Source organism: Flavobacterium geliluteum (assembly GCF_017948595.1).
GTDB lineage: Bacteria > Bacteroidota > Bacteroidia > Flavobacteriales > Flavobacteriaceae > Flavobacterium > Flavobacterium flavipigmentatum.
This window is the reverse complement of record NZ_JAGFBV010000028.1, coordinates 1-57,671: the sequence shown is the minus strand read 5'-3', so window position 1 is coordinate 57,671 and position 57,671 is coordinate 1. Positions and strand designations below refer to the sequence as shown.

The following is a 57,671-nucleotide window of genomic DNA, read 5'->3' as shown; positions in this document are numbered from 1 at the left end:
TAAGCATTTATTCCTGATTTTTCTTCGATATGTTTTCCGTTTAATAAATTAGGAACAGAAAACCCCACATAATAAGTATCTGTAAAGTAATAGGCTCCTACCCCAATATTTGGTCGGGTCACGTTTATATTTTCGGCGAAAGCCAAATCTGTAGCTACATTTCCGCTTTGCAAAACGAAACCATTAAAGTTGGTTTGCAAAGAGGTAAAACCAGCCTTTATACCAAATGAAAATTTGTGCCTGCCCGCCAATTTTAATACATAAGCGAAATCTGCGTAAAAATTATTCTCTTTTTTGGCTCCATCCCCAATATCGTCTGAAATTAATGAAGCTCCCAATTCTATTTTATCACTCAAAGCGGTATGCCCGAAAAAAGTAAATGTTTTGGGAGCACCAACAGCTCCAACCCATTGTGTTCTGTACAAACCGCCAACGTTAAGCATGGCTGCTGTACCGGTCGCATAGGCAGGATTGACCACGCTCATATTGTACATATAATGGGTGTATTCAGGATCTTGCTGCGCCGACATTGAGGATATATAAAAGAGGAAACTTATAAAAAGTAGTGTTTTTTTCATTTGAAAATTATATTAAATAAGGCAAAAACGAATTATCGGTTTAAATAAACACGTCCTTGCTGCGGAGGCCTGTTGTCTTTATTAAAACTGACAACATAAAAGTAGACGCCGTTTGGCACTATCCCGTCACCAAAACCTGAGGCTTCATCATTTTTTCCGTCCCAGTCGGGTTTATTTTTATTTCCTTTAAACAGTATATTTCCATACCTGTTGAAGATTTCGATGGAATAATCTGGATATAAATAATTAATGTCTGGAATCGTAAAAGTATCGTTTACGTTATCACCGTTTGGTGAAAATCCGTCAGGAATAAAAAAGGCGTACTGCGAAGTATCACAATCAAACAATGAAACAGTAACCTCGAGCGTATTCTCTGAAATACAACTTGTGATGGTCGAGAAATCAATTCCGTAATACGTTGCTTTGTCCGTAAGTAAACTGGTCGAAGCTAATAAATTTCCGTTATTTCGAGCATCATACCAAACAACTGTTGAAGGCACATTGGTATTATTAGATAAATCTGAAATTTTTGGATTTGCCAAACCGCAAAAATTTTGTCCATCTGGATTTAATACTGGAGCTGGCGTGTCGTTTACAACAACCGTAATCATAGTCGCCAGCGAGGTACAATTGGCCAAAGATGTTTCTCTTAGATAATAATTCTCAGATTTTAAAACATAAGTATCGGCCAGAGCTGTAGTTGATGTATCAGAATTATACCATTTGTATTGAACACCACTCGGACTTAAATTGGCAATCGTAGCACCATCTACTTTACAAAAAACCTGATTCGTTGCTGTTGGCGCTACCGGAATAGGATTTATTAAAAACGTATCGGAAACATTGGTTAAATTAACATCGCAACTGGTGATATTATTGATCAAATTTGTACCTAAAATTACGGTAGCTCCAGTGTTTACAAGTAAATTGGAAGGAATTATAAAATCAGTTTTTCCGTTCACGACTGCTAATGTAACTGTTTCCAATGCTGAGGAATTACTCCCCGAAAGTACATACGAAAATGTAACATTTGTCAGCGTTCCTAATCCTGAAACGGTTGCAATAACAGGATCATTAAAACAAACGTCATTTACCAAGATACTAATGGTGGCAGCATTTGGTAAAGGATTAATCATCAGATTTCCTTTTATGTTGGCTATATTAGTACAGAGAGTTGTATTGTTGGTAATATTGGTTATGGTTATGATTGATCCTCCACTATTACTGTTTAGACTTCCGGGAATTACAAAACTAGAATTTCCACCAACTACATTTATAATAGCTGTTTGTCCCAGTGCAAAATTATCGCCCGTTACATTATAAACAATAGTATAACTGCCATCTGCCAATCGAGAAGCATTTGAAAGAAGCACTAACGAACTTTTATTTTGGCACGTAGTAGTTGGTATGATGACAGTGCCATCGAGATAAGGTAAAGTATAGACATTTAGATCATCTGCCAGATTATTAATGGTGTTAAAACATGCTCCCTTACTTGCCGTAGCAACAATATTGATAATATTTACGGTAAAAGTTCCGACTTGTCTAAAATACGTGGATGCAATTGGAAAACTAATTACGCCATTTACAAAATTTGCAGTTACCGTTTGTGTTCCACCGTTAGGTCCGGAGACATTAAAAGTAACTTTATATTCTCCATTAGGAATCGCCTCAACTCCCTGTGTGATTCTTCCCGAATAGGTTGCGGTAGAAATTTCATTCTCGCAAATATCTGATGAAACCACAAGTCTTGCACCAGTAAAATCAAGCCTTTTTTCTATGGTAATGGTTAAACTCGAAGTTTTATCAGGGCAAATATTATTAGATGGCACAGAAACCGCAGTATAGGCATACGAATAATCCCCGGGTCCATTTACATTATACAAGCTCTCAAGGTCGACATTGTGATCTGTTCCCGACGTTATTCCGGGGCCGCTCCATTGACCTGTACTATCTTGTCCGCTGATTAAATTATTCAGGTCATAATTGGTATAGGCAGACAAACCATTGCTTCCGCACAATAATAAATCATTTGTCGTTCCTGATTTTGGTGCTCTAAAAATACTCACAATTACTTTTATCGAAGTTGGGTTTGTGGGGCAAGCAGCTACTACAGGAACTGTGTAAGTAAACTCAAAATCACCACTTATTCCAGAAATCGGAATGACTGATGGAACCACCTGACCCGCACTATTGGTCCAAATTCCATTAGAATGAGGCACCATAACCGTACTATTAAATGCTGTAAAAAGACTAAAGACTTCGCTGTCATTACATACTGTTGCATACGGAGCCGGAACTCCCGGATATGCTCCTATAGTAATAGTAACGGTAGATGTATTATCTGTGCAGCCTGAAGTGCTTGGTGCAGTATAGGTATATTGAAAAGTGCCGCCTCTGCGAATGACATGTCCGTTTAGAACTCCTGTTGAAGGATCCAAACCCCTTGATACTGAATCATCTGTCCAAGTTCCTCCCGGAGTTGGTGTTCCTCCTAATAAAGAAAACAAAGAGATTGATTTATTAACAGGATCAGAAATATCACAAATTGTAATGCTTGTATCATTTCCCGCACATTGGGCTGTAATATTTTGAGGAAATACAAACAAAAAAGCAAAAAAAATGATATATGTAAGAAATTAATGTATTTTTTGATCATCTATTGTTAATTTTTTATAAAAATAACAAATTAATACTATCATTTACTGCAAAACTAAATTTTCTTGTTAAATTTTAATAAAAAGAAAATGACCGTAAAAAATAATATACTGATAATCATAAAAATAGCCGATTAAACAAAAATCATACCTATAATTGGTCTTCTAACCTGAAACGAAATTTTAAAACAACACTATTTCGTTCTACTTCAAGGTTAATCCAAATATCCTCTTCTGATTTTAATAAATTATTAATTTGCTGCAACGTAAACTTGTAAGGCTTTGCCGCATTGATACTAATAATTATATCTCCTTTTTTTAAACCACATTTTTCTGCTGCTGAATTAGGTCTGATATTCACTATTTCAAAAACAGGTTTTAGTACAAATTTGTATTTAAAATTATCAAAATCTTTATCATATCCCTGTTGAACTTCTTTCATCGACGAAACGACCTGTACCGTCTCTAAATGAACGGTTTCCTGAACCCATTGCAAGCCATTATGTTGCACTGTAATTCCGCTTTTATTGTAAGTAAAGGGTTCATTAAATTTATTGTTTTTCTTCAGGTATAACTTTTCATCTTCATAATCAAAAATTACCGTAAAGCGCTTTAAAATTTCTCCTCCTACAGAACCAATTCTATCCGTAACCATTTTTACATTTCGTATCGAAGTTGAATCCGGAAAAGAAACAATTGGATTTTTGAACTTGAAATCACCAATTGAAAATTCTGAAATCTTGGCGCGATGTCCCTCGATATCACCGCTAAATCCTTTTCCTAGAAAGTCAGGAAAATTCTTTTTTGGAAGTTTTATTTTATTATTGTCAAAAACCCAAAAAGCATCACTATTACCAATATCAATCAGTAATTTTGCGTGAACATCACGACCATCAACAATGGCAGAACTGTAAATATAAGGTTTAGATTTTTCGATGTTTATTGGTACCGATTTGAATTTTTTTTCCAGCTTCTTTTTCGTTCCTTCCTTATTAAGATAAACAACTACTTTCTTTTTTTGATAATTGATTTCGACCAAATTATTCTTAAAAAACTTATGCCCGATAATGCCATTGACCGGAATTCCGATATGAGAGGATAAATTAAAATTTTGATCTAAAATAATATAAACCAAATGATTTTTCGACTTTAAGCCATGCGTTTCCAGCACATTATTAGCTGATTTTAAACCTTCAATATCATCTTCACTGCCCAAACCACGAAGCTTAATTTTTTCGACATTATAAAAAGTGACTTCCTGCTTTTCTTCCATGCTAAATAAAACAGTCTCTTCGACACCCGAATCCAGCAAAAAATTGAGTTCGACACCATTGACTTTTATCGGAATAAAAACGAGATTATTAATAAGTTTAATAGGTATTACTACCTTATTATGGCTACCTTCTATTAAAAAATTATCTTGTGCATTTAAAGGAAAAACTAAGAAAAGACCAAAAAATAAGACGAATATATTTTTCATTAACAATTTTTGAGATAAAATTAATAAAAATATTAATAATTGTTACATTTTTCTAAGTAAACGTATTGTTCTCGTTAAATTCGAAAAAAAAATGCAAATTTGCATTTCAATAATCAAACTCATGCCAACAATTTCAAGCAAAGGCAGAAACATGCCCGAATCACCGATACGCAAATTGGCTCCTTACGCAGACATTGCAAAACAAAAAGGACATAAAGTGTATCATTTAAACATTGGTCAACCCGATATCAAAACTCCGGAAGTGGCCATGGAGGCGATAAAAAACATTGATTTAAGTCTTATAGAATACAGTCCGTCTGCCGGATATGAAAGTTATAGAAACAAATTAGCTACGTTTTACCAACGTCAAAACGTAAATGTTAACTCAGAAGACATCATCATTACTACTGGTGGCTCAGAAGCCTTATTGTTTGCCTTGGCCACTATTACAGATCCGGGAGACGAAATTATCATTCCCGAGCCTTTTTACGCCAATTATCATGCTTTTGCCTCTTCGACCAGCGCAACGGTAATTCCTGTGATTTCGACCATCGAGTCTGGTTTTGCTTTGCCAAGTATTGATATTGTCGAAAAATTAATCACACCCAAAACCAAAGCTATTTTAATTTGCAATCCAGGGAATCCAACGGGTTATTTATACTCAGAAGCAGAAATAAAGCAATTGGCCAGTTTGATCAAAAAGTACGATTTGTACCTGATCGCAGATGAAGTATATCGTGAATTTTTGTACGATGGAGACGATGTACATTTTTCTGTAATGAATCTCGACGATGTTCAACAAAATGTAATTATGGTCGATTCGGTTTCAAAACGTTACAGTATGTGTGGCGCCAGAATTGGTTGTTTGGTGACCAAAAACAAAGACGTTTTGGCAACCGTAATGAAATTTGCTCAAGCTCGTTTGAGTCCGCCAACTATTGAGCAAATAGCCTGCGAAGCTGCAATAGACACTCCGCAGAGTTATTTTGATGAAGTAATAGCTGAATACAAAAGCCGTCGCGACACGCTCATAACCGAATTAAATAAAATTGAAGGTGTCGTTGTAACCAAACCAAAAGGTGCTTTTTACTGCATAGCAGAACTACCCATAAAAAACGCCGATGATTTTGCACAATGGCTTTTAGAAAGTTACAATTTGAATGGCGAAACCGTCATGGTCGCTCCTGCTGCGGGGTTTTATTCTACCCCCGGAATGGGCCTCAACCAAGTGAGAATTGCGTATGTTTTGAATAAAAAAGATCTAATAAGCGCCGTAAATGTTTTAAAAGAAGCACTTTTAGTTTATAACAAAAAATAAAAAGTTAACAAAACAATCGAACTTACAAAAGGCAATAACCTATCCCGTTATTGCCTTTTATGTTATATAAAAATACCCCTTCCACTTGAATTTAAATTATATTCAAAAAGTAGCTATTAAATAGTAAAAACGATAGAAAAGGTTTGCTTTTTATTAATTATCTTTACCGCCTTAAAAAGATATACCCATATTAATAGTAGTTTTTAATGATAAATAACGAAGATTTTTTAGACGAAATAGGTGACAATCATTTTAGCAGCAACGCACAAAATCCTGTAAGACAAGATGCTTTTGATTTAAGCGATGATGAAAAAATAGAAAAAATAAAAAAAGATGTTGAAAACATTTTGCAAACCTTAGGAATGGATTTGACAGATGACAGCATAAAAGGCACTCCAAACCGAGTAGCAAAAATGTTTGTAAAGGAGATTTTTGGCGGATTAAACCCAACAAAAAAACCAAAAGCTTCTACTTTTGACAATAATTACAAGTATGGCGAAATGTTGGTAGAGAAAAACATTACGCTTTATTCTACCTGCGAGCACCACTTATTGCCGATCATCGGAAGGGCTCATGTGGCTTATATCTCGAGTGGAAGAGTGATTGGTTTGTCAAAAATGAACAGAATTGTTGAGTATTACGCCAAAAGACCTCAGGTTCAGGAGCGTTTGACCATGCAAATTGTACAAGAACTACAAAAAGCTTTAGGTACTGAAGATGTTGCTTGTGTTATTGATGCCAAACACCTTTGCGTAAATTCCAGAGGGATTAAAGATATTGAAAGCAGCACCGTAACGTCTGAATTTGGCGGTAAATTTAAAGATCCTCAAACCAGAAGAGAATTTCTAGATTACATTAAGCTGGAAACACAGTTTTAAATATCAGGTTAATCGTTTATTTGTTAAACCGTTTAATAAGCCAACAAATAAACGATTTAACAAATAAATAAAAAAGCATGTATACTTTTTCTTTTGAAAAGCTAGAGGTTTGGCAAAACTCGAGAATGTTTATATTGGATATTTATAAATTGACTAGTAAATTTCCAGCAAATGAATTGTTCGGAATTACTTCTCAAATAAAAAGAAGTTCATCCTCAATAGCTACAAACATAGCAGAGGGAACATCTCGGAACACTAATAAAGACAAAGCACACTTTTTAACAATTTCATACTCGTCAGCAATGGAAACATTAAATCATTTAATTATTTCGAAAGATCTCAATTATTTATCTGATTTGGAATACACAGAATGTAGAGAAAAAATTGAAAAAATTTGTAATCAAATAAATAGCTTAAAAAAATACTATCTTTCAAAAGAATAAAACTTAATTGATCCAAACGGTTAAACGATTAGACAAAATCACGATTAAACAACAGAAACATATGCCTTTATATACATCTCAATCTCTGAAAATATACAATTCGTTATCGGGCGAAAAAGAAAATTTCAATCCAATCCATGAAGGAAATGTTGGAATGTATGTTTGCGGACCTACGGTTTACAGCAATGTACACTTGGGAAATGTGCGAACATTTATGTCTTTTGATGTGATTTTTAGATATTTTTTACACCTTGGCTATAAAGTGCGTTATGTGCGAAACATAACAGACGTGGGTCATATCGTGGATGATGTTGATGAAGGCGAAGACAAAATCGCCAAAAAGGCACGTTTGGAGCAATTAGAACCGATGGAAGTGGTACAGCGTTATACGGTAGATTTTCATGAAATTTTGAAAGCTTTTAACTTTTTACCTCCAAGTATTGAGCCTACTGCAACGGGACATATTATTGAACAAATTGAAATCATCAAAAAAATCATTGCTACCGGAATTGGTTATGAAGCCAACGGTTCAGTTTATTTTGATGTTGTAAAATATAACGAAACCAAAAATTACGGAGTTTTAAGCGGTCGAAATATCGATGATATGCTAGCCAATACACGTGATCTTGATGGTCAGTCTGACAAAAGAAACCCTCAGGATTTTGCTCTTTGGAAAAAAGCAGAACCACAGCATATTATGAGGTGGCCTTCTCCGTGGAGCGATGGTTTCCCAGGTTGGCACCTTGAATGTACTGCAATGAGCACCAAATATTTAGGCAATCATTTTGACATTCACGGAGGTGGAATGGATTTAAAATTCCCTCACCATGAATGCGAAATCGCTCAAAACGAAGCCTGTACAGGTCAGTCTCCGGTAAATTATTGGATGCATGCCAATATGCTTACTTTAAACGGTAAGAAAATGGCAAAATCGACAGGGAATAATATTTTACCCGGCGAAATTTTAAGTGGTGACAATACTATTTTAAGTAAAGCTTTTTCGGCTTCTGTAACTCGTTTTTTTATGTTGCAGGCGCATTACCGCAGTATTTTAGATTTTTCTGATGATGCTATTGTAGCTGCCGAAAAAGGATACAAAAGATTGATGGAAGCTGTAGATGAACTAAAAGAAGCAATAAAAAAGTTTGAGCAACCAAAAGAGTTCAAAAACCACACACTAAAAACAGACATACTAATCTCAAATATATTTGGCACGGGTGAAAACAATTTGGATATCCATACTTGGAGAAATTCTTGCTATGAAGCTATGAATGATGATTTCAATACGCCAATCCTCATTGCACATTTATTTGAAGGTGTTCGTTTTGTTAATTTAATAAAAGACCAAAAAGCATCTTTAAATGATGAAGATTTAAAATTATTTGCCTCAACAATGCATGCTTTTGTTTTTGATGTTTTGGGTTTGAGTGATGAAAACGTTGCTGACGGCAATAACGACAAACTAGAAGGCGTAGTTAATATGCTTATCGGAATGAGAAATCAAGCCAGAGCGGATAAAAACTTCGCACTTTCTGACCAGATACGCGATCAATTGATTGCCTTAGGTATCCAGTTGAAAGACGGAAAAGAAGGAACTTCGTTTAGTGTCAATTAATTTTAGATATTTGATTAACGATTTTTGATTTCAGAATGAATAAATTTATATGTTTAAAATTACCATTATAAAAAATCTAAAATCATAAATCAACAATCACTAATCTTAAATCATGAAATTCCTCATATACCCATTTGTATTGTTGGTTCGGTTTTATCAAAGTGCCATTTCGCCTTTCACTCCAGCGTCATGCCGATTTGAACCTACCTGTTCCAGCTACATGATTCAGGCTTTACAGCTACACGGATTATTTTATGGTGGTTATTTGGGGATCAAACGTATTTTGAGCTGCCACCCATGGGGAAGAACAGGCTACGACCCAGTTCCCGAAAAGAAATGTTTACACAAACATTAACTTTTTATAAAGACTAACTCTGCTTTTAATATTTATTTTTACAATCAATAAAAAAATAATACTACATGACACACACCTTAAACATGGTCTGGAACCCTTCTGAAGGAATCGATTTGGGATTTTTTATGATTCGTTATTACAGTTTAATGTTCGTAATTGCTTTTGGATTAGGCTGGTACCTGATGAAAAAGATTTTTGAACGCGAAAACGAATCTCTTGAAAAACTAGATTCTTTATTTGTTTGGACAGTCCTTGCTACCTTAATTGGAGCTCGTTTAGGACATGTTTTCTTTTATGACTGGGAATATTATCGAAATCACCTTATTGAAATCATTTTACCAATTAGAGAACATGCCGGTTCATCACTGTTTGGCTTTATAAAAGGCTGGGAATTTACCGGTTTTCAGGGTTTAGCAAGTCATGGAGCAGCGATTTCTATTATTGTAGCCATGTATTATTACAGTAAAAAAATCTTAAAACGCCCTTTAATCTGGATTTTAGACAGAGTTGTAATTCCAGTTGCGAGTGGCGCAGTTTTCGTTCGTTTAGGAAACTTTATGAATTCTGAAATCATCGGAAACGAAACTACTTCTTCATTCGGAATTCGTTTTCTTCACGATCATTTTAGCAAAGCCGATGCAGTAAAAGCGACAGGAATTTCAGATCCAAAAGAGGCCTACACTGCCATTGCAACCGATCCTAAATTTGCAAATCTTTTGGCCGAAGTTCCAGCACGACATGCCACACAATTGTACGAAGGTTTCTGTTATATATTTGTATTTGCAATCTTGTACTTTCTGTACTGGAAAACAAATGCCAGACTTAAATCAGGCTATTTATTCGGGTTGTTTTTGGTGCTTTTATTTGTAGTTCGTTTTGTTGTAGAAAGCGTAAAAGAAAGTCAAGGCGGTTTTGAAAGCGAGTTGGGCTTATTCTCAACAGGACAATGGCTAAGTATTCCATTTATCCTCATAGGAGCTTTCTTTATCATTAGAGCACATAAAAATCCTCTCGCGAATTCGTAAAAAATTTTATCAAATATATAACGCCCAATATCTTTAACGTATTGGGCGTTTTTTTTTAACTAAGAAGCAGAACCAAACGTTTCACAATAGCATTTAGTCCCGCTGTACGCTATATCTTTTCCTGGCTGGCCGCAGCCAGCAAAAGGATATCACTCCCATCGGGGCTAGATTAGAAATCTATCATTCATAAGACCTTTTAGTTTAATAAGTATTCTATTTTTTATGGTAAATTTTTAAAATCACTTTTTGTAAAATCTGTTTTAAGTTTTTTTCGTCATACATCGACGATTTTTCACACCCCCCCTTATATAACTTATATGATTTAAAAAACTCACAAACCATAAGATACACCCAATTCAATATTCTTAGTGTTATAACCCGCATTTTTATCATTAAAACCAGCATTAGAAACATGTCTTACGCTCGGACGAAAATCAAATTGAAATCTATCTGCTTTTATTGAAAAACCAACGGCTAAAACATCCGCAAAAGCAAAACCTTCAGACATCCTCTCTGTTTCAGTATCAGTAATCATAGGACCAATACTTCCTAAAACATAAAAAGAAAAAGTTTTGCTAATAGGTTTTCGAATAAGAAATCCGAGGTTTAAAACATATTCATGAACGGTTTTTAGTTTGGTAAATCGCTCTCTTTTTTCGAGATAATCAGGTTCAAATGGCTGAACAAAATAAAAATTAAGCAACTGATGTTTACCAAAATTAACTTCCGGCTGAACTAAAATTTCATATTGAAAGTTTTTCTTTTCCTTCAAAGTATAATACAATTGCATCTTATAAAAATGATTCGTAAACGTGTAGTTTCTGTTATTAAACTCACTACCAAAACCAAAATTAAAACCTATTTTAAAAGCGTTATTCTTTTCTTGCGCTGAAAGCTTTAGAAGAGTAAAAAGAAACAGCAGCGCTAAAAGTAATTTTCTATTCATAAGTGGTATTTACAAAACTAAAGATAACAAAAAAAAGAGCCAACTTTCGTTGGCTCTTTTCTATCTTGATAAACTTGCTTATTATGCTTGTTTGTGTTTCTCTTCGATGTTATGCTTGTCGTCTTTAGAAATCGTGTCAACCAAAACGGGTGTTGCGATAAATAATGAAGAATAAGTACCTACCACAATACCGATCAACATAGCGAAGATAAATCCTCTTATTGATTCTCCTCCAAAAAGGAACATTGTCAATAAAACGATAATCATCATTAATGAAGTATTCAACGTTCTTGATAATGTAGTATTAATAGAAGCATTTACAATATCTTCAAAACTACCTTTACGATTACCAATGATAAACTCTCTAATTCTATCAAATACAATTACGGTATCATTCATAGAGTAACCAATAACGGTAAGGATTGCTGCGATAAAGTGCTGGTCCATTTCCATGTGGAAAGGCATAAATTTATAGCATAAAGAATAGATTCCTAATACAAAGATTACGTCATGCGCAACCGCCGCAATCGCACCTAATGAATATTGCCATTTACGGAAAGAAATCATTAAGTATAAGAAAATAACCGCCATTGCACCAAGTACTGCCCAATATGAGTTGGTTTTGATGTCTTCAGAGATAGAAGCTCCTACTTTAGAAGCTTGTAATACTCCAACTTGTTTACCATCATAAGAATTGATGAATTTCTCATAAGAAGTATTTGGATAATATTTTGCCAAAGCAGCATATAATTTCTCGTTTACTTCTTTATCTACCGCTACTCCATCTTCTTTGATTTTATATTTTGTAGTAATTTTTAATTGATCGTCATCTCCTAAAATTTTAGCTTCAACAGGAGTTCCGAAAGCAGCAGATAATTCGTCTGAAACTACAGTTGCATCAACTGGTTTTTCAAATTTTACCTGAAAAGTTCTTCCTCCAACAAAGTCAACACCCTGATCTAATCCGTTAACGAAAAAGATAGAAATCAAACTCACAATTACTACAATTGAAGAGAAGATATAAGTGAATTTTTTAACTTTAATAAAATCAAAGTGGAAATTAGTAAACCAATTTTTAGTAATTGAAGTTGAGAAAGTCAAATCTCCCTTTCCAGCGATATTTCTATCGATAAAAATTCTAGCAATAAAGATTGATGTAAACAATGAAGTTGCGATACCAATAAGCAATGTTAAAGCAAAACCTTTGATAGGACCTGTTCCAAAGATAAACAAGATCGCTCCTGTTAATACGTGGGTAACGTTGGCATCAATAATAGAACGCATTGCACCGTGCCATCCGTATGAAGCGGCAACAGCCTCAGATAAAGATTTACCATCTCGCAATTCTTCTTTTGCTCTTTCATAAATAATAATGTTCGCATCTACCGCAGTACCTAACGTAAGTACGATACCCGCAATACCTGGCAATGTCAATACAAAACCAAAACTTGCCATAATTCCGAACAAGAAAAGTAAGTTTAATAATAATGCAAGATTTGCGTACCAACCTGCTTTACCATAATAAAATACCATCCAGATACATACCAATAAGAATCCAACGATTGAAGAAGTCATACCTGCATCAATTGCAGCCTGACCCAAAGATGGCCCTACTACAGTAGATTGAATAATATCTGCAGAAGCTGGAAGTTTACCTGCGTTTAATACGTTGGCTAAATCTTTAGTTTCAGCTACATCAAAAGAACCTGTAATTTCAGATCTTCCACCTGCAATTGGACCACTTGTAACTCCTGGAGCAGAATATACGATATTATCTAAAACGATCGCAATATATCCTTTTTGAGAAAAAGCTCTTCCTGTTAATTCTTCCCAAGTTCTCGCACCTTGGCTGTTCATTTGCATAGAAACAGCAGGTTTTCCTAATTGGTCAAAAGTATCTTTTGCATCTGTTACAACACCACCGCTCATTGCCGGAGCATTGTCTCTATTTCCTTTTAAAGCATATAATTCTACTACCTCAACATCTTTTTCTTTTGCATCTTTAATGGTAGTTGGTTTACTCCATACAAATTTTGCATTGTGTTGATCAACAGCCAATAAAACTCTAATTTCCGGTCTCTTAAAATAAGCATTGATAGTTGCCGTATCTTTTGGTGCAAAATACCCTAAAATTGGACCACCACCATTCATTATAATTTTATCAAACAAAGGATTATTTCCTTTTTTAACATCTGCAGAATCCTTAGTATCTGTCAATAAAGCATTCAATGAATCTTTAACAACGGGCTGAGTTTCTGTTTTTTTGATTTCAGTTTTCTTTAAAGCTTCGTTAGCAGCTCCTAAGAAATTACCAATTTCTTCGATTTTGTAGGTTTCCCAAAACTCTAATTGCGCTTTACCACCTAATAATTTTTTAATTCTATCAACATCTTTAGCACCAGGAAGCTCAACTAAAATTCTTCCGGTTTCTCCTAATTTTTGAATGTTAGGCTGTGTAACACCAAATTTGTCGATACGCTCTCTTAATACTTTGTAAGCACTTTCGATAGACTCCTCAACTTTTCTTTTGATTACTTTTTGCGCTTCAGAATCGCTCATTTTAATATCGATTCCGCCTTCACCTTGTAAACTTCTGTTAGCAAAAATATCAGAATCTGCTAATCTTGTAGTTCCTTTAGAATTGGCTTCAAAAGCTTCAAAAAATTTATTTAAATAAGTTTTATTTCCCTCTAAATTTGCTGTTGCATCTGCCAAAGATTTATTAAAAACAGGATTTTTAGAATTGTTTGACAATCCTTTCAATACATCTTTAATAGAAATTTGAAGAATTACATTGATTCCTCCTTCTAAGTCAAGACCTTTATTGATTTGCTTGTTTTTTACTTCATTATAAGTAAAGTTTGTAAAACCTAAATTTAGCACTGATACTTTATCAATAGAATCTAAATATTTTAGCTCTTTATCAGGATTATCTCCTGCAAAGGCTTTGGCTTCACTTTTGACATTATTTGCCACAAAAGTGAACGAAAGTTGGTAAATACTTACCAATGCAAATAGAATTGCGAAAAATTTAATAAGTCCTTTATTCTGCATTATTACTAAAAATTAATTAAGTTTTATTGTTTGTTTTGTTTTAAAGCCTCATAAAATAAGCCCTGACATGAGTTTTTAAAACTAAAAATCCAGATCACGGATCACCACATATTTTTTAAACCGAGCAAATATATAATTCTCGAAAAGATTAACCAATTTATTTATTAATTAATCTCAAAAAAAAGACTGCAAAAGTGCAGCCTTTTCCTTTTTTTACGAAATTCGTTATACTTAAATGGATTTTAAAGCATCATTCATGCTTCTAACCGCATCTGCACTTTTAGCAAACAACGCTTTTTCATGGTCATTTAGCTTAATATCAAGAATTTCCTCCACTCCATTTTTACCAATTATACAAGGAACTCCTATACAGATATCATTTTGCCCATACTCTCCCTCTACAAAAACAGAACAAGCGATCATTTTCTTTTGGTCATTTAAAATACTATCAACCAAATATGCTACAGAAGCACCTGGCGCATACCAAGCTGATGTTCCTAAAAGACCTGTAAGTGTGGCTCCTCCTACCATCGTATCGGCAGCTACTTTTTGAAGTACATCTTCTGAAAGGAATTCTGTTACCGGAATACCATTGTAAGATGCTAAACGTGTAAGCGGAATCATAGTTGTATCTCCATGACCACCTATCACCATTGCAGAAATATCATTTGCCGGTTTATCTAAAGCCAAAGATAAATACGTTCTAAAACGTGAGCTGTCTAACGCTCCACCCATACCGATGATTCTGTTTTTTGGTAATCCTGTAGATTTAAGGGCCAAATAGGTCATCGTATCCATAGGATTAGAAACCACAACAATAATGGTATTTGGCGAATGCTTTAATACATTCTCGGCAACTGTTTTTACAATTCCTGCATTAATACCTATTAGTTCTTCGCGGGTCATTCCTGGTTTTCTTGGAATTCCTGATGTAATAACTACCACATCACTTCCGGCAGTTTTAGAATAATCATTGGTTACTCCAGATACTTTGGTATTAAAACCGGTATTGGTCGCACATTGCATAATATCCAATGCTTTCCCTTCGGCAAAACCTTCTTTAATATCCAACAACACTACTTCGCTTGCAATTCCTCTATAAGAAATAACATCTGCACACGTAGCTCCAACATTTCCTGCTCCTACAATGGTAACTTTCATATTTTATACTTTATCGGTTATTTTTTTTATGTTTATTTGGTTAATCGTCTATTTGATTAATCGATTCAACGGTTAAACAAACAAACGGTTACAACTTTTAAGCGTCAATATTTGCGTAAACTGCATTTTTCTCGATAAACTCTCTACGTGGTGGTACTTCGTCACCCATTAGCATAGAAAAAACTCTGTCGGCTTCTGCCAAACTATCGATAGTTACCTGACGTAAAGTTCTAAAATTCGGATCCATGGTTGTTTCCCACAATTGCTCGGCATTCATCTCTCCAAGACCTTTATAACGTTGAATAGCGGCACTTCCACCCATTCTTTCGTTGGCCTGATCACGCTGAACATCATTCCATGCATATTCTTTTTTGTTTCCTTTTTTAACTAAATATAAAGGTGGTGCTGCAATATAAACGTGACCTTCTTCGATCAATTCTTTCATAAAACGGAAGAAGAATGTTAATATCAAGGTAGAAATGTGACTACCATCGACATCGGCATCACACATGATGATTACTTTATGATAACGCAGTTTCGAAAGATTCAATGCTTTACTGTCTTCTTCAGTTCCAACAGTAACACCAAGTGCCGTAAAAATATTTCGAATTTCTTCGTTTTCGAATACTTTATGGTGCATTGCTTTTTCAACATTCAGAATCTTACCACGCAAAGGTAAAATAGCCTGAAATGCACGATCACGACCTTGTTTCGCTGTTCCTCCAGCCGAATCTCCCTCGACAAGGTAAACTTCGCATCTTGCAGGATCCTGTTCAGAACAATCTGATAGTTTTCCAGGCAATCCTCCGCCACCCATAACGGTTTTACGCTGTACCATTTCACGCGCTTTTTTAGCCGCATGACGGGCCTGAGCAGCCAAAATTACTTTTTGAATAATGATACGGGCATCATTTGGATTTTCTTCCAAATAATTCTCTAACATTTCTCCAACCGCCTGAGAAACCGGAGAAACTACTTCTCTGTTTCCTAATTTTGTTTTGGTTTGTCCTTCAAATTGTGGTTCAGCAACTTTTACCGAAATAATCGCTGTTAATCCTTCACGGAAGTCATCCCCAGCAATTTCAAATTTTAATTTATCCAACATTCCGGAGGCATCAGCATATTTTTTAAGGGTTCTTGTTAAACCACTTCTAAAACCTTGCAAATGCGTTCCACCTTCGTGTGTATTGATATTATTTACATAAGAAAAAATATTCTCTGTGTAACTTGTATTGTAAATCAAAGCTACCTCAACAGGAATTTCGCCTTTTTCATGATCCATGCTGATCACATGAGAAATAATTGGCTCACGGTTACCATCTAAGTAACGAATGTATTCTTTAAGACCTTCATCAGAGTGAAAAACTTCCACTTTGAATTCGCCTTTTTCATCCACTTCTCTTTTATCTGTAAATGTGATGGTGATTCCTTTATTTAAATAAGAAAGCTCACGCATACGAGCCGACAAAGTATCATACGAAAACTCTGTTGTTTGCGTAAAAATAGTATCATCCGGATAAAAAGTCTGACGTGTACCTCTTTTATCCGTTTCGCCAATTTGTTTTACCGGATACATTGCTTTACCTCTCTCGTACTCTTGTTCGTAGATTTTACCGTCTCTAAAAACAGTAGATTTCATGTGAACAGAAAGGGCATTTACAACCGAAACCCCTACACCGTGCAAACCTCCGGAAACTTTATAAGAGTCTTTATCAAATTTACCTCCTGCACCAATTTTGGTCATTACAACTTCTAATGCAGAAACGCCTTCTTTTTTATGTAAGTCAACTGGAATACCACGACCGTTATCTTCAACCGTTACAGAACCGTCTTCGTTAATTGCAACACCTATGGTATCACAATGCCCGCCCATCGCCTCATCAATCGAGTTATCAACAACCTCATAAACCAAATGATGTAGCCCTCGAACTCCCACATCTCCAATATACATTGATGGACGCATTCTTACGTGCTCCATTCCTTCTAATGCCTGAATACTATCTGCTGAATAATTGTTCTTCTTGATTTCTTCGCTCATATAATTTATTCTAAAAAAATGTAATTATTGTCTAACACGCAAATATATAAAAACGCAAATTATATATGTGCCAAAATACAATTTAAAGCAGGTAAGTTATTAACATATTATCAAAAAAAGTCAATAAAAAAAGCAAATTACAAGGACTATATCGAAATCCATTTTGAATTTCAATTTTTTATTATCAAAAGTCAAAATCATAACTTTAAATTACCCCAAAAAGCAAATCCGAAACTAACATTTGAAATGTAGTTTCGGATTCTAAGAAATTACCTCATTTGGAAGTTGGAATTTCTGTTCTTTATAAAAAAACTAAAATTTATTTTTTAGTAAAATCTCCCGCATACACAGAAGTCATTTTTTCAAGACTGATGTATTTTTTCAAAACAGCATTGACATCCTGAACTTTTAAGGCTTTTACTTTGCTTTCTAAAGCATCATAATCTTCTAGCGGCACACCATACTGAAGATGAGAATTAACGAGGCTCATCAACGTATTATCGTTTCCTAATCTGGTTTTTCTTTCGTTTTGCCAGCTTACCAAATTGGTTTTTAATTCTTCTTCTGTAAATCCATCTTTCAACGCTTTTGCAATTTCTTCTTTAGTAGCGGCTTCTACAGCCCCTTTTTTAGTAGGATTTAAAAAAGCATAATATTCCCAAAAAGCAACATCATTGCTAATAGGCACATCAATAAATGAACCTGCTCCGTAACTGATACCTTCTTTTTCTCTAAGTCTCATCGGAATTCTTGCAGTCAAAAAACCTCCGTTTCCTATTATTTCATTAGCCATTACAAATGCAGGATAATCGGGGCTTTTTCTGTCCATTTTAAAGCTTATTTTACCCGTTGCTACAGCATTTTCTTTATCTGGCGTAACATAATCTTTATCTATTTTTTGGGTTTCAAAAAATACTGGCTTGGCCAATTCATATTTTGATTTTGAGTTCCATTTACCAAAAGTATTTTCAAGAATCGCTACTGTGCTCTTACCATCAAGATCTCCAATTACACTACCCACTCCATTATTTCCTCCTAAAATATTTTTATAAAAATCTACAATCTCAGATTGCTTTATTTTTTTGAAAGCTTCGATCTGTTCTGCAATTGTCGCTGTGTAAAAAATACTTTCTTTAGGATATTTTGAAGTTTGTCTCGAAATTTCTGTAAATGCAACTGCTTGCGGGTCATTCAAACTAGACTCCAAAGACGTACTGTATTCGTTGATCGTTTTTGTCAATTCGTTTTCAGGAAAAGTAGCATTGACCAATAAATCGCTTACAATCTCCATCACTTCCTTAAAACTTTCTTTGTAAGTATTTATATTTAATGCAAAATTCTGACCTGAAAAATTAAAATTCACACTCGATTTTAATTGATCTAATCTATCTTGTATTTGTTCTTTGGTTCTCGTTTTAGTCCCTGTTTTCATCAGCTGAGCAAGAATACCTCCAATATCACTTTTGCCCGCAAGATCTTTTTCATTACTTACCGGAAAAATAAAACTCGCCTGAACTTTTCCTCCTTTAATTTCCTTTTTAATCAAACCATATTTTGCACCATTGCTCAATGTTCCTTCTGTTAAGTTTTTTTTCAAATTCGAAATAGAAGATTCAAAAGCAGCAACTTCTTTTTCTAAAGCTTTTCCTTTATAATCTTTGGTCAAAGCCACTAACTGTTCATCGGTGTATTCGACCGTTTTTACTCTTTGTTCGTCTTTAGAAGGTATAAATATTCCAACCGTTCTATTGTTGCTTCTAAAATATTTCTCTGCAACTCTTTGTATGTCTTCTTTGGTTAGTTTTTCAACTGCATCTCGGTACAAATAACCTAATCTGTAATCTCCCGCTCCAATAATTTCGGTTAAATTAATGGCATAATTGATTGTATTGTTTTTTATACTTTCAATTTGTTTGATAATCTTTGCCTTGGCTCTGCTTACATCCTCATCTGTATATTTTGTTGTACCCACTTTATCCAGTTCTGCACGTACCAAATCCTTTGTTGCCTTAACATCCTTATCATTAGGCACCGCTACACCAAAATACATAAAACTAGCATCTCTAACAGTTGGCTGCCAATTATAAATACTGGAAATCTTTTGAGTTTCTACCAAAGATTTATACAAATAACCTGAAGGATCAGAGGTTAAAATTTCGCCCAAAGCGTCAAGTGCAGCATAATCTTTATCTGCATAAGGAACAGTGTGGTACAAAGCACCAATATTTTTGCTGTCACCTGCTCTGTTAAGCTCTACAAATTTCTCACCATCTTGAGCAGGCTCAATCGTGTAGGTTTTTGATAAAACTCTCTTAGGTTTTTCTAAAGATCCAAAATATTGTCCGATGTATTGCAAGGCTTTTTGCTCGTCAAATTTACCTGCAATAATCAAAGTTGCATTGTCCGGCTGATAATATTTTTCGTAAAAAACCCTTAGTGTGCTTGCTTTTACTCGTTCGATATCTTCTTTACTTCCAATGGTACTATTACCGTAATTGTGCCATAAATATGCTGTAGAAAGAATACGCTCAGTCAAAACACCATCTGGGCTGTTCTCCCCTATCTCAAACTCATTTCTTACAACAGAAAATTCCTTATCAAGATCGGTTTGCAGAATAGTTGCATTGAGCATTCTGTCAGCCTCCATCTCAATGCTCCACTTTAAATTTTCATCACTGGAAGGAAAAATTTCATAATAATTGGTTCTGTCTAACCAAGTAGTTCCGTTTGCATTTCCTCCTTTATCAGAAAGCATCTTTTTTATATCGCCCAGATTTTTGGTGCTCTTGAAAAGCATGTGCTCTAGTAAATGCGCCATTCCTTTTTCGCCATAGCCTTCATGTCTTGACCCCACATTGTAAACGATATTTACAACCATATTACTCTGAGATGCGTCAGGGATAAGAAGCACTTTTAAACCATTGCTTAATATATATTCTTTGGTACCCTCTACATTGGTAATGTACTTTGGAGCTTCAGCTTTTTGCGAATAAACTGTACTTATTGCCCCTAAAGAGCAGTACAAAATTCCGCTAAGTAGTATTTTCTTCATAAATTATTTAATTTGATTGATTGTTTATTTGGTTTTTTGAACTAACCAAATATAGTATATTTCTTAATTCATCCGAAAACTTGCGATTGATATCTAGAATTTTAACTTTTAATTTAGATTTACATCAACAAAAAATCCGAAACAAACATTTAAAATGTTGTCTCGGATTTTATCATTAACTAAGGTTGTCGTGAAGTTAAAAATTTTCCTCTAAACCGCTACACTCGATTTTGCTATTTCTGTATCTGCTTTTACATGGGCAGCATTGGCTCGTCCGCTCGGATCAAGGTTTTCCTGCCATTTCGGAATCCATTTTCGTACGGTTTGAGCCGCACTAAGTTGTGGATAATATTTATGAAAAATAGATCTGTATAAATACGCCTCTTTCGTTGTTGGGGAATTATACGGAAACTCTGCTGCTGCTCCAGCCAATTGCTCATCTGAAACTTGTGTCGCACAATATTCGATCAATTCATCAATCCAATTATAGCCCACTCCATCAGAAAACTGTTCTTTTTGTCTCCATAAAATTTCAGCAGGTAAATAAGGATCTTCCGGCGTATCAAATGCTTTTCTTAAGATATATTTTTCTACACCATCGTATGTTTTTGGTTGTTTTTCTTCGGGTTTAATGCGAACTGTTGCGTCTAAAAACTGTTTGTCCAAAAACGGAACTCTCGTTTCTAAACCAAAAGCCATTGTCGATTTATCTGCTCGAAGCAAATCGGCAGTAAACAATTTCTGAATTCTTTCGATGGTTTCTTTCTGAAAATCTTCTGCAGAGGGCGCATTTCTAAAATACAAATGTCCTCCAAAAATTTCATCAGCTCCTTCGCCGGAAAGAATTACTTTTATTCCTTTTTCGACAATTACTTTCGCTAATAAATACATCGGAACACTTGCTCTAACAGAAATCACGTCATACGTTTCGATATGCAAAATAATTTTTTCTAAAATAGCAACACCTTCCGCAACCGTAAAATGTACTTCATGATGCTCTGTTCCTAAAAATTCTGCTGCTTTTCTGGCTGCTTTTGCGTCGGGCGCATCAGCATCTAATGCAATAGAAAAAGACTGCAATTTTTGGCCATTTTCTGCCAATAATCTTGCTGCTATTGCAGAAGTCAAAGACGAATCTAAACCACCAGAAAGCAACACGCCAACTGGCACATTGCCTATCAATCTTTTACGGGTAGCCTCGATTAAACTTGATCTTATCAGAGCTAAATCAAGTTCTTGAGTAGCATTTTCATAATCTTCATATTCGGGATCATAATATTTTACAAAACCTGATTTTCCTGTATAATAATGTCCCGGAGGAAAAGTAGAAAACGATTTGCATTGATCTGCAATCGGTTTCATTTCTGATGAAAAATAAATTCTTCCTCTCTCATCAAGACCATAATACAATGGTTTTACTCCCATAGGATCTCTTCCTGCCATATACTCATCTCCATCCATGATGACAAAAGCCCAATCTCCATCTAGTTTATTACAAAAATCATATCCAAATTCTTCGTACAAATGCACGATGACTTCTGAATCTGATTTTGTTCTAAAAGTATGTTCCTTTAAAACGCCGTCTTTCAATTCCTGATAATTATAAATCTCCCCATCATGCACCATCCAAGCTTTACTGGTTCCCTGAATAGGCTGTTTACCCGATTGCAAATCGATAATAGACAAACTCTCATGACAAAGAATACTGCCATTTTCCATAATATGAAAATCACTTTCATCAGGACCTCGATGCGCCATTCTTTCAGAAAGCTCTTTTACAAGTTGCGGGTCTTTTCCTTTACCAATAACGGCCAATAATCCAGACATACTATTCTTTTTTTGTTATTTATTTATTCTAACTATTATCAAAAATTGCTTAAATCTTATAATATACAGCTAAATAAACTACTAAATCTTGTGTTTTCTTACTTGGGGCGTATGAATCTTAACAATTTAACTTTTTTCTTTAAACAAAGCCAAATATAAAAAAGAAAGTTAAAATATTACAAAAAAATATAACTAAAGTCTTGCAATAATCAAAAATTAACATTTTATAAAGCAAGAAAAACGCCCTCAAATAGAGAACGTCCTTCATACATATAACTAATTCTAAACTAAACCACTCTGCACTGAAAGTGCAGAGGTTTGTTTTACGAGGGACTGAAAGTCCCTCTTTCTATTTCATTCAAGAATGAAATTTGAATTATCATCTCCCTCTTTTCTTCTGTGATGTTCTAGATAATCATTTACCATTTCATCGGTAATATTTCCTATGCTCCAAACTCCATAGCCACTTGCCCAAAAATGCTGACCCCAATAGCGGGCTTGAAGTTCTGGAAATTCCATTTGCAACTTTCGTGATGTTCTTCCTTTTAAACTTTTCAAAATTGTGCTGACATTCTGCTTTGGCGCATATTCGATATGCATATGCACATGATCTGAACTCACAACTCCTTTTAAAATCTCAATACCTTCTGCTTCACATATTTGTATTAAAAGTTCACGACAACGCTTTTGAACATCGCCTTTCAAAACTTTAAATCTATACTTGGTAACCCAAACAACATGACAGGTTAATCTGCTTACTGTATGCGAACCTTTTCTTATATCTGTACTCATAATCTAAAGATAAAGATTTTTTCGCATTACTAAAGTACTGCAATAAATTGCAGGGTTTTAAACCCGAATCTGAGACCAATAAACAAACAACATCAAAATGTTGAACGCTCTGAAAAAAGCATTAAAAAGATAGAAAAAAAGATAGAAAAAGCAAAAACCGAAAATCAAAAATTAGTAGAAAAAATAACTAACAGCAAAGGTTCTGCAGAAGATATTAAAAAATTAAAAATTAAATCAACAAAGCAGGAACTTAATATTCATGAATTGGAACTTAAGCTTTTGGAAGAACAAAAAGAACTAGATGACTTTAAAAAATCATACTAATTAACGAAAAATCCTAATCTCAACCGATTAGGATTTTTTTATTCCATCTCTATTCTGATACTATTTTGGCGTCCTGAGAAAGGATCTTTTTTTCATTGTTATAAATCGTCAAACTAGCCGGTGATGCTCCTTTTTCGCGTAATGGAGCGATGTAACATTCGTAAAGATATTGCCCTTTTTTAAAATCAAAATGATGGTTGCCGCCTGTTCCGTCCTGAAACCATTTTCCGTTGGTAATCACCAAATCAGGTTCTTCACTCATTGCTTTTTTTAACGGCCATGAAGCATAACGGTAATTATCGTTGCCCAAATCATCAATTCTAACACGAAATTTACTGGTTTCTAAAATACAAACAGGCGTTTCGAAGTTCGCAATTGATGGATGTAACTTCCCTTTTGTGGCGGTAATTATTTTGGTACTTAAATTAGCTTCAAACTTCGATTGATAATTTACAGCAAATAACTCACCTTCTTCGGTCATCCAAATCGTTCCCTGATTGAGCATGATTCCGCGCCATCCCATTTGTGACCAATCTTTTGCGGGATCTGATTTTGAAATCTCATTGATCAAATCTGCATCAAAGATTTCGGTATATCTTTTTACAAATTCTGCTTTGCTTTTAATTGCTGGAATGGGATATTCCCTTTTTAAAGGATAAACAACCATTGCCGCAATTGCCTCTTTTTTACTGTTTTTTACATTTTCGATAAAGCTTTTTATAAACTTTTGCTGTTCGGGTTTCAAATCTTGAGCCAAGATCAAATTCGAACAAAAAAACAACACTCCAAAAAATAATATTTTAAATTTCATATAGCTTCAATTAGTTTAATAATATTTTAAAAACTTAAAAATCAACATTTAATTTAAACTCGCTTTGAACATTTTTAATTCGTCCCAAGTAAATTCCTCACCATGTTTTTCTTTCAAACCGTTTAATGATTCTTCCTGGTAAAACTCAAAAGCATCTCTAAGCGCCAGAATTTTATCATAAGGCAACACATCTGAAATTTCGATTTTTTTAGCCTGAATAAGTTTAACCAAATGCATTTCGATGGTTTGTACGGTTAGTTTTCTAATTCGGGCAATATCCTCAACCGAATTTTTCTCCACCCACAAATCATATGTTTCTTCGACAGTTGTTTTCTTGACCGTTTTTGACTGATTTTTATCCAATTTTTTCGAAACATATCTCGTAACAGGTTCATTCAAATTAAAAATATCACTATTCTTAATATTAAACTCTTCCCGAATCTTCGCAATTTTATCCAACTTGAAATTTTTGATGGCTGAAGATGACAGCTTTTCTTTAGAAATTGCTTCGCCAGAAACCACTGTTTCCATAAGTAATTTTGCTTTCATCAAGCGCAACACGGCTTTGGTTTGCAAATCATCCAAAAAAGCCAGTTCTTCATAAAATTCTTTGACTTTTTTAAAGTTTTGAATTTCTGCCATTTTTTCAATTAAATCGGTCACAAGCCTGTCCATTGGCTTAAAGAAATAATCATAGGCCGCTTCTACCCTTTCTTTCACAAAAAATAAATCGACCGTTTCTTTATTGAAAATTTTATTAAGCTGGTGAATGAATTTTTGCGAGGGATCAATAAGCAATTCTATCGTTTCCAGTCGTTTGTGTGCCCAGACAGCATGTTTGGCTTTTTCTGAACTTGGTGTATTCTCATTGTAACTAAAACGATGGTTGCGCCACTCTTGCGCCAAATCTGTCCAATTAAAACTGTTAATCAAATAGTTATGAATAAAATTTTTGGTTTCGAAGTGCAGGGATTTCTTCAAAACGTCTTCTGAAGCTTTATTCAAAGCATAATCCATTACGTCTTGATCGTTAGAAATACCATTCATCTGCATCTTAGAAAGCAAAATAAGCCCATTTAACGAACGCAAACGCGACAACGCTACATACGCTTGTCCAGGTAAAAAAACTTGCGATACATCGAGCGCAGCTTTGTCAAAAGTTAAACCTTGACTTTTGTGAACTGTAATCGCCCACGCTAACTTGAGCGGATAATGCGCAAACGTCCCCAAAACTTCTTCTTCTATCTCCTTGGTATGCTCGTTTACTTTGTATCGGATATTTTTCCATTCGTACTTCTCGACCTCGATGGTTTTATTTTCTTCTGGAAAGTGTACAAAAATTTCTTCACTCGCCAGTGACTTAATCACCCCCATTTTTCCGTTGAAGAACTTCTTTTCAAAACCGGCATCATTTTTTACAAACATGACCTGAGCTCCTACTTTCAATAAAAGATTTTCTTCAACGGGGTAAATTTTTTCAGGAAAATCACCGACCACAAAAGGCTGAAAAGCATATTCTTTACCCGCCAAGTCCTTAATAGCCTGTTCGTTAATAGAATCGGCTTTTGCATTATGCGTAGTCAGCGTGATGTATCCTTTGTTGTTTTTTAAATCAAAATCGGGCTGAACATATTGGTTAAGCACCTGCATATCTTCGGGCGTGATCTGATTGTTACGAAGATTATTTAAAACCGAAATAAAAACATCATCTGTTTGTCGGTAAATTTTAGACAATTCGATATAAATCGGCGGATTTTGCTGAATAACATGCGAATGAAAAAAGAATTTTCCTTTGTAATAATTGCGTAAAGTTCGCCACTCTTCATCCCGAATTACAGGTGGCAACTGCAATAAATCACCAATAAAAAGCACTTGAGTGCCACCAAAGGCGCGCGTATTTTTACGAACCGTTTGCATCATAAAATCGATAGCATCCAGTAAATCAGCACGTAACATACTCACTTCATCAATAATCAACAATTCCATGTTGCGGATCACATTTCGCTTGACATTGTTCATTTTAAAATGTCTGCGCAGGCTTTCCTTATTTTCAAATTTTACCGTTTCTGTAAATTGTGAACTCTCTTCATACGTTGGAATAAAAGCAGAAAACGGCAGTTGAAACATAGAATGAATCGTAACGCCGCCCGCATTCAAAGCTGCAATACCGGTTGGTGCCACAACCACTGTGTTTTTGTGTGTGGTGTTGATAATTTCGCGCAAAAGCGTCGTTTTTCCAGTACCTGCTTTTCCAGTCAGGAAAATCGATTTTTGCGTTTGATTAATAAATTGTAAGGTGTAAGCTGCTGCTTCTGAAACGGTTTGCATGAGGCGTGGATTAATAAACGAAAGTATTCAAATTTGACAAAACAAAAAAACCTAAATCTGCAATAGACTTAGGTTTTTTTAAATTAGTTATTTTTTGTATTATTTTTTTGCCTCTTCGCCTTCTTTTACAGCTGTTTTATCAGCTTTTGGCTCAGACTTGTATTTTTCGTTCAATGCTTTTATGATATCTTTTGTGATATCAAATTTCTCTTCAGCATACAAAACTGTTGCAGCATCACCTGTCCCGTAGATATATGAATATCCGTTTTTCTTACCGTAGTCTTTGATGAATTTTTTTACACCGCTTACAAGAGAATCCATTTCAACACCACTGTCTTGTTGCAATTGTTGTGCTAAAGCTTGTTGTGCGTAACCCAATTGTTGTTCTCTTTTTTGCAACTCAGCTCCTCTTTGTTGCGCCCAAGCCTGACCATTAGCCTGCGCTTGAGATTGAAAATTCGCTGCGTCTTGTTTAAAACGTGTAATTTCAGCTTGTAGTTGTCTTCCCTTTTCTTCAGATTGTGCTTTGTATTTTGCTTCAAGGTCTTTTGCTTCAGTGTACTCTTTCATTAAAACCGAAGTATCTACGTAAGCTGTTTTTACTTCCTTAACTTGAGCTGCTTTCTCACATGAAACAGCTAAAACAGAAAGCGCGATAATTACTAATGCTTTTTTCATTTTTTGGATTTCTATATTTTTTAAGTATTAAAGACAAAAATATAAAAAAATAAATAGCATCAACATAAAGTTTAAAAAATGCTAAAATTTTATCATATTGTTTTTATTTATCGAAAGAAAAAATCTTATAATTTCCCGCTATTAAAAGTGACTTTAATAGCTTTCGTTAAAAAGATTTTCTCAAAAAAGTCGATATTTCTCCTCGTTTAAGATGAAAAACGCGCTTAAATGCACTTAAAATACGTTTTACTTGTTTTTTAAGACATAAATGTGTGATGAATACTCTTTGGTCTTACTTGCTTTTAAATTAGATCGTAAACCGACTAAAAACGCACTGATGTAATTCATTTTTCCTGTTTTATATTTTTCGGATAAAAGACTCACGTAAAAAGAATCAAATTTCATTGGAAGCACTTTTGTGAGTTTCATATCTACTTTTTCAAAAAGAGACTGAATCGCTTTTTTAGAAAAATGCCAAAAATGAATTGGCACATCATAAGCTGCCCAAAATGATTTGTAATGTTGTGCATCGAACGATTTAAAATTTGGAACCGCAACAATTAAAGTTCCAGTTGGTTTTAACAAACGCTTCAATTCCTGAATTTGCAATTCTAAATTGGGAACGTGTTCCAGAACATGCCACATCGTAATCACGTCGAAAGAATTATTTTCAAGAACGCTAATTTCGTCCACAAAAGAAATTCCTTTTTGGGTCGCAATTTTTTTTGCTCTTTCGCTTGGTTCTACTCCAACAGTTTCCCAACCATTATTTTTTGCAGTTAACAAAAAATCTCCAGTTCCCGCACCAATATCCAAAATTTTACCTTTCTGTATTTGTTCTGCATTAATTAAATCTAATTTATTTTTAAGTGCAATATTTTTTACAAAATGATATGCTTTTTCAAACAACGAACGTTTGTTATCCGTGTGCGAAATATAATCTTCGCTTTCGTAATATTTTCCCAGATTTTGTAACTCAGGTTGTGGCGAAGTAATCAACATGTCTAAAGTTTCATCATGATACAACTCAAAAATTTCTTTAGAAACAGAATGGTCTTTTACAGTAAGAAAATGTTTTTTATTTAAAACGTCCATTTTTTAATTATAGGTTTTTTAATAGAATTTGGTAAAATTATTGTTTTGAATCATTAGTCGTTTCACGTGGAACAATTAAACAATTATTTTAGATTTTATTTATTTAAAGTATAGCTATGATAAAAAAATTGTTTCAGGATTTCCTTTTCAATAAGATCGAATTTAAAACCTGAAACAAAATATATATTCTTTATCTTCCCATGTAAATCAATAATACGGAAATATCGCTAGGTGAAACTCCGCTTATTCTTGAAGCTTGAGAAATAGTTACGGGACGAATCTTAGCTAATTTTTGCTTTGCTTCAATTGACATAGATTTTATTTTATCATAATCAAAATTTTCTGGAATTTTGACTTCCTCTAGGCGTGTTAATTTATCGGCATTATTTCGCTCTTTTTCTATATAACCAGAATATTTAACCTGAATTTCGGCTTGCTCCAAAATTTCCTGATCAACATCATTTTCTTCGATATATTGTTTTACTTTTTCAAATTTCATCATATCCTCTAAATCAATTTGCGGACGAGAAAAAACTTTAAACATTTTATCTCCTTGCGAAATAGCAGCTGTTTCTTTCGCCTCTAAAATTGGATTTGTTTCTACAACCGAAACACTGGTTTCTTTAAAAAACGCAACCATCTTTTCAGACTCATTTAGTTTATGTTCCATGCGACGCAAACGCGCTTCCGAAGCTAAACCGATTTCAAATGACATTGGCGTTAATCTAAAATCAGCATTATCCTGACGCAACAATGTTCTATATTCTGCTCTTGAGGTAAACATACGATAAGGCTCTTCTGTACCTTTTGTAATTAAGTCATCGATCAAAACTCCAATATAAGCTTCATCACGTTTTAGAATTAATGGTGCTTTTTCATGCACTTTTAAATGCGCATTTATTCCTGCCATCAAACCTTGCGATGCAGCCTCTTCGTATCCTGTTGTTCCATTAATTTGTCCGGCAAAATACAAACCTTCTACTAACTTTGTTTCCAAAGTATGTTTCAATTGCGTTGGAGGAAAATAATCATATTCTATTGCATAACCAGGACGAAAAAATTTCACTTTCTCAAATCCGGCAACAGAACTCAATGCTTTAAATTGAATATCCTCAGGAAGAGAAGTTGAAAATCCATTTACATAAACCTCACAAGTATTCCAACCTTCAGGCTCTACAAATAATTGATGACGTTCTTTATCAGCAAATCGATTTATTTTATCTTCTATCGAAGGACAATATCTTGGCCCGAGACTTTTTATTCTTCCGTTAAACATTGGTGAACGATCAAAACCTTCTCTCAAAATATCGTGAACATTCAGAGAAGTATAAGTCATGTAACACGACCTTTGATGTGTTAATGGTTTTGTTAGATCAGAATATGAAAATTTATCCGGTCTTATATCTCCTTTTTCTTCGTTCATTTTTGAATAATCCAAAGAACGGCCATCTACTCTCGGAGGCGTTCCTGTTTTCATTCTTCCAGATTCAAATCCGGCAGCAACCAAATCTTCGGTAATTCCTGTTGCAGCACTTTCGCCTGCTCTTCCTCCACCGAATTGTTTTTCTCCGATATGAATCAAGCCATTCAAGAAAGTTCCGTTTGTCAAGACAACAGACTTCGAACGTATCTCCACTCCCAACGAAGTTCTGATTCCTTTTATCTTTCCATTTTCAATAATCAAACCTTTTACCATCTCCTGATAAAAATCCAGATTTGGAGTTCCTTCCAACATCATTCTCCATTCTTCAGCAAAACGCATGCGATCACTTTGAACTCTTGGAGACCACATTGCAGGACCTTTTGATTTGTTCAACATCTTGAACTGAATAGCAGTTCGGTCTGAGACAATTCCAGAGTAACCTCCTAACGCATCGATTTCACGAACAATCTGTCCTTTTGCAATTCCACCCATTGCTGGGTTGCAAGACATCTGTGCAATGTTCTGCAAACTCATTGTTACCAATAAAGTTTTAGAGCCCAAATTTGCGGCCGCTGCCGCGGCTTCGGATCCTGCATGACCTGCACCAACTACAATAACATCGTACTCTTCTAAAAACATTTTGTTTTATTATTCTCTGAAAATCATTCAAAATACTTCTCAGAATTATTTTATTATTCTTTTGTTCCACGTGGAACCATTAAAAAAATCAGCTACAAAATTACCATGATAAGAAAGTTCCACGTGGAACATTGTATAGTCTTTTGTGAAATTGAATTACACATGTTCCACGTGAAACATACTTAGTTTTAAAATTTATAAAAATCATATTGTTTCACGTGGATCCTTTTATTATGATTATTTACAAACACGACATAGAAAAAAGATTATTGTTTCACGTGAAACATTTCAATTTTTTCATCTTCTTTTGATCGCATTAACTTAGCGTCAGCGTCTGTTTTGTCTTTATACCCACAGTAATGTAATATGCCGTGAGCAAGAACTCGTTTCAATTCTTCTGCAAATGAAACATTAAAATCCTTTGCGTTGTCTTCTACTCTTTCAATAGAAACAAAAATATCCCCGTTTAATTCATTACCAACAGTGTAATCAAAACTGATAATATCTGTTAGCGTATCGTGATTAAGATACTCCATATTAATCTTATGAAGATAATCGTCGTCACAAAATATGTAGTTTATCTCTCCTTCAATCTTGTTCTCTGAAACGATCACAACACTTAACCAATCCGAAAAGGCTTGTTCGTTATCTAAAGTAAATTCAGTTTCGTAATTAAAATTGATCATTTTGTATTAAAATATTCTTGAACCTTTTGGTTAAAATTTGAGCGCAAAGGTAGTGATTGTCTGTTTAAAATCTCTACACTGTTTAAATATTCCAACAGCGTGCTTGGTAAGGCGTTTGATTTATTAGTAAATTCAGTTTTATTAGTTTCAGATTGGCGTTTTGTATCCTGACCTTGTTGCTGTACAGCATTGTTTAATTTTAATAATTCTTGCTGAATATTTAGAATTCTTTGCAGGTTTTCATTTTTAAAACCTTTATTCAAAAGTTGTTTTTCAGACTGTTTCATCTGATCTAAAACTGACTTCCCTTGAGAATCTAAGCCTTGTTTTGCTAGTTCTTTTTGCAAAGCTTCACGAAGTTTTACTTGCTCTTTATAAATTTCCATAATGGCTTGAGCATTTCCTTCACCATCATCACCCTCTTTTCCTTCTTTACCATCTTTACCTTTGTCTCCAGATTGATTACCATTTCCATTCTTGCCTTGTCCATTTTTTCCTTTTCCATCTTTGCTTTCTTTTCCTTCACCGCTTTGCCCATCTTTTCCCTCACCCGGTTTACTACCCTTCATACCTTCTTTCATTTTATCGCCTAAACCTTTTTGCTTTTTAATAATATCTGGCAATTGCATTCCCTGACCATCACGCGATTTAGGTTTGCCAGAACCTGGACTCGACATAGCATTCTGCATATTGTTAAGAAGATCACTTAAAAAATCAGCCATTTTATTTGCAGAAGAAACTGCGTATTGTTGATGCGAAACCCCTTTTGGAACCTGAACTTCGGTCAATGTTTCAATTGCTTTGTCAATATTGTACTGTACATTACCGATGTCTTTTGTTACTTCTTCTCCCACTTTTGGATTCCTCAATGACATAGCAAAAAGACTATCATCTACAAATTTGAATTGCTGTTTTAAATTTTGCTGAATTTTGATATTCTTTGTGTAAGCAGAAGAACCCAATTTCATAGATTTAAATTGCTTCATCACCTCTTCTTGAGATAAAGAATATGCTAACAAATTGTCTAAAACCTGACGCAGCATTGCAACGTCTTCCTGAAGTTGTTCTTTATCGCCTGCCTCCATACTTGATTGCATTTTTTGCGCCATGCTTTTCATTTTCTTCGCCGCACTTTTTTGTTTTGGTTTGGCCTGAGATGCATTCTTTTTATCTAATTCTTCTGCGGCTTTTTTTAAATCTACACTTACTTCTTTCTCTTTTGAACCATCAGATGGAATGTCTAAAGGAGATTTTAATGTTTTGTTCTCCTCTTTCAAATCCTTTAAATCTTCCTGAATTTTATCAAATGCTTTATTAATTTCATCTTGTTTTTCGAGAGTATTATCTTTGTCTTTGTTTGAAAGTTGCTCCTGCTTCTCTGAAAGCTTTTCTAATTTATCAGCCACTTGTTCTGCTTTCTTCTCAACATAAAAACGCTTTGTAAGTTCTACTAATTGCTGTAAATTTTTAGATTGGTTTTTACTTGTCTGTTTGAACTTTTCCATCTTATCAAACAAATCTTCATTGTTGAGTTTGTCATTCAACTCTTTTAATTCATCTAACAATTTTTGGTTTTTTTCTAGATCTTTCTCTGCATTATCTAAACGTTTTTGCAAAGTTTCAGACATTTCATCTTTCTTATCACCTTTAAATTTTTCTAAATCTTTATTCATTTTCTCAGCAAATTGTTTCATCAATTCGTCTTGTTGTTTCTGACGTTTGATAAAATCATTAATTAATTGCTGGTCTTTAAACTCCAAATTATTTTTCTCTTTGCCTGTATTCTGAATCTTATCCATGTCGGATAATTGCTTCGTTTGATTTTTTAAAGATTTTTCTAAACTATTGATATTTTGATTCTGTTGTTGTAATTCTAAATCATGAACTTCTTCTGTAGTTGCAACTCTATCCGAAAAAACAGAAGACTTTGTACTCTTAAAATGATGTGGTGCATCATTATCAAAAACCTCAAAATAATAATCATAAGAAACCCCTTCTTCAACAGCCAAATTGCTTGGAAAAGAAAAAACAAACTGATCAAAAACACCTTGCTTCACAGGTATAGTACCACGCTTGGCAGTGTTTGGTTTGTTGCGTTCGTAATACACGATTTGTAATTTTGACAAACCGTAATCATCACTCAATTTTCCTAAAACATAATTTTTGTCCAGCTTTAAACTATCGGGCGCAGGACTTACATTGATTGTTGGATGTTGATCTTTGACTACGGCAAGCTGATAATCGAGTTTTTCATAGTTTTTAATGACATTATTGGATGTAAGAATTTGATATTCTGTATTTTGACTGATATTTTTTGTCAATCTAAACTCATTATCCGCTTTATTGAACTTAAAAATCGAATTCTGCTCTTTCCAAACAATTTCCTGAGTCGATTGTGTCACCATTTTCCAAGTTACAGAAGTTCCTTCAGGTACAATAGCATTACCTGTTCCTTGAATACTTTCAGATTTCTTTTTTAAGTACGAAGGAAAATTAAGCACCATTTCGAAGTTAGCAATAGACGGAACAGTGATCACTTTCAATTCATATTCTTCAGATGAAACAGAATTTCCTTCAAGAAAAAATTGCACATTTGATATTGGCTTTTCAACTTTAAACTCAAACTTACCAGCTTGGGAAGATTCCATAAAATAACTTTCATCACCAATATGAATAGTCACATTCTCAGGAAAAACTTTCCCAACGATTTCTACTTTCACAACAAAATCTTTATTCTGTTCTGTCTGTAAATTAGGATTTACGATCACGAATTTAAATGGAGCCGGAGGTAAAAACGTAGCATTAAAATGAACTACCCTATTTAAACTTTGAGAAATAATATTACTGTTTCCGGAAATATAAAACACCGCAAAAAGCAAAACCGGAATTAAGGCTAGAGGCAAATACTTTTTGTTTGAACTAAAATTAACAGCGTTACCAAAAGGAATTGGCTGCAACGAATTTGCTTTTTGTTCTATAGAAGCCAACATTAATTCAGAACTTTCTACTGAATTCTCAAAAGCCGAAAGCTGCAAAAAATTGGTTAGTTTATCACTTACTTCTGTAAAATGCTTTCCGATAATTTCCGAAGCTTGATTATAATCGATACCCTTTTGAAGTTTGAACAATTTAAAGATTGGAAACAATATAAATCGGAACAACAAAAAAGCTTCAACAACGATGAATATCCAAAATAAAAGAGTTCGCCCAGCCGGTTTGAGCCAGAGAAAATACTCGATTATGAGTGTAAATAGAAAATACAATAATCCAAAACCAATAAAAAGAAGCGTTCCTTTTATCAATTCATTCATGTAATATTTCTTTATAAATCCTTCTAACTTCTGATATATGGCAGATGATGTTTTCAAAATAAAATCTATTATGATTATAACCTATAAAAGTAATAATTATAACGATAAGTCTGAAAGTCAAAAGACGAAAGTCAAAAGTTATAATCTTCACCTAAAAGCTTTCAGACTTTCGACTTATGACTTTTGACTAATATTGTATCTTTGCATCAAAATTTAAACAAATGTCAAAGCAAGTTCGTGTGCGTTTTGCACCAAGTCCAACAGGACCATTACATATTGGCGGAGTTCGTACTGCCCTATTTAATTATTTATTTGCCAAAAAAAACAATGGTGTTTTTTATCTAAGAATAGAAGATACAGACCAAACTCGTTTTGTTCCTGGAGCTGAAGCTTATATTATGGAAGCATTAGAATGGTTAGGAATTGCACCCGATGAGACAGTTGGGAAAAACGAAAAGTTTGGTCCGTACAGACAAAGTGATCGTAAACATTTGTACCAAACGTATGCAGATCAACTGATCAATTCTGGTTGGGCATATTATGCTTTTGATACACCAGAAACTCTAGATGCTTTGAGAAAAGAACAAGAAGCTGAAGGAAAAACATTTATTTACAATCATACAATCCGTGAAAAGTTAGATACTTCTCTAGTAATTTCTACTGAAGAAGTTGCTAAAAGAATTGAAAATGGAGAACATTATGTAATCCGTTTTAAAACTCCTGTTGATGAAACTTTACATTTAATAGACATTATTCGTGGTGATGTAAAATTTGAAACCAGTTTACTTGATGATAAGGTTTTATTTAAAAGTGATGGAATGCCAACCTACCATTTAGCCAATATTGTAGATGATCATTTGATGGAAACTTCACACGTTATTCGTGGAGAAGAATGGTTGCCATCGATGCCACTTCACGTTTTATTGTACAGAGCTTTTGGTTGGGATGCGCCAGAATTCGCACATTTACCTTTAATTTTAAAACCAATTGGAAACGGAAAATTATCTAAAAGAGACGGTGATAAGTTAGGGTTTCCCGTATTTCCATTAGAATGGAAAACAGAAGAAGGAATTTCATCCGGTTACAGAGAGAATGGATTTTTCCCAGAAGCTGTTATAAACTTCCTTGCACTTTTAGGTTGGAATGACGGAACTGATAAAGAATTATTTTCTTTAGAAGAATTAGTGGAGGCTTTTGACTTAAACAGAGTGCATAAATCGGGAGCAAAATTTGATCCTGAAAAAAACAAATGGTTCAATCATCAATATTTAATCAAAGAAAATAATGAAAATTTAGCGAAAGACTTCACTCCTACTTTAACTGAAAAAGGTGTTGATATTTCTAAATTCGATATAACCAGAATCGTTTCATTAATTAAGGAAAGAGCTCATTTCGTTTATGAATTTTGGGATTTAACAGATTTCTTTTTCCAAGCTCCAATATCTTATGATGAAAAAGCAAGTAAAAACTGGAAAGAAGAAACGCCAACGTTAATGCAGGAATTGATTTCAGTTTTAGAAAATATTGAAGATTTTACTTCTATTAATATTGAAACGATCGTGAAAGATTGGATGACTAAAAACGAGATTGGAATGGGGAAAGTGATGCAGCCTTTTCGTCTAAGTTTGGTTGGAGCATTGAAAGGTCCTCACCTATTTGACATTGTAGAAATCATAGGAAAAGAAGAGACTATTTCTAGAATTCAGAAAGCAATAAGTACATTATAAAAGATAAAATTTATAATCAGAAACGCTAAGTAATATTAACAAAATGTTCTTAGCGTTTTTTTATATCAATAAATAGCAGAAATTTCGTAAATTACCGAACCTTAAAACTTAAATCAATATCATTATGAACATTCCATTTATTATTATTATTGTATTTCTTTTATTTATTTTCCTCTCCTCTTTTTTTACTGTCAAACAACAATCTTCAGTTGTTATAGAAAGATTTGGTAAGTTTTTGAGTGTTAGAAATTCAGGATTACAACTTAAAATTCCGATTGTTGACAGAATTGCCGGACGCGTGAATCTTAAAATTCAACAGTTAGATGTTATCATCGAAACCAAAACCAAAGACAACGTTTTTATCAAAATGAAAGTTTCGGTGCAATTCAAAGTAATCCAGGAAAAAGTATATGATGCTTTTTACAAATTAGAATATCCTCACGATCAGGTTACCGCTTATGTGTTTGATGTCGTTCGAGCAGAAGTTCCAAAACTAAAACTAGATGATGTTTTTGAGAGAAAAGACGATATCGCTATCGCTGTAAAAAGAGAATTGAATGAGGCGATGACAACTTACGGATATGATATTATTAATACTTTAGTAACCGATATTGATCCAGATATTCAGGTAAAGAATGCTATGAACAGAATCAACGCAGCCGACAGAGAGAAAACTGCTGCTGAATTTGAGGCAGAAAGCTCAAGAATTAGAATCGTTGCAAAAGCAAAAGCTGAAGCTGAAAGTAAACGTTTACAAGGTCAGGGTATTGCAGATCAACGTAGAGAAATTGCAAGAGGTTTGGTAGAAAGTGTCGAAGTTTTGAATAAAGTTGGAATCAATTCACAAGAGGCTTCTGCCCTGATTGTCGTTACTCAGCATTACGATACGTTGCAGGCTATTGGTGCAGATGCAAATTCTAACCTAATTTTATTACCAAACTCTCCACAAGCAGGAAGTGATATGCTCAATAATATGGTGGCTTCTTTCTCTGCTTCAAACCAGGTGGGTGAAATGATGAAGAAAACCAACAGACAAAAAAGCGAAAAACCTAAAAAAATAGAGCCACTACAATCTGGTTATGAAGACGATATTCAACCAGAAACAAAACCATCATAAAAAAAAGAGGCTTAATTGCCTCTTTTTTTATTTATAAACCAACCAAGTACATAAGGTAAAACCGTTTGTAAAATGGTCGTATACGAATTTGAAAAGTAATCGGTGTATGAAGAAATAAAACCATTTACAATTTTTTCAGGTGTTATACTCTCTTTGGTTTTTTCGAAACTTAAAATTAGTTTATTGTAATTGATCTCTTTCTCTAATTTGAGAATTTCAAGTTCCCGATCAATTTCAGCATAAGATGCGTATTTTTTTGTTTCCATAAATTAATCGTTAAAAAAGATTTCTGAAAATTTCTCTAAAATTGGTCCTTCAACAATTTTGTCTTTAATCAATAAAAGTAAAATTGTGGCCAATAAATAAATACCACCTACTGCCAAAAATCCGAAAGTGTAACTTCCAAACCAATTACTAAGAGCAAAACCGGCAGCGACTGAGCCAAAAAGTAAAACCATACTAAAGCACAATAAAACTAAAGTAAACTTCAAAATCAAAGTAGTCGATTTCATAGCTACCTTAAAACCCCAAAGTTTATAATAAGCCATGTGACTCTTAAAATAAACATTGGCTTGATCCTGAATATTTTCGGTATGTTCTTTTAATTCTTCAAAAGCCATAATATTTTTTTTAGTTGAAAAAATAAGCACAAAATACACTATCAAATAGTTGTACTTTAATTAAAAGTAACTAAAAAATCTGAAATACAACTAATACAACAAAAGTGAACTTTGTGCTTACAATAAATTTAGGTGCCTTACTTTTGAAGTTTAGCGTTTTGAGCCTTTAAATCTGCAAGTTTAGATTCTAGAAAAGTAATCACCTCCTCAGTTTTATAACTCATATTCGAAAGTAACTCGCCGTAAGTTCCGTCAAGATTTTCCTTAGCACTTGTAAATTTTTCACGAAGAACATCAGAACCGGCACTAAGACTATCTTTCAAATTATCTGTTGCATCGTCTAAACCTTCCTTAATTTTTGCACGAGTTTTAGAACCTTTATCCGGAGCGAACAAAATTCCGATCCCAGCTCCTATTGCTGCTCCTGCTAAAATTGCGGCAATTGTATTTACATTTTTTGACATGATATTTTTTTTAAAAGATTGTTAAAGATACTTATTTTTTAAGTATAAATTATTGATTTAAAGTTATTTGCATAAATTTAATATGCATAAGCTATCGCTTCATACTTTCCGTCATTCTCAACAATCGTTACAAAAGGATAACCATTTGAAGCCGACTGAGTTTTTACACGATTACTGGTATGCTTTACGTTTGCCATTGGCGGTTCACCTTTTGTTTTAGTTGAAACTCCTTTAAAATTAGCGACCTGCTTGAGTCCGATTGTCTTTTCTTTTGGCAACACTTGTACTAGTTTATAATCAGATTTTGAATCGACCACAATTCTATCCGTTATTTTTTGTGTAAGATTCGTTTGTTTATTGGTAATTTGGGAAACAGCATATTTGCTAATTTTGATTTCTTCAAAACTTCCGTTTAAAGAATAATGAAGCATATCATTTTCATATTTGATGAAATTAACATCTAACTGTTCTCCATTGTGTTTGAGAATTTGATGTGTTTGAGAAAAAGCCATATTGGCGAATAAAAAAGATAGCGTAAAAAGAATAGTTTTCATAATTGATACATTTTGAATTAAATTGAATTATGTCAGACAAAAATCCAGATTTGAAATAAACAACAAAAATTATTTCATGTTATTTTAAAAATTACGGAATAAGATTGAAAACTACTTTTACGCCAGAATAGTATCAAACTCAAACCGCAATAAAAATTAGAACATAAAAAAGTTTTTTAGAAATCACTTTTAGAATTTAGCTTTAAAACCAAAAATTCGTCATTTAAAAATTTTAAAGAAAACTCAGTTGGGTTTCTTACGTGAAAATTCAATTCGTGAAAAATCGTAACAGACTTTTTGTATAACTATAAAAATACCAACTTTATAAACAATTGAATGTTAACAACCCGTTAAACTAGCTAAAAGAACAGCTAAAATTAAAATAAAAGCTTCTATTGAAACGATTTTAAAAAGATGATTTATGAGGTGGAAGAACTAAAAAAACGCTTTAAAATTACGCTATTGAAGCCTTTGTTAATTAGGATAATCTATTAAAATATAAAAAATGATAGTTTTTAAAAATAATCAATAAATACAATTTAAAAAATATTTTATATCATTAAATTTGATATTATATCAAAGTCTAAATTTTGACAAAAGTCATGTTTTTAAAAACAAAAAAGACTTCATTTTAATTGAATAGTAAAGATTAAACTTTATAAACAATCCGTTGTTAATAACTGTAAATACTGGCTAAATCTGAATCTAAAACTAAAATGAGCATTATAAATTAAATATTTTTAAAAAGACAATACATTAGTCCAAAAAATAAAAAAAGATGCTTAAATCTAATTTATGAAAGTTATTTTTTAAATAAAAAATCTATTAAAAATAAAGTTTTAATAGATAATAGTAATAATAAGAAAAGCGCCTGTAAAAAGCGCTTTTCAATAGATTATGATGATATTATTTAATCATTTGAGATAAAATCTCCGTTTCTTTTTCTGAAACACTTTTAGGAGGATTTGAATATAATTTGAAAATATCATCTTCAAATTGCTTTTTTAAAATTGCGTCTTCTATATCTCTCAAATTTAAAAGTGCTTTTGACCTCACATAAGTAGATTCACTTCTCAGAGACATTGCATATAATTTTTTTACATCTTCTTCTTCAAAATCAGAGGACTTCCATTTTGAATATTTCAAAATAAATTGAGCAAACAATAATGAACCCTTATTATTGTTGATGTTTTTCTTTAATGAATTTTGTAATAAAGAAAAACTGGAAATCGTCGAAATACTCTCTCCTATCGCACTTTCTATTGCAATACGATCTTCTTTAGTTTCAACTTTAAAATATTTATTGATTTCTTTTAAAGAATTATTGATGCTGTTTTCTTCTTTTTTACCCTTTTCTTCCCAGGCATCTTTTAGTCCAACTGTTTTGTTAAATACTAATTTTGAAGCATTTGAATCTTTATCAACAGTAAAATAACCCAAACGCTGAAACTGAAATTTGTCTTCATTTTGAGCTGTCGCCAAACTTGGTTCTACAAAGCCAGTTACAATTTCTAAAGAATTTGGATTTACAAAATCCAAGAAATTTTTCTCTTTATAACTGTCAGGAGCTTCATCTGTAAATAGACGATCATATAGACGAACCTCAGCTTTCAAAGCATGCTGAATAGACACCCAATGCAAAGTTCCAGACACTTTTCTTTGGCTTGCTTCTGTACCGCTTCCGCTCAAAGAATCAGTATCATACGTTACGTGAATTTCTGTAATGTTTCCTTCTGAATCTTTTATAACACTTTCTCCTTTAATGATATACGCATTTTTAAGACGTACTTCTTTACCTAAAGTCAAACGGAAAAACTTTGCTGGAGCATCTTCTAAAAAGTCTTCTCTTTCTATGAATAATTCACGGGAAAAAGGAACTTTTCTAAATCCAGCGCTCTCATCTTCCTGATTATTCTCCGCTTCCAACCACTCTTCTTTTCCTTCCGGATAATTGGTAATAACCAATTTTACCGGATCTAAAACTGCCATGACGCGAGGTGCAATTTTGTTTAAATCTTCACGAATACAAAACTCCAAAACTGATACATTTATCAAATTATCACGTTTAGCAATTCCAATAGTATTGGCAAAATTACGCAGAGATGCAGCAGTATAACCACGTCTACGCAATCCAGAAATAGTAGACATTCTTGGATCGTCCCAACCGTTAACATGCTTTTCCTTAACAAGTTGCTGTAATTTTCTTTTACTAACAACGGTATGCGATAAGTTACGTCTGGCAAATTCTCTTTGTTTAGGACGTAGTTTATTATCTTCTAAAATCTGATCTAAAAACCAATCGTATAACTCACGGTGAGGCAGAAATTCTAAAGTACAAAACGAATGCGAAATTTGCTCTAAATAATCGCTTTGACCATGAGCCCAATCATACATTGGATAAATTTTCCAGGTATCACCGGTTCTATGATGATGCTTGTGTAAAATTCTATACATAATAGGATCTCGCATCAACATATTTGTAGATTTCATGTCTATTTTTGCGCGCAAAATATGAGTTCCGGCTTCAAATTCACCGTTTTTCATTCTTTCGAATAAATCTAAATTTTCTTGAACAGAACGATTTCTAAACGGACTATCTGTTCCAACTGTAGATGGAGTTCCTTTTTGAATGGCCATATCTTCAGAAGATTGACTGTCTACGTACGCCTTATCTTTTTTAATTAATTCAACAGCCCAATCATATAACTGCTGAAAATAATCAGAAGCATAACGTTCTTCAGACCACTTGTAACCCAACCATTCGACATCTTTTTTGATTGCATCTACAAATTCCTGCTCTTCTTTTTCAGGATTCGTATCATCAAATCTTAAATTTACAGGTGATTGATAATCAATACCTAATCCGAAATTTAATGCAATAGAACTTGCATGACCAATGTGTAAATAACCATTTGGTTCTGGTGGAAAACGAAAATGAAGTTTACTGTTTGGTAAACCTGATTTTAAATCTTCTTCTATGATTTGTTCAATAAAATTAAGTGATTTCTCTTCTGATGCCATTATTTTATAGTAATTTTAGCAAAGATAAAAAAAAGGTTTCAGGTTTCGGGTTTAAAGTTATTTAAGTGCTATTCAACCTAAAACTTTCAATAAAAACTACTAAAATGGGAATTATAAAATTAAAAAATATCAGAACTTTTTCGTACCACGGATGCATGATCGAGGAGGGAAAAATTGGTTCAGACTACACAGTTAATTTAAAAATTAAAACCAATTTACAGCAATCTGCTGACTCAGATAATCTTTCAGATACGGTAGATTATGTGCATTTGAATAAAATTGTTACCGAAGAAATGGCTATTCGAGCTCACTTATTAGAACATGTAGCCAAAAGAATCAATAATAGAATATTGGCTGAAATTCCTACTGTTGAAAAAACTACCGTTTCGGTTTCTAAAATTAATCCTCCCATTGGTGGTGATGTTGAATCAGTTACTATAAAAATGGCAGAAATAAGAAAGTAATTGATTATATTTTTTTAAAATAGTTTACATTAAACTTTTGAAGTTTAAAGATTTTAGTTACTTTTGCCGTCCGTTCAAGTACGGCGTCGTGGCCGAGCGGCTAGGCTGGGCTCTGCAAAAGCTCCTACTCCGGTTCGAATCCGGACGATGCCTCTAAAACCTTCAAGGAAACTTGGAGGTTTTTTTATGTGAAATTTTTAGAAAAAATTAAATAAATATGGTGTTCGAATCCGGACGATGACTCTAAAAACTTCAAAGTAAAATAATTTTTTTTTATCTGATTTTTCGTCAATCTTGTCATTCTGAGGAACGAAGAATCCCCGCAAGTAGCTCGACAAAGATTGATAAACTTTATAGATAATTGTCGCGAAGATTCCTCATTCGTCGGAATGACAAACTAAGTGTTTAAACTAAATTAAAACATAAAAAAACCTCTCAAATTGAGAGGTTTAAAATACAATTATCTAATTATTTTTTCTAACTTTTTAAGTTCCGATCGGATTCCAAAACCTTCAGTATCAACTTTAGTTCCATAAAAATGAGCTACTCCACATCCAAAACAAACCTTTGCAATACCAGTTATAGAATCATTTGTTTTGAAAACAAAAATATCACGATACATGGGAATACAACCTGAAAATGTCATTTGTATTGAGTCCTTTTGAGTAAATATTTTTTCAACTTCTTTTTTCTTTTCATTACTCAATTCTGTTTTTACAAAATTATATCTAAGTAAATCATATTCGAAATTTGGTCTTGAAATTGAGTCTGGATAATATCCTGATAATATCATACTTAATTTCCTTTGATCCTTTACAATGGTATCACCTTTAAGAACATTTAAAAGTGAATTATCAGAAATTTTTAAATAATAATGATCAATTTTATCTGAAGTAAAAAAAGGTTTAAACTCTTTTCTTTCTATCCATTCCACATCATGAAAATCATCCACAACTTTTTCTTTTTTTACAACAATTTTATCAGAGTCTTTACAACTAATAAAAATCACAATTAAAATAAGTAAAAGTCTTTTCATATAATTAATCTTATTATTTTTCTATCTTCTCAAAAGCATTTTTTACCATTTCTTTTTCTTTAGGAAACCAACCTTGTACGATTAAAACAAATCCAAAGACCATCAAAACAATACTGATTCCTTTTTTGATTTTAAGAATGTTTGTTGGAGTCATTTTTGATTTTAACTGTTTGGCTAATAATATTTTAAGACAATCCACCAACAAATAAGTAATGATAACTGCAGTAAAAAAAGTCATCATTCTTGAATTCTGCATTTCTAATTTTGGCCCAATTGAGATAATTACAGCCATCCAAAAACCTAAGACACCTATGTTTATAACATTCAACAAAAAACCTTTTACAAACAAACTTCCATAGTTTCTTTTGATAATATCACGATCAATTTCTTCTACATTTATTTTTTCATCTTTCCTTAATTTAACAAAAGAAATGATTCCGTACGCTAACATAATGATACCTCCAAAAATAAAAAGCGCCGGTTTGTCTTTTAAACTCTGAATTAATCTGTAACTTCCTAAATAAGCAACTGCAATAAAAACAATATCGCCCAAAACTACACCCAGATCAAAAACGATCGCAGCTCTAAATCCTTTGGTAATACTGGTTTCTAGTAGTATAAAAAATACTGGACCCACCATAAAACTTAAAAATATTCCCCATGGCAGTCCAGCTAAAATATCATTTATCATTCAAATACAATTTTTTATTTTACCTCTTCAATTTTACCTCCAAAAACTGTTTTTTGATTAATTTGTTTCGGTTTTCCATAGATGTAAATAGAGCCGCCTGCGCTTACTTTTGCTTCAACAAGCGTACTTGCATTTACATCTGCTTTTCCTCCAGCAGAAACACTTACATTAGTCTGAGACGTACTTAATTTACTTGCTAATAAATATCCGCCCGCACCTAATTTTGCATCCTGATTAGAAGCTTTACCTGATAACGTAATTTCTCCCCCGGATACAGAACTTACATTTAGTTTATCTACATCTACATCTACGTTGATTTTTCCTCCTTCTTGCGCACTAACTTTAAAAGAGGTTGCTTTAATGGTTTCCTTACTAGACACTGTAGCACCTTCGTTAACATCTATTAATTCTAAATGTTTGTAATACACCGTAATATCAAGATCATCACCTGATAATAATTTAGGAAAAGGCATTCTTAATTTTAATAATCCAGACTTATTAACAACCTCTACTTCTGACTCTCGAGCTCCTTTGATCACAATCTTATTTTCTGAAGACTGAACTAATTTTACACTTAATTTATCAAAAACTTTTACCGAATCAAAATCTCCTAATTCTTTGGTTACCTGACCAAAAGACATTTGTGCAACAAATAGTGCAACTCCTATTACTAATCTTTTCATTTTCATCATTTTTAAATTAATATTTATTCTGCTCTTCGTAAAAAATGAAAATCTAATTGTTTTTTTACTAAATCAGCATTTTTTACTTTCACATAAATTTCATCTCCTAACTGTAAAATACTGTCTGAAGTTGCTCCAACCAAAGCATATTGCTTTTCATCGAAAGTATAATAATCATCTTTAATTTCTCTGATTCTTACCATTCCCTCACATTTGTTAGACACAATCTCTACATAAATTCCCCATTCGGTAACACCGGAAATAACACCCAAAAATTCTTCGTCCTGGTGATCCTGCATGTATTTTACCTGCATGTACTTGATACTATCACGTTCAGCATTAGTTGCTAAACTTTCCATATTTGAACAATGCAGACATTTTGTTTCGTAACTTTCCTCATCAACAGATTTACCTCCGTCAAGATAAAATTGTAGCAAACGATGTACCATAACATCAGGATAACGACGAATTGGCGAAGTAAAATGACTATAATAATCAAACGCCAAACCATAATGACCAATATTTTCTGTTGAATATTTGGCTTTACTCATACTTCTAATCGCCAAAGTATCAATCAAATTTTGTTCTTTTTTACCGTTTACTTCTTCCATCAAAGCATTTAGCGATTTCGAAATATCACCTTTATTACGGAAATCTATTTTATAACCAAACTTTGCAATTACACTTGCCATTGCAATCAATTTATCTTCATTTGGTTCATCGTGTATTCTGTACACAAATGTTTTTTTCTGTTTTCCAATGTATTCAGCCACTTTTCTGTTGGCTAAAAGCATAAATTCTTCAATAAGATGGTTGGCATCTTTAGAAACTTTAAAATAAACGCCTTCTGGTTCGCCTTCGGCATCCAAATTGAATTTTACTTCCACTTTATCAAAAGAAATAGCACCATTTGCCATTCTTTTCTTTCTTAAAATCTTAGCCAGTTCATCTAATTTTAAAGTTGCAGCAACAATTTCATCAGAAACAACATAAGAATCTCCAGTAATGGAAATGTCAACCGGAATGGTATTGTCTTTAGTTTCGATGATATATTGTGCTTCTTCATAAGCAAATCGCTGGTCTGAATAAATAACAGTTCTTCCAAACCATTGGTTCATGACTTTTGCATCTTCTGAAACTTCAAAAACAGCCGAAAAAGTATATTTTTCTTCTTGCGGACGCAACGAACAGGCAAAATTAGACAAAACTTCAGGAAGCATTGGTACTACTCGATCTACTAAATATACCGAAGTTGCACGTTGAAAAGCTTCATCATCTAATATTGTTCCTTCTTCAAGATAATGTGAAACATCGGCAATATGAATTCCAATTTCGTAATTACCATTCTCTAATTTTTTGAAAGACAAGGCATCATCAAAATCTTTAGCATCTTTAGGATCAATCGTAAAAGTGAGTGTTTCTCGCATATCACGACGTTTTGCAATCTCACTTTCTTGGATAGAAGTATCTATTTTTTGAGCATAGACCTCTACTTCTACTGGAAAATCTGATGGCAAACCGTATTCAGCCAAAATAGCATGAATCTCAGTATTATGTTCACCTGGTTTTCCTAAGACCTTGATCACAGAACCAAACGGACTATCGGCTCTTTTTGGCCAATCTTCGATAGTAACCAAAACGACATCACCATTTTCTGCACCGCCAAATTTATCTTTTGGAATAAAAATATCCCTGTACATTTTAGGGTTTGCAGTAGATACAAAAGCAAAATTTGGCTGAATATCTATTACACCAACAAAATCTGTTTTGTTTCTTTCTATAACTTCAATTACTTCACCTTCAGGTCTTTTACCTTTTCTTCTGTTATAAACATAAACTTTTACTTTGTCTTTGTCTAAAGCTCTGTTTAAATTATTGGTAGGAATAAAAACATCCTCACTAAAATCGGGACAAACAAAATATGCCGTTTTTCTGCTGGTCATATCAATTGTTCCTTCGTAATAATCCAGGCTTTCGGCTTTTACTAAATATTTACCCGGTTCTGATTCAATAATTTTTTTTGAAGCTGCTAGAATCTTTAAATCTTTTATAATTTGATTTCTACTTTTGGTATCATCAAGTTCAAGCTTTGCTCCTATTTGTTTGTAATTAAATGCTTTATTAGGACTTTGCGATAAAATTTTTACTATTTTGGCAGAGAAATCAGTCTCATTTTTTATCGGCTTTCTAATTTTCTTATTCATATATCTTTTCTTAAAAAGTTAAAATTACAAATAAGATACCAGATTATAGATTTTACCAAATAAATTATTAAAATTATAACTTTAGTATCTTTACAAAAAGACCCTTTATGGAAAGCTTTAAAACCATTGCAATATTCAATTTTGTACACGAAACCGTTGTACTCAAACATTTATTAGAACAAGAAGAGATTGCTTATTTTTTTGAAAACGAAATCACTTTATCTATTGTTCCTTTCTACAATTCGGCACTTGGCGGTATCAAACTTAAAATTCATCCCAACGATTTCGAGAGAGTTCAGGAAATTCTCGACAATCTTAATAACCCACTTAAAATTGTTTAAACCGATCTCTTTTTAAATTTTAAAAAAATAATTTTCGTTTTAAACTTTCAAAGTTGTCAACATATATTAAATACAACAAAAAGAAAAATTTAAATTTAATTAATTTTTGATGGTTATTATAGCGTGTTAATATGTCATATAAATTTATTTTTAAAAGCATTGAAATCAAGTTTTGCTTACTTATATAGAGTTATCAACATAGTTATTTTTAGGTAAAGGATTAATTTTTAAGTCTTTTTCAATTTTAATTAACAACGGTTAACAACCAAAAATTGATTCATTTTGTAGATAACTTGATAACTTGAATTTTGTTGAAAATTGCATTTTTGATATTGATAACTTTTCTAAAAATTCATTAAACTTTATTAGGTTTTTTAATTCCAGTTTTGGATTAGGTTTTTTTTTCACACCACCAAAAAAAACTTCTAATTTTCTATCTCAACTTATCAACAAATAATGTTAATTTAAAGTTAACTGAATATCAACGAATTAGGTTTTGGTATTAACAATCCAAAATTTTAACAAAAAAATATTTATTTCTAATTGATTATCAGATTCTTATAGAGATATTAAGATTGTTGATAACCTATAAGGTTTTGATATAAAGCTAGTTGTATTTTAAAAAAAAACCTCGTCAAAAACTTAACGAGGGTTAATTTATTACGGAAGTTATAGTATAAAATCTTTTTTAGAAACCATCGTTTAAAGGAATATAATTTTAACTTGAAACGTATCTAAGAGTAAAGAAAACTGTTTAAAAGGTATTTTAAGTTATTCTCCCATACTATATGAACTAAATTTTATTACTTCATAGATATTTATTTTTCCTCTTTTACTCTCCGAATTATCTATAATGTAGATAACTTTGCATTTTTCAAATGCTTCATAAGTACTTCGATAAATGCCATATTTTTCGAAAAAATCTATTGATATAATTTGTTTTTTATGTCTTCTTATATATGATTTTTTTACTGATCTAAAATCAGATTTTATACGTAGTTCTCTTCGTTCAGCAGATGTATAATCTTTATACCAAAATTGTAAATTAACTTTGCTGCTTTTGTTATTTAAATCTTCAAAATTGAATGTGTACCATCTATCACAAAAATTAAAATTATTTTTTGGAAGTATTTTTTTAGTTTGAAACTTATTTTCTTTAAAATTTACAAAAATTGTATCCAACGTTTTTATATATTAAATGTTTTGAGAATAAATACTGCTTGTAAATAATAATAATATTAAATATATCTTTTTCATATTTTATCTATCTAACTCGATTTTTCCACTTCTAACATATTGATTTAATAAAGATAGCTTATCAGATCCACTAGGAAAATCTTGCTTAAAACAACTTGCTTCATCCAATCCACTTAAACTTAAGTAAAAAATAAAAATCTGACCAATTAAATGGAGAAGATGTCAACGGATTTTGAGAAGTATACATAGTATATTGTTCTAAATTAGCTCTTTTTGTTGGTGTTGTGGCCAAATCTCTAATTTCAGAAAGCACCTTTTGCATGGTAGGAATCATTTGGTTATACATAAAATCATGTTGCTTATTAGCCGTTGGATACATGGTATTCAAAATTTTAACAAAATCTGCTCCTGCTGAAGGGAAATTTTCTTTTACAAAAAGATAAGAATGAATAGATTCATGTAAAATAGTTTTAGCATTCTCGATTTTAGTTTGACTTTACTTTTATACTAAATTTTAAAGCAGTTCTAATGAAACACTATAACTGCTTTTGATATTATTCTCCCATTGTGTAAGAACTATATTTTAAAACCCTGTATAAAATAATTTTTCCTTTTTTTTGTTCATCACAATCAATAATGTAAATCACATTACATTTTTCAAATGCTGTATAGGTACTTTTTACAATACCATATTTATTAAAAAAACTAATTCCAATAATATCTTTTTTATGTTTTTTAAGAAATGATTTTTGTTCATTTCTTGGAAGAAATGAACGTTTTTCATCTGTAGAATAATCTTTATAATCAGGTTTAGTAAAATTGAAATATTCTCGATTTTTATTATTTTCTAAATAAATTGTATAAAATCGATAATTTCCATTTTCTTTAATTTCTTTGATTTGATTTTTAGATTTTTTAAATTTTACATAAATAGTATCAAGTGTTTTTATGTGATTAATGTCTTGTGCATTGATAGAAATATGATATATAAGTAGTACGAAAATAAAAATTATTGATTTTTTCATCTTATTTAAATGTTATTTTTTAACGATCTAATTCTTGTGCACCATAACTAATATAATTTGAATACAATCTTAGTTTATCTGAAAGTATAGGAAAATCATTTTGAAATAAAATTATTTTATCTAATCCTTTTAAGCTAATATATTTATAATATTCATTCCAATCCCAGGAAATAGAAGTTAATGGTTCAAGTGTAGGATGCATAGTTAAACTTTCTACTTCTGTTCTTCCTCTTTGAGTTGTTACTAGATCTCTAATTTCAGAAAGAATTTTTTGCATTGTAGGAATCATATTATTATACATAAAGTTATGCTGTCCATTGTAATTTGGATAACCTGTTTGAATTGCTTTTTCAATATCAATACCTATTTTAGGATTATTTTCTTTAATAAATAGAAAAGCATGTATACATTCATGTAAAATAGTTTTAGCATTTTCTATTGTTATTTGACTTTTTGCAGTTAATTGACTTAGTATTTGTTTATTTATTTTTATTGTAATATTATTTGTACCTGATATTTGACTTGTAGTTGCATTTACTTCTCCCTTGCTTGGGTTATTATCTTCATATACATGTTCATCTATTTCAAATTTTACATTAAAACGATTACTATCACCAAATATATCAATAAATAATTTTTGAAATGCTGGAGAAGTTGTAAGAGCATTGTAAATAGTATTAAATTTAGCACCTTCGGGAGTAGCATTATTAATGCTTGTTCTATCAATATTTACAGGCGATCTTAGAGATGCCCTAACGTCTATAGTTGGGAAGTCATCCAGCATAAAATTAAAATTGTTTTTTACTGCATCCAAAACATTATTAACTAATATTTGTGTTTCTATAGAATATCCTCCTCCTAAAGTTTTATGACTTTCTAAATATTCATCAATTGCTGCTCTTGTTCCCGCATATTCAAATCTTGTTAAAAGATTTATGTCATCTGGTTGAAAAACACTTCCGTAGTAATTAAATGGATCTGTCATAGGAATAGTTAATACCGGTGTATAGGGTACGACTTTACTACAGCCTCCTCCAGAACTTTGTGATACGCAAACATATTGGGGAGTCCAATTTGTATTTATACTATTTTGTGAATAATAAATTCCACTATATGAATTAGCCCCTCCAACAGGTTCTACACAACCTGTACAGCCGGGACCAGGACCGGGACCAGGAGGCTGAGGAGATGGTATTGTAGTACAACTAACAGACACAATCCAGCCTGATGTACCACCTGAACTTGCTCCAGGATCACATGATTGACCTGGAGAATGGTTTCCGCCATTAGTACAATTTTTAGGAGTATAAGTTTCTACACAAATAGTTATAGGTTCTTCAATATTTTCATCTGAAATTGATTCCTCTGTATTTTTTCCTGTTTTAGATGTATCTTTATTTTCAATATTTACTTTTCTTTTATAATATAGATATTCAATTTTTTTACTTCCGGTATAATCAATATTATTGTTAGGAAGTAAATGTTTTTTGATCGATTCTTTATAATTATCATCAGGATAATAAGTTACCAGATAGACAGCATCTCTTAAAATATCTTTTTCAATTACTAGATTTTGAAAAATATATGAATTTCCATAATCATTAATAATAGGGATAGTATAGGATGTGTAATCGTTTAAACTATATTTTTTTACTTCGTTTGATAAATTTAAATTAAATAATAGTGAATTTATGTTTTTTGAGGAATTTCCATTGGTTTTGATTTTTTTAAAAGCCTTTTGTGTGATAGAACTTAGATATATATCATTCTTAATTTCATCAAGTGTTGTATTTTCTTGTTTAATATTGGATAAAATATTTGAAACTTCACTTTTTTCAATATTTTGTTCAGATGGATCTTGATTACAATTCCAAAAAAGAAAAGAAATTAGTATAAATAAAATAGGGCTAATAATTTTGGTTTTTTTCATAGTTATGAATTTTTGGTTTATTTTTGACTAAAATAATAAAAAACCTACAATAAAATACAACTTTAAAGGTTTTATTTAGGGTTATTTTTATCAATTAGTATGTTTATAATAAACTATATATAAATTTCTTTGTCTAAATTTGCAGCACACAACTTAATAGTATAAAAATGAAAATTTCGATAGGAAACGACCACGCAGGACCAGATTATAAAAAAGCGATTGTTACCATGCTCAAAGCAAAAGGATATGAAGTAACCAATTATGGTACAGATTCTGAGGATTCTGTTGATTATCCGGATTTTGGACATCCTGTTGCCAATGATGTTTCGGAAGGAAAAGCTGATTTTGGAATTGTAATCTGCGGAAGCGGAAACGGAATTGCCATGACGGTTAACAAACATCCTAAAGTTAGAGCTGGTTTGTGCTGGACTAAAGAAATTGCTTATTTAACACGTTTACACAATGATGCCAATATTGTAAGCATTCCAGCCCGTTTTACCTCTATTCCCCAAGCGGTTGAAATTGTTGAAACTTTCTTAACTACTGCATTTGAAGGAGGAAGACATCAAAATAGAGTGAATAAAATCGCTTGCCAGTAAGAAGGCAAAAAAAAATCGGGTGCTTCGCACCAAAATAATAAACACACCGGGCGAATTTTTAAATTCATCCGGTGTGTTTATTTAAATTAATTAAAACTATTTATTTAAGTAGTTTATAAATAGATAGTTATAGAGTTATTAACAATGTAATTGTTTAAAATTTATCGTTTAATTTTAGATAAATTACTAGGAGCTGGATTAATAAAATAAGAGTGAATTTTACAATAAATGAAGTTTTACTCGTTTTATGTCTAAAAAATAGCATTGCCAATAATAAACCGAGTGTTCCGCCAATTGCTTCAAAGAAAAACAGGGTATTTTCTGGAATTCTGCGTTTATTTTTTCTGGCTTGATATTTATCGTAACCAGCTATTATAAAGATGAAACTATTTACAATAAAAAAATATAGTAATAAAATATTCATTAGCATAAAATTACAAACAAAGATATTATTTTAGCGGAATTATTGATCAATTTACCTTTTTATTTTAACAAGTAAATTATATCGTTTTATAAATAAGAAATTATTTCATTCATCAAATGACAAACATTCAATTCATTGCCAAGACTGTTCAAACAGCCGCAATTAACATTCAAAAAACGGTACAATTATTAGAAGAAGATTGTACGATTCCGTTTATTTCACGTTATCGAAAAGATACGACAGGAAATCTTGATGAGGTTCAGATTGAGCAAATTGCTAAACTGCAAAAAGAATACGAAGCAATTGTAAAACGAAAAGAAGCAGTTTTAAAATCTATAGAAGAGCAAAAAGCACTTACTCCAGAATTGAAACAAAAAATCGATCAAAGTTTTGATTTACAAGAAATTGAAGATTTTTACCTTCCTTATAAAAAGAAGAAAAAAACCAAAGCCGATGTAGCTCGTGAATTTGGTTTAGAGCCTTTGGCAAAAATAATCATGTCTGAAAATGATGTGGATATCGATTTTATTTCGACCCAATATTTGAATGAAAATGTAATTAATGAAGAAGCTGCAATGCAAGGTGCGCGTGACATTGTTGCAGAATGGATTAACGAAAATATTTATGTTCGTAAACAATTGCGTAGATTATTTCAGCGTAAAGCAACAATTGGAACCAAAGTTGTAAAAAAGAAAGCAGAAGAAGAAGGAGCACAAAAATTCAGTCAATATTTTGATTGGGAAGAGCCTTTGACAAAAGCACCTTCGCACAGATTACTGGCCATGCTTCGTGCCGAAAATGAAGGTTTTGTAAAGTTGAAAGTAGATGTTGATATCGATGAAGCATACGATGTAATTGACGAAATTATCATTAAAAAACAAAACAGTACCACGGCGCATTTACAGTTAGCAATTGAAGATAGTTACAAAAGATTGCTAAATCCAGCAATTGGAAACGAAACTTTGCAAGAAGCTAAAGCAAAAGCGGATGCCAATTCTATTCAGGTATTTGCCAATAATTTGGGCCAGTTGTTATTGGCGCCCCCTTTGGGCGAAAAACGTATTTTGGCAATAGATCCGGGATTTAGAAGCGGTTGTAAAGTAGTTTGTTTGGACGAAAAAGGCGATTTATTGTACAACGAAACCATTTATCCGCACGCACCTCAAAATGAGGAAGCAATGGCGATCAAGAAAATCCGCTCGATGGTCAATGCGTATCAGATTGATGCGATTTCGATAGGAAACGGAACCGCTTCGCGCGAGACCGAATTTTTCATAAAAAAAATCGCGTTTGATAAACCGTTACAAGTTTTTATAGTTTCTGAGGCAGGAGCTTCGGTATATTCTGCATCAAAAATTGCGCGAGAAGAATTTCCTAATTATGATGTTACGGTTCGTGGTTCGGTTTCTATCGGAAGAAGGCTATCAGATCCTTTGGCCGAATTGGTAAAAATTGACCCGAAAGCCATCGGCGTAGGCCAATACCAACATGATGTTGATCAAACTAAACTCAAAGAAGAGCTTGATGCGACAGTTATTCGCTGTGTAAACTCGGTTGGAATCAATATTAATACTGCGAGTAAACATTTATTGAGTTATGTGAGTGGAATAGGGGAGAAACTGGCCGAAAACATCGTGCAATACCGCTCAGAAAATGGACCTTTTGAAGACCGAAAACAGCTCAAAAAAGTGCCTCGCTTAGGCGAGAAAGCCTATCAGCAAGGCGCCGCTTTTATCAGGATTTCGAATGCCAAAAATCCTTTGGATAATTCTGCAGTACATCCAGAGGCTTATCCCGTAGTAGAGAAAATGGCAAAAGATTTGAAACTTTCGGTAAACGATTTGATTGCCAACAAAGAAAAAACAGCCCTAATTAAGGCTGAAAACTATATTACTCCTGAAATTGGTTTATTAACCCTAAAAGACATCATTAAAGAGCTTGAAAAGCCTGGGTTAGATCCAAGAAAATCTGCCAAAGTATTTGAATTTGATGCGAATGTAAAATCTATCAAAGACCTGAGAACCGGAATGATTTTACCTGGAATTGTGAATAACATTACCAATTTTGGTTGTTTTGTTGATATCGGAATCAAGGAAAGCGGATTGGTTCATATTTCGCAACTAAAAGCTGGTTTTGTAAGCGACGTAAACGAAGTGGTGAAGCTTCACCAACATGTTGATGTAAAAGTGACAGAAGTTGATGAGGATAGAAAGAGGATTCAGTTGACGATGGTACTATAAAAGACAAAAGCCCCGATTTTTTTCGGGGCTTTTTATTCTATTTATCTAGAATCCAAGTACTCATTTTATCAAGCACTTTAGGAGAGATAGTTTGTTCTATTTCGGCATATTCAGCGAGTGCACCAGTTTTACATTCTTGAAACAGGTGATTCATTCCTTCGAATTCATAAGTTTCAAAATTTTTGTTTTTGGCTTTTTTTAATGATTTTTCAATTGCGGCTAAGTTATCTTTTGCGGGAACTTGAAAATCTAAACTTCCATTGATTGCTAGCACAGGTATTTTTATTTGTGATACATACTTATCTGGATTAAAACTTATAAAGTATCTAAACCAAGTATTTTTCAACTGTTTCATATTGTCTTCGTTTATTTCTTCCCCTTCTTTGGTTAGAAAATTTTTTAAATCTTTTTCATAATCATTTCCAGCGTAATTTTTTATAAAGGCAAATGTTTTTTGGTTTGATTGTAGTTCTTTTTGCAAATTTTCTTCCTTCATACCCATTAATTTTGATGATAAAAAAATTTGTTTAGCTAACAATTCATCGATAGGTGTTCCTGGACCAGCCATTAAAACCATAAAAGATACCTTTTTATTCAATGATGCCACTATTGGAGCAATCATTCCACCTTCGCTATGTCCTATTAATCCAATGTTTTGATAGCCTTTTTTTATCATGAAGTCTACAGCAGCACTAATATCGGTAGCATAATTATAGGTCGTTTCACTTTTGCTACCTTGTGAAGAGCCACCTATCCCGCGGTCATCCATTCTAAGAGTTGCAATTCCCTTTTTGGCAAAATCATCAGCAATAACAGCAAAAGGTTTGTGTTCAAAAAGCTCTTCATCACGATTTTGCCTACCAGAACCTGTTATCATGACTAAAATGGGTCTTTTTTTATCAAAATTTTTTGGTTCAGAGATTGTTCCTGCCAACGTATTTTTATCAGTTGGGTTTACAAAACTTATCTCTTCGGTAACATAATTAAAAGGTGCTTTAGGGGTTTGAGGCCTTTTGATTTTATTTGTAGTTTCACCATCCTTTAGTTTTGTAAAAATCAAAGGGATCTCCATGCCACCCTGTTTAAAAATACCATCAATTGTTTCATTATTATATTTTCCTGAATAGCTAAGACCTAAAGAAGTAGCATCAAATAAGAGTTGATTTTCAATAAAGCTTATAGTAGAAATTGGAATATTAGTAACGCCTTGTTTTGGACTTTCTAGACTTGAAACGAGTTTATTACCATCTTTTTTGATATGAATAATCAATGGAAGTTTCATTCCTTGAACGTCTAATTCGCCTTGCCAAGAGCCTGTTATTTCTTGAGCGAAAATAAATAGAATGCTTAATAGCATTAGGGTTAAAATTTTTGTTTTCATGGTTTTCAATTTTTTATTTTAGACAATAGATTGTTAGCCTTTTACAAATGATTTAAATTTGAAAGGTATGTTAATAAGAATAGAATTTTGATTTTAGAGGTTATATCAAAGATTCAAATTTTGAATATAAACCTGATGAAAAAGTATAAAAAAGAATAATAATACTATAAATAAGGCAATGTGCTGCCATTTTTTAAAGTTAGTAGCTGTTTTAAAACCGTTATAAATCAAAACAAAACCGTAAATAATAATGGCGAGTAGTATCAACATGCAAAAGACCAATGGTAATAACTCTAGAGGATTTATTTTTAAAGTATTCGCTGCTTCGGCATTTGTTTTTAGATTTTTAGCCAAACTATTCATGCTAGTAATTTTTATACATAGTAAGATAAGAAAGTTAGGTGCTTGCGAAATTAAAACGGTATTTGTAATATCAATAAATCGTGTTTTTTTATTAATTATAAGCGCCAATAAAAAAAGAAAAATGATGGCAGAGACGTTGCTAATAGTAACCAACAAAAAGCCAGAGGTTAGGCTTAGGTTTTCATTTTCAGTAAAATGAAAGAGGCTATCCATTTGGATTTTTGTAAAAAAGCAAGTGAAAAAGTTGATAATGAAATACAAAACACCAGTAATAAACAATTGTTTCTCTGAAAATTTTGAAAACGGATTAAATAGAAATTTCCAATTCATGGTTATGATTTTAATTTTTTAATTTTTTCAATGAGGTCATCCATTTTATTCCGCATAGTAGGATAAGAGTTTCCGGCTTGTTTAGCCATTTCTTTGATACTCCCACTTGAAAGAAAAAATTCTAGAATAAAATCTTGATCTTCTCTACTTAATTTTAAATACAGTGGCAAATCATAAGTACCACTTACTTCGGTTTGACACTGATCGCATTTCATCATGCTTACTCGTAAAGCATTATCGCAACTTGGGCAATTAACTGGTAGTTTCATTTTAACAAAGTTAAATATATTTTTAACAAAGTTAAATATATTTTTGATATTATATCATTTTTTCTAAAAAAATGAAGTCTAATTAAAAAAACAGTTAACAATTTAAACCATGAAATCAGAACAACATTACCAACTTTGGTTGTTTTGTTGATATCGGAATCAAGGAAAGCGGATTAGTTCATATTTCGCAATTGAAACCCGGTTTTGTGAGTGATGTAAATGAAGTGGTGAAGCTGCATCAGCATGTTGATGTTAAGGTTACAGAAGTTGATGAAGATAGAAAGAGAATCCAGTTGACGATGATTTTGTAAAATCAAATTCCAATAAAAAAAAGCCAAATTTCAGGTTGGAATAATTAATTCAAGTTGCTAGTTTGAGTATTAAAAATACAAAGCAAAGGTTAAGTAAATTTGTTTTGCCGACTAAAAAACAAAACCGATGCTTTGCAAAGACAAAATTATCTCAATTTTTTGTTTA

The 57,671-nt window shown here is 32.7% G+C and carries 46 protein-coding genes, 1 tRNA gene and 1 pseudogene (1 of these 48 running past the window's edge); 14 read left to right on the top strand and 34 right to left on the bottom strand.

Translation table 11 applies throughout. From position 1 onward, the window contains the following. From J3495_RS15680 to J3495_RS15670, 3 genes are all read right to left on the bottom strand, one after another. Nucleotides 1-578: the 5' portion of a PorP/SprF family type IX secretion system membrane protein gene (locus tag J3495_RS15680; RefSeq protein WP_210667485.1), read on the bottom strand. It extends 358 nt beyond the left edge of the window; only the first 578 of its 936 coding nucleotides appear in the window; its start codon is at nt 576-578; its stop codon lies beyond the left edge, outside the window. A gap of 32 nt (nt 579-610) precedes the next feature. After that, nucleotides 611-3,088, bottom strand: a complete 2,478-nt coding sequence (locus J3495_RS15675; RefSeq protein ID WP_236025484.1) for a gliding motility-associated C-terminal domain-containing protein — start codon at nt 3,086-3,088, stop codon at nt 611-613. Nucleotides 3,089-3,386: 298 nt separating this feature from the next. Further along, on the bottom strand, nt 3,387-4,715 hold the full coding sequence (locus J3495_RS15670; protein WP_210667484.1) for a PDZ domain-containing protein: 1,329 nt from the start codon (nt 4,713-4,715) through the stop codon (nt 3,387-3,389). 121 nt (nt 4,716-4,836) lie between these two features. On the opposite strand from J3495_RS15670, the gene J3495_RS15665 reads away from it, so the two are divergent. From J3495_RS15665 to lgt, 6 genes are all read left to right on the top strand, one after another. Beyond that, nucleotides 4,837-6,033 carry a pyridoxal phosphate-dependent aminotransferase gene (locus tag J3495_RS15665; protein ID WP_210667483.1) on the top strand — a complete coding sequence of 399 codons (1,197 nt, stop codon included), beginning with the start codon at nt 4,837-4,839 and terminating at the stop codon, nt 6,031-6,033. A 206-nt stretch (nt 6,034-6,239) separates the two neighbouring features. Beyond that, nucleotides 6,240-6,911 (top strand): GTP cyclohydrolase I FolE, encoded by a 672-nt coding sequence (gene folE, locus J3495_RS15660; RefSeq protein WP_210667482.1) that lies wholly within the window; start codon nt 6,240-6,242, stop codon nt 6,909-6,911. A 77-nt stretch (nt 6,912-6,988) separates the two neighbouring features. Further along, nucleotides 6,989-7,354 (top strand): four helix bundle protein, encoded by a 366-nt coding sequence (locus tag J3495_RS15655; RefSeq protein WP_210667481.1) that lies wholly within the window; start codon nt 6,989-6,991, stop codon nt 7,352-7,354. Between the two features lie 61 nt (nt 7,355-7,415). After that, on the top strand, nt 7,416-8,969 hold the full coding sequence (gene cysS, locus J3495_RS15650; RefSeq protein ID WP_210667480.1) for a cysteine--tRNA ligase: 1,554 nt from the start codon (nt 7,416-7,418) through the stop codon (nt 8,967-8,969). Between the two features lie 112 nt (nt 8,970-9,081). Next, entirely contained in the window at nt 9,082-9,324 is a 243-nt protein-coding gene (yidD, locus tag J3495_RS15645) for a membrane protein insertion efficiency factor YidD (RefSeq protein WP_210667479.1), read from the top strand. 65 nt (nt 9,325-9,389) lie between these two features. After that, entirely contained in the window at nt 9,390-10,349 is a 960-nt protein-coding gene (lgt, locus tag J3495_RS15640) for a prolipoprotein diacylglyceryl transferase (RefSeq protein ID WP_210667478.1), read from the top strand. A gap of 331 nt (nt 10,350-10,680) precedes the next feature. Here lgt and J3495_RS15635 read toward each other — a convergent pair whose 3' ends face one another. From J3495_RS15635 to J3495_RS15570, 14 genes are all read right to left on the bottom strand, one after another. Next, nucleotides 10,681-11,295, bottom strand: coding sequence for an acyloxyacyl hydrolase (locus J3495_RS15635; RefSeq protein WP_210667477.1), 615 nt, complete (start codon nt 11,293-11,295; stop codon nt 10,681-10,683). Nucleotides 11,296-11,376: 81 nt separating this feature from the next. After that, nucleotides 11,377-14,349: a protein translocase subunit SecDF gene (secDF, locus tag J3495_RS15630; RefSeq protein WP_210667476.1), complete on the bottom strand. Its 2,973-nt coding sequence runs from the start codon at nt 14,347-14,349 to the stop codon at nt 11,377-11,379. Between the two features lie 231 nt (nt 14,350-14,580). After that, nucleotides 14,581-15,510, bottom strand: a complete 930-nt coding sequence (gene mdh, locus J3495_RS15625; RefSeq protein WP_210667475.1) for a malate dehydrogenase — start codon at nt 15,508-15,510, stop codon at nt 14,581-14,583. Nucleotides 15,511-15,607: 97 nt separating this feature from the next. Continuing rightward, nucleotides 15,608-17,548 carry a DNA topoisomerase (ATP-hydrolyzing) subunit B gene (gene gyrB / locus J3495_RS15620; protein ID WP_210667474.1) on the bottom strand — a complete coding sequence of 647 codons (1,941 nt, stop codon included), beginning with the start codon at nt 17,546-17,548 and terminating at the stop codon, nt 15,608-15,610. A gap of 319 nt (nt 17,549-17,867) precedes the next feature. Further along, on the bottom strand, nt 17,868-20,600 hold the full coding sequence (locus tag J3495_RS15615) for a M16 family metallopeptidase (protein ID WP_210667473.1): 2,733 nt from the start codon (nt 20,598-20,600) through the stop codon (nt 17,868-17,870). Nucleotides 20,601-20,810: 210 nt separating this feature from the next. Beyond that, nucleotides 20,811-22,427 (bottom strand): asparagine synthase B, encoded by a 1,617-nt coding sequence (asnB, locus tag J3495_RS15610; RefSeq protein ID WP_210667472.1) that lies wholly within the window; start codon nt 22,425-22,427, stop codon nt 20,811-20,813. Between the two features lie 354 nt (nt 22,428-22,781). Next, a complete protein-coding gene (tnpA, locus tag J3495_RS15605) occupies nt 22,782-23,219 on the bottom strand; it encodes an IS200/IS605 family transposase (RefSeq protein WP_210667471.1) in 438 nt (145 codons plus the stop codon). A gap of 373 nt (nt 23,220-23,592) precedes the next feature. After that, on the bottom strand, nt 23,593-24,354 hold the full coding sequence (locus J3495_RS15600; RefSeq protein ID WP_210667470.1) for a hypothetical protein: 762 nt from the start codon (nt 24,352-24,354) through the stop codon (nt 23,593-23,595). Between the two features lie 48 nt (nt 24,355-24,402). Next, nucleotides 24,403-26,682, bottom strand: coding sequence for a helix-turn-helix domain-containing protein (locus tag J3495_RS15595; RefSeq protein WP_210667469.1), 2,280 nt, complete (start codon nt 26,680-26,682; stop codon nt 24,403-24,405). Nucleotides 26,683-26,781: 99 nt separating this feature from the next. After that, nucleotides 26,782-27,360 carry an OmpH family outer membrane protein gene (locus J3495_RS15590; protein ID WP_210667468.1) on the bottom strand — a complete coding sequence of 193 codons (579 nt, stop codon included), beginning with the start codon at nt 27,358-27,360 and terminating at the stop codon, nt 26,782-26,784. A gap of 246 nt (nt 27,361-27,606) precedes the next feature. Continuing rightward, nucleotides 27,607-28,455, bottom strand: coding sequence for a class I SAM-dependent methyltransferase (locus J3495_RS15585; RefSeq protein WP_210667467.1), 849 nt, complete (start codon nt 28,453-28,455; stop codon nt 27,607-27,609). Between the two features lie 190 nt (nt 28,456-28,645). Next, nucleotides 28,646-30,517, bottom strand: coding sequence for a tRNA uridine-5-carboxymethylaminomethyl(34) synthesis enzyme MnmG (mnmG, locus tag J3495_RS15580; protein WP_210667466.1), 1,872 nt, complete (start codon nt 30,515-30,517; stop codon nt 28,646-28,648). A 266-nt stretch (nt 30,518-30,783) separates the two neighbouring features. Beyond that, entirely contained in the window at nt 30,784-31,203 is a 420-nt protein-coding gene (gene ybeY, locus J3495_RS15575; RefSeq protein ID WP_210667465.1) for an rRNA maturation RNase YbeY, read from the bottom strand. Further along, the gene (locus J3495_RS15570) at nt 31,200-34,571 is read right to left on the bottom strand and encodes a DUF4175 family protein (protein WP_210667464.1); all 3,372 of its coding nucleotides are present in this window, start codon (nt 34,569-34,571) and stop codon (nt 31,200-31,202) included. Before J3495_RS15570 ends, ybeY begins: the two co-directional genes overlap by 4 nt. A 164-nt stretch (nt 34,572-34,735) precedes the next feature. Here J3495_RS15570 and gltX point away from each other — a divergent pair, with 164 nt between their 5' ends. Together gltX and J3495_RS15560 are read left to right on the top strand one after the other, a co-directional pair. After that, nucleotides 34,736-36,241 (top strand): glutamate--tRNA ligase, encoded by a 1,506-nt coding sequence (gene gltX, locus J3495_RS15565; protein ID WP_210667463.1) that lies wholly within the window; start codon nt 34,736-34,738, stop codon nt 36,239-36,241. A gap of 124 nt (nt 36,242-36,365) precedes the next feature. After that, a complete protein-coding gene (locus tag J3495_RS15560; RefSeq protein WP_210667462.1) occupies nt 36,366-37,358 on the top strand; it encodes an SPFH domain-containing protein in 993 nt (330 codons plus the stop codon). An 11-nt stretch (nt 37,359-37,369) separates the two neighbouring features. Here the strand turns inward: J3495_RS15560 and J3495_RS15555 are convergent, their stop codons facing one another. The 5 genes from J3495_RS15555 to J3495_RS15535 all read right to left on the bottom strand — a co-directional run bounded on the left by J3495_RS15555 (nt 37,370) and on the right by J3495_RS15535 (nt 42,017). Next, nucleotides 37,370-37,624 carry a DUF6327 family protein gene (locus tag J3495_RS15555; protein ID WP_210667461.1) on the bottom strand — a complete coding sequence of 85 codons (255 nt, stop codon included), beginning with the start codon at nt 37,622-37,624 and terminating at the stop codon, nt 37,370-37,372. 3 nt (nt 37,625-37,627) lie between these two features. Further along, entirely contained in the window at nt 37,628-37,978 is a 351-nt protein-coding gene (locus J3495_RS15550; RefSeq protein ID WP_210667460.1) for a competence protein, read from the bottom strand. Between the two features lie 137 nt (nt 37,979-38,115). Further along, a complete protein-coding gene (locus tag J3495_RS15545; RefSeq protein WP_210667459.1) occupies nt 38,116-38,442 on the bottom strand; it encodes a YtxH domain-containing protein in 327 nt (108 codons plus the stop codon). Between the two features lie 77 nt (nt 38,443-38,519). Next, nucleotides 38,520-38,996 carry a hypothetical protein gene (locus tag J3495_RS15540; protein WP_210667458.1) on the bottom strand — a complete coding sequence of 159 codons (477 nt, stop codon included), beginning with the start codon at nt 38,994-38,996 and terminating at the stop codon, nt 38,520-38,522. A gap of 906 nt (nt 38,997-39,902) precedes the next feature. Beyond that, on the bottom strand, nt 39,903-42,017 hold the full coding sequence (locus J3495_RS15535) for a glutamine--tRNA ligase/YqeY domain fusion protein (RefSeq protein ID WP_210667457.1): 2,115 nt from the start codon (nt 42,015-42,017) through the stop codon (nt 39,903-39,905). Between the two features lie 104 nt (nt 42,018-42,121). Between J3495_RS15535 and folB the strand changes: the two genes are divergently transcribed. Next, nucleotides 42,122-42,481 (top strand): dihydroneopterin aldolase, encoded by a 360-nt coding sequence (gene folB, locus J3495_RS15530; protein WP_210667456.1) that lies wholly within the window; start codon nt 42,122-42,124, stop codon nt 42,479-42,481. A gap of 82 nt (nt 42,482-42,563) precedes the next feature. After that, nucleotides 42,564-42,634, top strand: a tRNA-Cys gene (locus J3495_RS15525). A 307-nt stretch (nt 42,635-42,941) separates the two neighbouring features. Here the strand turns inward: J3495_RS15525 and J3495_RS15520 are convergent. The 4 genes from J3495_RS15520 to rnr are packed head-to-tail and all read right to left on the bottom strand — an operon-like array spanning nt 42,942 to nt 47,095. After that, entirely contained in the window at nt 42,942-43,517 is a 576-nt protein-coding gene (locus tag J3495_RS15520; RefSeq protein ID WP_210667455.1) for a hypothetical protein, read from the bottom strand. A 13-nt stretch (nt 43,518-43,530) separates the two neighbouring features. After that, on the bottom strand, nt 43,531-44,208 hold the full coding sequence (locus tag J3495_RS15515; protein WP_210667454.1) for a LysE family translocator: 678 nt from the start codon (nt 44,206-44,208) through the stop codon (nt 43,531-43,533). Nucleotides 44,209-44,222: 14 nt separating this feature from the next. Further along, nucleotides 44,223-44,891: a head GIN domain-containing protein gene (locus J3495_RS15510; RefSeq protein WP_210667453.1), complete on the bottom strand. Its 669-nt coding sequence runs from the start codon at nt 44,889-44,891 to the stop codon at nt 44,223-44,225. Between the two features lie 23 nt (nt 44,892-44,914). Next, the gene (gene rnr, locus J3495_RS15505; protein WP_210667452.1) at nt 44,915-47,095 is read right to left on the bottom strand and encodes a ribonuclease R; all 2,181 of its coding nucleotides are present in this window, start codon (nt 47,093-47,095) and stop codon (nt 44,915-44,917) included. Nucleotides 47,096-47,202: 107 nt separating this feature from the next. Between rnr and J3495_RS15500 the strand changes: the two genes are divergently transcribed. Then, the gene (locus J3495_RS15500) at nt 47,203-47,436 is read left to right on the top strand and encodes a DUF2007 domain-containing protein (protein WP_210667451.1); all 234 of its coding nucleotides are present in this window, start codon (nt 47,203-47,205) and stop codon (nt 47,434-47,436) included. 771 nt (nt 47,437-48,207) lie between these two features. Here J3495_RS15500 and J3495_RS15495 read toward each other — a convergent pair. The 4 genes from J3495_RS15495 to J3495_RS15480 all read right to left on the bottom strand — a co-directional run bounded on the left by J3495_RS15495 (nt 48,208) and on the right by J3495_RS15480 (nt 51,588). Continuing rightward, nucleotides 48,208-48,618, bottom strand: a complete 411-nt coding sequence (locus J3495_RS15495) for a hypothetical protein (RefSeq protein ID WP_210667450.1) — start codon at nt 48,616-48,618, stop codon at nt 48,208-48,210. A gap of 175 nt (nt 48,619-48,793) precedes the next feature. Continuing rightward, nucleotides 48,794-49,012, bottom strand: coding sequence for a hypothetical protein (locus tag J3495_RS15490; RefSeq protein ID WP_210667449.1), 219 nt, complete (start codon nt 49,010-49,012; stop codon nt 48,794-48,796). A gap of 175 nt (nt 49,013-49,187) precedes the next feature. Beyond that, nucleotides 49,188-49,658, bottom strand: coding sequence for a hypothetical protein (locus J3495_RS15485; RefSeq protein ID WP_210667448.1), 471 nt, complete (start codon nt 49,656-49,658; stop codon nt 49,188-49,190). A gap of 19 nt (nt 49,659-49,677) precedes the next feature. Next, complete coding sequence (locus J3495_RS15480) at nt 49,678-51,588, bottom strand: hypothetical protein (protein ID WP_210667447.1); 1,911 nt, start codon at nt 51,586-51,588, stop codon at nt 49,678-49,680. 167 nt (nt 51,589-51,755) lie between these two features. Between J3495_RS15480 and rpiB the strand changes: the two genes are divergently transcribed. Beyond that, entirely contained in the window at nt 51,756-52,187 is a 432-nt protein-coding gene (rpiB, locus tag J3495_RS15475; RefSeq protein ID WP_083692089.1) for a ribose 5-phosphate isomerase B, read from the top strand. Between the two features lie 154 nt (nt 52,188-52,341). On the opposite strand, the gene J3495_RS15470 is transcribed toward rpiB, so the two are convergent. Then, nucleotides 52,342-52,611, bottom strand: coding sequence for a DUF1294 domain-containing protein (locus J3495_RS15470; protein ID WP_210667446.1), 270 nt, complete (start codon nt 52,609-52,611; stop codon nt 52,342-52,344). A 116-nt stretch (nt 52,612-52,727) separates the two neighbouring features. On the opposite strand from J3495_RS15470, the gene J3495_RS15465 reads away from it, so the two are divergent. Further along, complete coding sequence (locus J3495_RS15465; RefSeq protein WP_210667445.1) at nt 52,728-54,851, top strand: Tex family protein; 2,124 nt, start codon at nt 52,728-52,730, stop codon at nt 54,849-54,851. A 37-nt stretch (nt 54,852-54,888) separates the two neighbouring features. Here the strand turns inward: J3495_RS15465 and J3495_RS15460 are convergent, their stop codons facing one another. The 3 genes from J3495_RS15460 to J3495_RS15450 form a co-directional block, all read right to left on the bottom strand. Continuing rightward, entirely contained in the window at nt 54,889-56,232 is a 1,344-nt protein-coding gene (locus J3495_RS15460; protein WP_210667444.1) for an alpha/beta hydrolase family protein, read from the bottom strand. Between the two features lie 105 nt (nt 56,233-56,337). Next, the gene (locus J3495_RS15455; protein WP_210667443.1) at nt 56,338-56,925 is read right to left on the bottom strand and encodes a YIP1 family protein; all 588 of its coding nucleotides are present in this window, start codon (nt 56,923-56,925) and stop codon (nt 56,338-56,340) included. A 2-nt stretch (nt 56,926-56,927) separates the two neighbouring features. Continuing rightward, complete coding sequence (locus J3495_RS15450) at nt 56,928-57,194, bottom strand: DUF2089 family protein (RefSeq protein WP_210667442.1); 267 nt, start codon at nt 57,192-57,194, stop codon at nt 56,928-56,930. Between the two features lie 119 nt (nt 57,195-57,313). Between J3495_RS15450 and J3495_RS15445 the strand changes: the two are divergent. Continuing rightward, a pseudogene (locus tag J3495_RS15445) lies at nt 57,314-57,505 on the top strand (S1 RNA-binding domain-containing protein); the annotation flags it as partial. Nucleotides 57,506-57,671: the final 166 nt, after the last annotated feature.

Excerpts from the sequence above, each read along its gene's own strand:
- J3495_RS15615 (WP_210667473.1), bottom strand. The coding sequence starts at position 20,600 with ATGAAGAAAATACTACTTAGCGGAATTTTGTACTGCTCTTTAGGGGCA.
- J3495_RS15550 (WP_210667460.1), bottom strand. The coding sequence starts at position 37,978 with ATGGCTTTTGAAGAATTAAAAGAACATACCGAAAATATTCAGGATCAA.
- folB (WP_210667456.1), top strand. The coding sequence starts at position 42,122 with ATGGGAATTATAAAATTAAAAAATATCAGAACTTTTTCGTACCACGGA.
- J3495_RS15665 (WP_210667483.1), top strand. The coding sequence starts at position 4,837 with ATGCCAACAATTTCAAGCAAAGGCAGAAACATGCCCGAATCACCGATA.
- J3495_RS15500 (WP_210667451.1), top strand. The coding sequence starts at position 47,203 with ATGGAAAGCTTTAAAACCATTGCAATATTCAATTTTGTACACGAAACC.
- J3495_RS15600 (WP_210667470.1), bottom strand. The coding sequence starts at position 24,354 with ATGAAATTTAAAATATTATTTTTTGGAGTGTTGTTTTTTTGTTCGAAT.
- J3495_RS15450 (WP_210667442.1), bottom strand. The coding sequence starts at position 57,194 with ATGAAACTACCAGTTAATTGCCCAAGTTGCGATAATGCTTTACGAGTA.
- J3495_RS15515 (WP_210667454.1), bottom strand. The coding sequence starts at position 44,208 with ATGATAAATGATATTTTAGCTGGACTGCCATGGGGAATATTTTTAAGT.
- J3495_RS15590 (WP_210667468.1), bottom strand. The coding sequence starts at position 27,360 with ATGAAAAAAGCATTAGTAATTATCGCGCTTTCTGTTTTAGCTGTTTCA.
- yidD (WP_210667479.1), top strand. The coding sequence starts at position 9,082 with ATGAAATTCCTCATATACCCATTTGTATTGTTGGTTCGGTTTTATCAA.
- lgt (WP_210667478.1), top strand. The coding sequence starts at position 9,390 with ATGACACACACCTTAAACATGGTCTGGAACCCTTCTGAAGGAATCGAT.
- gltX (WP_210667463.1), top strand. The coding sequence starts at position 34,736 with ATGTCAAAGCAAGTTCGTGTGCGTTTTGCACCAAGTCCAACAGGACCA.
- J3495_RS15485 (WP_210667448.1), bottom strand. The coding sequence starts at position 49,658 with ATGAAAAAATCAATAATTTTTATTTTCGTACTACTTATATATCATATT.
- mnmG (WP_210667466.1), bottom strand. The coding sequence starts at position 30,517 with ATGTTTTTAGAAGAGTACGATGTTATTGTAGTTGGTGCAGGTCATGCA.
- ybeY (WP_210667465.1), bottom strand. The coding sequence starts at position 31,203 with ATGATCAATTTTAATTACGAAACTGAATTTACTTTAGATAACGAACAA.
- J3495_RS15595 (WP_210667469.1), bottom strand. The coding sequence starts at position 26,682 with ATGCAAACCGTTTCAGAAGCAGCAGCTTACACCTTACAATTTATTAAT.
- J3495_RS15470 (WP_210667446.1), bottom strand. The coding sequence starts at position 52,611 with ATGAATATTTTATTACTATATTTTTTTATTGTAAATAGTTTCATCTTT.
- J3495_RS15490 (WP_210667449.1), bottom strand. The coding sequence starts at position 49,012 with ATGTATCCAACGGCTAATAAGCAACATGATTTTATGTATAACCAAATG.
- J3495_RS15540 (WP_210667458.1), bottom strand. The coding sequence starts at position 38,996 with ATGAAAACTATTCTTTTTACGCTATCTTTTTTATTCGCCAATATGGCT.
- rpiB (WP_083692089.1), top strand. The coding sequence starts at position 51,756 with ATGAAAATTTCGATAGGAAACGACCACGCAGGACCAGATTATAAAAAA.
- J3495_RS15555 (WP_210667461.1), bottom strand. The coding sequence starts at position 37,624 with ATGGAAACAAAAAAATACGCATCTTATGCTGAAATTGATCGGGAACTT.
- J3495_RS15585 (WP_210667467.1), bottom strand. The coding sequence starts at position 28,455 with ATGGACGTTTTAAATAAAAAACATTTTCTTACTGTAAAAGACCATTCT.
- asnB (WP_210667472.1), bottom strand. The coding sequence starts at position 22,427 with ATGTCTGGATTATTGGCCGTTATTGGTAAAGGAAAAGACCCGCAACTT.
- tnpA (WP_210667471.1), bottom strand. The coding sequence starts at position 23,219 with ATGAGTACAGATATAAGAAAAGGTTCGCATACAGTAAGCAGATTAACC.
- J3495_RS15520 (WP_210667455.1), bottom strand. The coding sequence starts at position 43,517 with ATGAAAAGACTTTTACTTATTTTAATTGTGATTTTTATTAGTTGTAAA.
- J3495_RS15535 (WP_210667457.1), bottom strand. The coding sequence starts at position 42,017 with ATGGCATCAGAAGAGAAATCACTTAATTTTATTGAACAAATCATAGAA.
- J3495_RS15635 (WP_210667477.1), bottom strand. The coding sequence starts at position 11,295 with ATGAATAGAAAATTACTTTTAGCGCTGCTGTTTCTTTTTACTCTTCTA.
- J3495_RS15455 (WP_210667443.1), bottom strand. The coding sequence starts at position 56,925 with ATGAATTGGAAATTTCTATTTAATCCGTTTTCAAAATTTTCAGAGAAA.
- J3495_RS15670 (WP_210667484.1), bottom strand. The coding sequence starts at position 4,715 with ATGAAAAATATATTCGTCTTATTTTTTGGTCTTTTCTTAGTTTTTCCT.
- rnr (WP_210667452.1), bottom strand. The coding sequence starts at position 47,095 with ATGAATAAGAAAATTAGAAAGCCGATAAAAAATGAGACTGATTTCTCT.
- J3495_RS15655 (WP_210667481.1), top strand. The coding sequence starts at position 6,989 with ATGTATACTTTTTCTTTTGAAAAGCTAGAGGTTTGGCAAAACTCGAGA.
- mdh (WP_210667475.1), bottom strand. The coding sequence starts at position 15,510 with ATGAAAGTTACCATTGTAGGAGCAGGAAATGTTGGAGCTACGTGTGCA.
- J3495_RS15560 (WP_210667462.1), top strand. The coding sequence starts at position 36,366 with ATGAACATTCCATTTATTATTATTATTGTATTTCTTTTATTTATTTTC.
- gyrB (WP_210667474.1), bottom strand. The coding sequence starts at position 17,548 with ATGAGCGAAGAAATCAAGAAGAACAATTATTCAGCAGATAGTATTCAG.
- J3495_RS15480 (WP_210667447.1), bottom strand. The coding sequence starts at position 51,588 with ATGAAAAAAACCAAAATTATTAGCCCTATTTTATTTATACTAATTTCT.
- folE (WP_210667482.1), top strand. The coding sequence starts at position 6,240 with ATGATAAATAACGAAGATTTTTTAGACGAAATAGGTGACAATCATTTT.
- J3495_RS15465 (WP_210667445.1), top strand. The coding sequence starts at position 52,728 with ATGACAAACATTCAATTCATTGCCAAGACTGTTCAAACAGCCGCAATT.
- J3495_RS15545 (WP_210667459.1), bottom strand. The coding sequence starts at position 38,442 with ATGTCAAAAAATGTAAATACAATTGCCGCAATTTTAGCAGGAGCAGCA.
- J3495_RS15510 (WP_210667453.1), bottom strand. The coding sequence starts at position 44,891 with ATGAAAAGATTAGTAATAGGAGTTGCACTATTTGTTGCACAAATGTCT.
- secDF (WP_210667476.1), bottom strand. The coding sequence starts at position 14,349 with ATGCAGAATAAAGGACTTATTAAATTTTTCGCAATTCTATTTGCATTG.
- J3495_RS15460 (WP_210667444.1), bottom strand. The coding sequence starts at position 56,232 with ATGAAAACAAAAATTTTAACCCTAATGCTATTAAGCATTCTATTTATT.
- cysS (WP_210667480.1), top strand. The coding sequence starts at position 7,416 with ATGCCTTTATATACATCTCAATCTCTGAAAATATACAATTCGTTATCG.